The sequence below is a fragment of the Dokdonella koreensis DS-123 genome (assembly GCF_001632775.1).
In the GTDB taxonomy this organism is placed as follows: Bacteria; Pseudomonadota; Gammaproteobacteria; order Xanthomonadales; family Rhodanobacteraceae; genus Dokdonella; species Dokdonella koreensis.
In genome coordinates this window covers 2409956-2467626 of sequence record NZ_CP015249.1, presented here as the reverse complement: position 1 = coordinate 2467626, position 57671 = coordinate 2409956, and the positions used below count along the sequence as shown (strand labels likewise).

44 protein-coding genes and 6 tRNA genes (2 of these 50 running past the window's edge) are annotated in these 57671 nt (G+C 70.1%); 33 read left to right on the top strand and 17 right to left on the bottom strand.

Features of this window, described 5'->3' with window-relative positions; genetic code table 11:
• From metX to I596_RS10050, 4 genes are all read right to left on the bottom strand, one after another.
• A protein-coding gene (gene metX, locus I596_RS10065) for a homoserine O-acetyltransferase MetX (RefSeq protein WP_067647229.1) crosses the window boundary here: on the bottom strand, nt 1-887 show its 5' portion. The gene continues 214 nt to the left of window position 1, outside the view; the window shows 887 of its 1101 coding nt (coding positions 1-887); its start codon is at nt 885-887; its stop codon lies beyond the left edge, outside the window.
• A gap of 93 nt (nt 888-980) precedes the next feature.
• Nucleotides 981-1904, bottom strand: a complete 924-nt coding sequence (locus tag I596_RS10060; protein WP_067647226.1) for a histone deacetylase family protein — start codon at nt 1902-1904, stop codon at nt 981-983.
• Nucleotides 1905-1938: 34 nt separating this feature from the next.
• On the bottom strand, nt 1939-2493 hold the full coding sequence (locus I596_RS10055; RefSeq protein WP_067647223.1) for a cob(I)yrinic acid a,c-diamide adenosyltransferase: 555 nt from the start codon (nt 2491-2493) through the stop codon (nt 1939-1941).
• A 16-nt stretch (nt 2494-2509) separates the two neighbouring features.
• Nucleotides 2510-3103, bottom strand: a complete 594-nt coding sequence (locus tag I596_RS10050) for a hypothetical protein (protein ID WP_067647220.1) — start codon at nt 3101-3103, stop codon at nt 2510-2512.
• A gap of 265 nt (nt 3104-3368) precedes the next feature.
• On the opposite strand from I596_RS10050, the gene ubiH reads away from it, so the two are divergent.
• Genes ubiH through I596_RS10035 form a run of 3 tightly spaced genes read left to right on the top strand, consistent with a single transcriptional unit; the run spans nt 3369 to nt 6385 of the window.
• Nucleotides 3369-4580: a 2-octaprenyl-6-methoxyphenyl hydroxylase gene (ubiH, locus tag I596_RS10045; RefSeq protein WP_067647217.1), complete on the top strand. Its 1212-nt coding sequence runs from the start codon at nt 3369-3371 to the stop codon at nt 4578-4580.
• On the top strand, nt 4577-5758 hold the full coding sequence (locus I596_RS10040; protein ID WP_067647214.1) for a UbiH/UbiF/VisC/COQ6 family ubiquinone biosynthesis hydroxylase: 1182 nt from the start codon (nt 4577-4579) through the stop codon (nt 5756-5758). Before ubiH ends, I596_RS10040 begins: the two co-directional genes overlap by 4 nt.
• 24 nt (nt 5759-5782) lie before the next feature.
• Nucleotides 5783-6385, top strand: a complete 603-nt coding sequence (locus tag I596_RS10035; protein WP_067647211.1) for a YhgN family NAAT transporter — start codon at nt 5783-5785, stop codon at nt 6383-6385.
• A gap of 25 nt (nt 6386-6410) precedes the next feature.
• On the opposite strand, the gene I596_RS10030 is transcribed toward I596_RS10035, so the two are convergent.
• Together I596_RS10030 and epmB are read right to left on the bottom strand one after the other, a co-directional pair.
• Entirely contained in the window at nt 6411-8483 is a 2073-nt protein-coding gene (locus I596_RS10030) for an EAL domain-containing protein (RefSeq protein ID WP_067647209.1), read from the bottom strand.
• A gap of 125 nt (nt 8484-8608) precedes the next feature.
• Nucleotides 8609-9613 (bottom strand): EF-P beta-lysylation protein EpmB, encoded by a 1005-nt coding sequence (epmB, locus tag I596_RS10025; RefSeq protein WP_067647206.1) that lies wholly within the window; start codon nt 9611-9613, stop codon nt 8609-8611.
• Between the two features lie 102 nt (nt 9614-9715).
• Between epmB and efp the strand changes: the two genes are divergently transcribed.
• The 18 genes from efp to I596_RS09935 all read left to right on the top strand — a co-directional run bounded on the left by efp (nt 9716) and on the right by I596_RS09935 (nt 25457).
• Nucleotides 9716-10282, top strand: a complete 567-nt coding sequence (efp, locus tag I596_RS10020; RefSeq protein WP_067647202.1) for an elongation factor P — start codon at nt 9716-9718, stop codon at nt 10280-10282.
• 153 nt (nt 10283-10435) lie between these two features.
• The gene (locus I596_RS10015; protein ID WP_067647199.1) at nt 10436-11755 is read left to right on the top strand and encodes a TRZ/ATZ family hydrolase; all 1320 of its coding nucleotides are present in this window, start codon (nt 10436-10438) and stop codon (nt 11753-11755) included.
• An 80-nt stretch (nt 11756-11835) separates the two neighbouring features.
• Nucleotides 11836-12540: a bifunctional 2-polyprenyl-6-hydroxyphenol methylase/3-demethylubiquinol 3-O-methyltransferase UbiG gene (gene ubiG / locus I596_RS10010; protein WP_067647196.1), complete on the top strand. Its 705-nt coding sequence runs from the start codon at nt 11836-11838 to the stop codon at nt 12538-12540.
• Nucleotides 12537-13208 carry a phosphoglycolate phosphatase gene (gene gph, locus I596_RS10005; protein WP_067647193.1) on the top strand — a complete coding sequence of 224 codons (672 nt, stop codon included), beginning with the start codon at nt 12537-12539 and terminating at the stop codon, nt 13206-13208. The genes ubiG and gph overlap by 4 nt, the downstream gene beginning before the upstream one ends.
• Entirely contained in the window at nt 13205-14017 is an 813-nt protein-coding gene (locus I596_RS10000) for an isoprenoid biosynthesis enzyme family protein (RefSeq protein WP_067647190.1), read from the top strand. The genes gph and I596_RS10000 overlap by 4 nt, the downstream gene beginning before the upstream one ends.
• Nucleotides 14018-14216: 199 nt before the next feature.
• Nucleotides 14217-15659 carry an FAD/NAD(P)-binding protein gene (locus I596_RS09995; RefSeq protein ID WP_067647187.1) on the top strand — a complete coding sequence of 481 codons (1443 nt, stop codon included), beginning with the start codon at nt 14217-14219 and terminating at the stop codon, nt 15657-15659.
• 175 nt (nt 15660-15834) lie between these two features.
• A tRNA-Pro gene (locus I596_RS09990) sits at nt 15835-15911 on the top strand.
• A gap of 20 nt (nt 15912-15931) precedes the next feature.
• Nucleotides 15932-16008, top strand: a tRNA-Arg gene (locus I596_RS09985).
• Between the two features lie 90 nt (nt 16009-16098).
• Nucleotides 16099-16175, top strand: a tRNA-His gene (locus I596_RS09980).
• Nucleotides 16176-16246: 71 nt separating this feature from the next.
• Nucleotides 16247-16322 (top strand) — tRNA-Lys (locus tag I596_RS09975).
• A gap of 30 nt (nt 16323-16352) precedes the next feature.
• Nucleotides 16353-16437 (top strand) — tRNA-Leu (locus tag I596_RS09970).
• Between the two features lie 167 nt (nt 16438-16604).
• Entirely contained in the window at nt 16605-17882 is a 1278-nt protein-coding gene (gene tig / locus I596_RS09965) for a trigger factor (RefSeq protein ID WP_067647184.1), read from the top strand.
• A gap of 25 nt (nt 17883-17907) precedes the next feature.
• Complete coding sequence (gene clpP, locus I596_RS09960) at nt 17908-18540, top strand: ATP-dependent Clp endopeptidase proteolytic subunit ClpP (RefSeq protein ID WP_067647181.1); 633 nt, start codon at nt 17908-17910, stop codon at nt 18538-18540.
• 111 nt (nt 18541-18651) lie between these two features.
• On the top strand, nt 18652-19929 hold the full coding sequence (gene clpX, locus I596_RS09955; protein ID WP_067647178.1) for an ATP-dependent Clp protease ATP-binding subunit ClpX: 1278 nt from the start codon (nt 18652-18654) through the stop codon (nt 19927-19929).
• Nucleotides 19930-20046: 117 nt separating this feature from the next.
• Nucleotides 20047-22551 carry an endopeptidase La gene (lon, locus tag I596_RS09950; protein ID WP_067647175.1) on the top strand — a complete coding sequence of 835 codons (2505 nt, stop codon included), beginning with the start codon at nt 20047-20049 and terminating at the stop codon, nt 22549-22551.
• A gap of 477 nt (nt 22552-23028) precedes the next feature.
• Nucleotides 23029-23301 (top strand): HU family DNA-binding protein, encoded by a 273-nt coding sequence (locus I596_RS09945; RefSeq protein WP_067647173.1) that lies wholly within the window; start codon nt 23029-23031, stop codon nt 23299-23301.
• A 12-nt stretch (nt 23302-23313) separates the two neighbouring features.
• Nucleotides 23314-23388: transfer RNA gene (locus I596_RS09940), tRNA-Val, on the top strand.
• A 152-nt stretch (nt 23389-23540) separates the two neighbouring features.
• The gene (locus I596_RS09935; protein ID WP_067647170.1) at nt 23541-25457 is read left to right on the top strand and encodes a SurA N-terminal domain-containing protein; all 1917 of its coding nucleotides are present in this window, start codon (nt 23541-23543) and stop codon (nt 25455-25457) included.
• 184 nt (nt 25458-25641) lie between these two features.
• On the opposite strand, the gene I596_RS09930 is transcribed toward I596_RS09935, so the two are convergent.
• Complete coding sequence (locus tag I596_RS09930; RefSeq protein WP_150132099.1) at nt 25642-26976, bottom strand: transglycosylase SLT domain-containing protein; 1335 nt, start codon at nt 26974-26976, stop codon at nt 25642-25644.
• Nucleotides 26973-27740: a hydroxyacylglutathione hydrolase gene (gene gloB, locus I596_RS09925; protein WP_067651727.1), complete on the bottom strand. Its 768-nt coding sequence runs from the start codon at nt 27738-27740 to the stop codon at nt 26973-26975. The genes I596_RS09930 and gloB overlap by 4 nt, the downstream gene beginning before the upstream one ends.
• A 138-nt stretch (nt 27741-27878) precedes the next feature.
• Here gloB and I596_RS09920 point away from each other — a divergent pair, with 138 nt between their 5' ends.
• From I596_RS09920 to dnaQ, 3 genes are read left to right on the top strand one after another with little or no spacing between them, the layout of a single operon-like run.
• Nucleotides 27879-28565 carry a methyltransferase domain-containing protein gene (locus I596_RS09920; RefSeq protein ID WP_067647164.1) on the top strand — a complete coding sequence of 229 codons (687 nt, stop codon included), beginning with the start codon at nt 27879-27881 and terminating at the stop codon, nt 28563-28565.
• 14 nt (nt 28566-28579) lie between these two features.
• Nucleotides 28580-29032 (top strand): ribonuclease HI, encoded by a 453-nt coding sequence (rnhA, locus tag I596_RS09915; RefSeq protein WP_067651724.1) that lies wholly within the window; start codon nt 28580-28582, stop codon nt 29030-29032.
• Complete coding sequence (dnaQ, locus tag I596_RS09910) at nt 29029-29733, top strand: DNA polymerase III subunit epsilon (RefSeq protein ID WP_067647161.1); 705 nt, start codon at nt 29029-29031, stop codon at nt 29731-29733. Before rnhA ends, dnaQ begins: the two co-directional genes overlap by 4 nt.
• 55 nt (nt 29734-29788) lie before the next feature.
• On the opposite strand, the gene I596_RS09905 is transcribed toward dnaQ, so the two are convergent.
• Nucleotides 29789-32272 (bottom strand): TonB-dependent receptor, encoded by a 2484-nt coding sequence (locus tag I596_RS09905; RefSeq protein ID WP_223303807.1) that lies wholly within the window; start codon nt 32270-32272, stop codon nt 29789-29791.
• A gap of 135 nt (nt 32273-32407) precedes the next feature.
• Between I596_RS09905 and I596_RS09900 the strand changes: the two genes are divergently transcribed.
• On the top strand, nt 32408-33784 hold the full coding sequence (locus tag I596_RS09900) for an ATP-binding protein (RefSeq protein ID WP_150132098.1): 1377 nt from the start codon (nt 32408-32410) through the stop codon (nt 33782-33784).
• A gap of 133 nt (nt 33785-33917) precedes the next feature.
• Here the strand turns inward: I596_RS09900 and I596_RS09895 are convergent, their stop codons facing one another.
• From I596_RS09895 to gltB, 5 genes are all read right to left on the bottom strand, one after another.
• A complete protein-coding gene (locus I596_RS09895) occupies nt 33918-34571 on the bottom strand; it encodes a response regulator transcription factor (RefSeq protein WP_067647155.1) in 654 nt (217 codons plus the stop codon).
• A 348-nt stretch (nt 34572-34919) separates the two neighbouring features.
• Nucleotides 34920-35492: an S-(hydroxymethyl)glutathione synthase gene (gene gfa / locus I596_RS09890; RefSeq protein WP_067647152.1), complete on the bottom strand. Its 573-nt coding sequence runs from the start codon at nt 35490-35492 to the stop codon at nt 34920-34922.
• A 105-nt stretch (nt 35493-35597) separates the two neighbouring features.
• Nucleotides 35598-36710 (bottom strand): S-(hydroxymethyl)glutathione dehydrogenase/class III alcohol dehydrogenase, encoded by a 1113-nt coding sequence (locus I596_RS09885; RefSeq protein WP_067647149.1) that lies wholly within the window; start codon nt 36708-36710, stop codon nt 35598-35600.
• 317 nt (nt 36711-37027) lie between these two features.
• Nucleotides 37028-38452, bottom strand: coding sequence for an FAD-dependent oxidoreductase (locus tag I596_RS09880; protein WP_067647147.1), 1425 nt, complete (start codon nt 38450-38452; stop codon nt 37028-37030).
• The gene (gene gltB, locus I596_RS09875; RefSeq protein ID WP_067647144.1) at nt 38449-42915 is read right to left on the bottom strand and encodes a glutamate synthase large subunit; all 4467 of its coding nucleotides are present in this window, start codon (nt 42913-42915) and stop codon (nt 38449-38451) included. The genes I596_RS09880 and gltB overlap by 4 nt, the downstream gene beginning before the upstream one ends.
• Nucleotides 42916-43150: 235 nt before the next feature.
• On the opposite strand from gltB, the gene I596_RS09870 reads away from it, so the two are divergent.
• Entirely contained in the window at nt 43151-44461 is a 1311-nt protein-coding gene (locus I596_RS09870) for a NupC/NupG family nucleoside CNT transporter (RefSeq protein ID WP_067651718.1), read from the top strand.
• Between the two features lie 24 nt (nt 44462-44485).
• Here the strand turns inward: I596_RS09870 and I596_RS09865 are convergent, their stop codons facing one another.
• The 3 genes from I596_RS09865 to I596_RS09855 form a co-directional block, all read right to left on the bottom strand.
• Nucleotides 44486-46192: a PQQ-dependent sugar dehydrogenase gene (locus I596_RS09865; RefSeq protein WP_067647142.1), complete on the bottom strand. Its 1707-nt coding sequence runs from the start codon at nt 46190-46192 to the stop codon at nt 44486-44488.
• A gap of 154 nt (nt 46193-46346) precedes the next feature.
• Nucleotides 46347-46982: a hypothetical protein gene (locus I596_RS09860; protein WP_067647139.1), complete on the bottom strand. Its 636-nt coding sequence runs from the start codon at nt 46980-46982 to the stop codon at nt 46347-46349.
• A 27-nt stretch (nt 46983-47009) separates the two neighbouring features.
• Nucleotides 47010-49487, bottom strand: coding sequence for a penicillin-binding protein 1A (locus I596_RS09855; protein ID WP_067647136.1), 2478 nt, complete (start codon nt 49485-49487; stop codon nt 47010-47012).
• A gap of 237 nt (nt 49488-49724) precedes the next feature.
• Here I596_RS09855 and I596_RS09850 point away from each other — a divergent pair, with 237 nt between their 5' ends.
• The 7 genes from I596_RS09850 to I596_RS09820 form a co-directional block, all read left to right on the top strand.
• Complete coding sequence (locus I596_RS09850; RefSeq protein ID WP_067647133.1) at nt 49725-50783, top strand: pilus assembly protein PilM; 1059 nt, start codon at nt 49725-49727, stop codon at nt 50781-50783.
• Nucleotides 50783-51547, top strand: a complete 765-nt coding sequence (locus I596_RS09845) for a PilN domain-containing protein (RefSeq protein WP_067647130.1) — start codon at nt 50783-50785, stop codon at nt 51545-51547. Before I596_RS09850 ends, I596_RS09845 begins: the two co-directional genes overlap by 1 nt.
• The gene (locus I596_RS09840) at nt 51544-52266 is read left to right on the top strand and encodes a type IV pilus inner membrane component PilO (RefSeq protein WP_067647128.1); all 723 of its coding nucleotides are present in this window, start codon (nt 51544-51546) and stop codon (nt 52264-52266) included. The genes I596_RS09845 and I596_RS09840 overlap by 4 nt, the downstream gene beginning before the upstream one ends.
• A gap of 1 nt (nt 52267) precedes the next feature.
• Nucleotides 52268-52801: a pilus assembly protein PilP gene (locus I596_RS09835; RefSeq protein WP_067647125.1), complete on the top strand. Its 534-nt coding sequence runs from the start codon at nt 52268-52270 to the stop codon at nt 52799-52801.
• 22 nt (nt 52802-52823) lie between these two features.
• Nucleotides 52824-55097, top strand: coding sequence for a type IV pilus secretin PilQ (locus I596_RS09830; protein ID WP_223303806.1), 2274 nt, complete (start codon nt 52824-52826; stop codon nt 55095-55097).
• Between the two features lie 71 nt (nt 55098-55168).
• The gene (locus I596_RS09825) at nt 55169-57448 is read left to right on the top strand and encodes a hypothetical protein (protein WP_223303805.1); all 2280 of its coding nucleotides are present in this window, start codon (nt 55169-55171) and stop codon (nt 57446-57448) included.
• Nucleotides 57449-57643: 195 nt separating this feature from the next.
• Nucleotides 57644-57671, top strand: partial view of an EAL domain-containing protein gene (locus I596_RS09820; protein WP_067647119.1) — the start only. Its footprint extends 1127 nt past the window's final position; only the first 28 of its 1155 coding nucleotides appear in the window; its start codon is at nt 57644-57646; the stop codon falls past the right edge of the window.

Sequence of the window (57671 nt, the reverse complement as noted above, 5' to 3'; positions counted from 1 at the left end):
AGGCCCTCGCGCACGCTGCCGCCGTACTCGGCCAGGTCGAACCAGTCGCTGGCGCGCGAGAGGTAGAGGTAGCAGTTGGGGTCGAAGCTGCGCACGAAGCGGCGCGCGTGGCCGGCCAGGTACGACTCGATCTGGAACTCGACGCCGAATGGCTCGTCCTCGCGCTGGTCCGATTCCAGGCGGATGCGCGCGAACCGGCCGACCCATTCCATCGCCGAGCGGTAGGTGATCACGCCGAGCTTGCGCGCGATGCTCATGCCCGCTTCCGGGTAGCGCTCCTCGTCGTAGCTGCCTTCGTTCCAGTTCGGGTCGAGGCGGATCGCCTCGCGCTGCAGCGAGCGGATCGCGATCGCGAACGGCTGCGCCTGCGGCGCGGTCGAGATGCTGATGTGGCTGTGGACGCTGCCCGGATGCCGCACCAGGTAGGCCAGGGCGGTCATGCCGCCCATCGAGTTGCCGAGCAGGCAGGCGAGGCGGTCGATGCCGAGGCCACGCACCAGCGCGAAGGCCGCGCTGGCGGCGTCCTCCAGCGTCAGCGCCGGGAAATCCAGGCGATACGGGCTGCCGCTGGCGGGGTCGATCGACGCCGGCCCGGTCGAGCCCTTGCAGCTGCCGAGCGTGTTGACGCAGATGACGAACCAGCGATCGGTGTCGATGTACTTGCCCGGCCCGAGCATGTCCTCCCACCAGCCCGGACTCGGGTCTTCGTCGTTGGCGGCGGCATGGGCGCTCGGCGACAGGCCGGTCAGGATCAGGATCGCATTGGCGCGATCGGCGTCGAGCCGGCCCCAGGTCTCGTACGCGAGCCGCGCGCCGGTCAGCGCGCCGCCGCGTTTCATCGCGAACGGCGAGGGCAGGTCGAAGTAGCGGCGGGCGTCTGCGCTCATCGGTCCGGGGCGTGGAAGGCGGGGAGCGCGACTTTAACGAGCCGAAACCGGCGATCCAAGCCTGGATGCACCCCGGCCCGCGCGCCGGCGCGGTCAGTCGAGCAGGGCGGCGACGTGGGCGGCTGCCGACAGGCGCAGCGCCGTCAGGCTGTAGCCGCCTTCCAGGCTGGAGACGACGCGGCCCTCGGCATGGCGTTCGGCCAGCCCGACCAGGCGCTCGGTGACCCAGCGGAAATCGGTCTCGTCCAGCCGCAGGTTCGCCAGCGGGTCGAGCCGGTGCGCGTCGAAGCCGGCCGAGATCAGCAGCAGTTCCGGCGCGAAGCGGTCGATCGCCGGCAGCAGCGTGTCCTCGAACGCCGCGCGGAACGCGGCCGAGTCGGCGCCCGGCGCCAGCGGCACGTTGAAGATGTTGCCGGCGCCGGTCTCGCGGCTCGCCCCGGTGTGCGGGTACAGCGGCCACTGGTGGGTCGACGCGTACAGCACGTTGGGATCGGTCCAGAAGATGTCCTGCGTGCCGTTGCCGTGGTGGACGTCGAAGTCGACGATCGCGACACGCCGCAGGCCGTGCGCGGCGATGGCATGGGCGGCGCCGACGGCGACGTTGTTGAACAGGCAGAAACCCATCGCCGTCTGCGTCGTCGCGTGGTGGCCGGGTGGGCGTACCGCGCAGAACGCGCGCTGGTGCTGGCCGTCGATCACCATGTCGACCGCCGCGCAGACCGCGCCGGCGGCGCGCAGGGCTGCCTCGGCGGAGCCGGCCGACATCGCCGTATCCGGATCCAGGCGGCGGAACGGGTTGCCCTGGTCGCCGTCGAGCACGTCGGCGATCAGCGATTGCCGGTGCACGCGTGCCAGCTGCTCGCGGCTCGCGCGCGGCGCCTCGATGCGGTCGAGCAGGGCGAAGCGGTCGGCGGCCAGCGCCTCCAGCACGGCGGCGAGCCGCGCCGGCGACTCCGGATGCCCGGAGCCCGGGTCGTGTTCCAGGCAGGCGCGGTGGGTGTAGAGCGCGACGGTCATGGCGAGCGGCAGCCTACGGTGGAGCGGGCTGCGGTCAGCGCTTGCGCCGCTCGTGCTGCCAGAGGACCTCGCCGTGGCCGGACGCGCGGGCCAGCACGCGGGCGATCACGAACAGCAGGTCCGACAGGCGGTTGAGGTAGCGGACGGCCTCGCCGCGCACCGGCTCGCCGCGGCCGAGCGCGATCGCCTCGCGCTCGGCCCGGCGGCAGATCGTGCGGGCGAGGTGGCAGGTCGCGGCGGCCATGCCGCCGCCCGGCAGGATGAAATCCTTCAGCGCCGGCAGCGGTTCGTTGAATGCGTCGAGCTCGTCCTCGAGCCGTGCGATGTCGGCATCGTGGACCAGGGCCATCCCCGGGATGCACAGTTCGCCGCCGAGATCGAACAGGTCGTGCTGGACCTGGGTCAGCACTTCGCGCACGCGCTCGGGCAGCTCGCAGGCGAGCACCACGCCGATCGCGCTGTTGAGCTCGTCCACGGTGCCGTACGCGGTGACGCGGGCGGAGTCCTTGCCGGTGCGCGAGCCGTCGCCGAGGCCGGTGCTGCCGTCGTCGCCGGTGCGCGTGTAGATCTTCGAGAGGCGGTTGCCCACGGACGGCGCCCGCCGCTCAGTGCGGCAGGGCGCGGTCGTTGCCGGCCGCCAGCGCCCGGACCAGCAGCGAGGCCAGCAGGTGCAGCACGGCGGCGGCGGCGAGATAGAGCGCGGTGGTGCCCAGATACGGCAGGTACCAGTCGCCGAGGTTCTTGATCCAGCCGGCCAGGCTCGGCGCGGCGACGCTGGGGCTCAGCCAGTAGAAGCTGCCGTTGGAGATCAGATAGCAGGCGCTGACCGCGATCAGCACGCTGGCCGCGGCGGCGCCGACGGCGGCCGGCGACAGCTGCGCATGGGCGCGCGCCAGCCAGGTGCCGCCGAGCCAGAGCACGAAGTACGCCGGAGCCAAGAACCAGTAGGCCGGCGACACGCAGTAGTGGGTCCAGAAGTTCAGGCCCTGGCCGCTGATGACGAAGTAGTCGACGGCGACGGCGACGGCGATCAGCAGCGGGAATGCCCAGCGCACCCAGCCGCGCAGGTAGAAGCCGCCGAGGAAGAAGACCGCCCAGGACGCATCCGGAATCGCGGCGAAGTGATGGAGGCGCGTCACGGCCATCGTCAGGACGAGAAGCGCGAGGATGCCGAGTCGCTGGAACTGCGTGGTGGTCATGTGACGGTCCGTCGGGGTCGCTGGAGCGGCCGCCATTCTATCGTGCCCGGCGCGGGCTGTGTCGCGCGGCGACGGCGCGTGGGCGGAGCGGTCGGTGCGCGCCAGGGGCGTCGAGCTGCGGGCTGGCCGATGGGGTGCGCCGCTGCGGCCGTGTCGCCGACCTCGCCCTGGGCGGGTCCCACGCGGTGCCGGGTGCCGCGCCCGGGCGGCGCACCGGCGCGACGCCGCCCACCTCAAAGCCCGCGACACGCTCTAGAATCACCGCATGAGCGAACGCTTCGACATCGTCATCGCGGGCGGCGGGCTGGTCGGCTCCAGCCTGGCCATCGCGCTGGAGGGCAGCGGCTGGCGCGTGGCGCTGGTCGAGTCGGCCGCGCCGCGCGTGGACCTGCAGCCGAGCTATGACGAGCGCAACCTGGCGCTCGCGCGCGCCAGCATCAACGCGCTGGCGTCGCTCGGGGTCTGGCCGCTGGCCGAGGCGCAGGCAGCGCCGATCCGCCACGTCCACGTCAGCCGGCGCGGCGACTTCGGCGCGATCCGGCTCGATGCCGAGGCGCTGGGCCTGCCGGCATTCGGCGCGGTACTGCCGGCGCGCGAGCTCGGCAACGCGCTGCTGCGCCGGCTGGAACAGTGCGATCGCCTGGCGCGCTTCGCGCCGGCGACCCTGGTGGCCGTCGTTCCCGGGGAGGACCACCTGGCGATCGAGCTGGATGCCGGCGGCGACCGCCACCGGCTGACGACGCGGCTGCTGGTCGGCGCCGACGGCACCGCCTCGTTCGTGCGGCGCGACGCCGGCATCGGTACCCGCGAGACCGACTACCGGCAAAGCGCGATCGTGACCACGGTCACCACCGAGCGGCCGCTCGACGGACGCGCCTACGAACGCTTCACCGAATCGGGGCCGGTCGCCCTGCTGCCGATGCCGGGCCGGCGCGCCGGACTGGTCGTGAGCGTGCCGCAGGCCGAGGCCGAGCGGGTCGCCGCCCTCGACGACGCGGCGTTCCTGGCGCTGGTGCATGCCCGCCTGGGCTATCGCGCCGGCCGCCTCGACCGGCCGGGCCGGCGCGTGCCGTACCCGTTGCGCCGCCTGCTGGCCGACGCGCTGACCGCGCCGCGCCGCGTGCTGGTCGGCAATGCCGCGCAGACCGTGCATCCGCTCGGCGCGCAGGGCTTCAACCTCGGCCTGCGCGACGCACTGACGCTGGCCGAGGTGCTCGGCGGCGCCGCGGACGGCGGCGACCCGGGCAGTGCCACCCGGTTGGCCCGTCATGTCGAGCGCCGCCGCGACGATCGCGAGGCGACGACGGCATTCAGCGATGACCTGGTCCGGGTGATGGGCAACGATTTCCTGCCGCTGCGGTTGCTGCGCAGCGCCGCCTTCGGCGTGGTGGACCGATTGCCGCCGTTGAAACGGCAGTTGGCCCTGCGCGGCATGGGCTATCGCGGCGACGTGCCGGCCCGGACGCTGTCGCCATGAGCCGGCGCGGCGAGCACGACGTGATCGTGGTCGGTGCCGGCCCGGTCGGCGCGGCCCTGGCGCTGGCGCTGGCCGCGGACGGTTTCGACGTGGCTGTGGTCGAGGCGCAGCCGCCACGGCCGGCCGCACGCGAGGCGGAGCTGGACCTGCGCGTCGTCGCGCTGGCGCCGGATGCGATCGCCCTGCTGCAGGACCTCGGCGCCTGGCCGCTGCCGTTTCCGGAGCGCGTCGGCAGCTACCGCCGCATGGAGGTCTGGGACGCGACCGGGCCGGGCCGCGCGCGCTTCGACGCCGCCGAACGCGGCGAGGCGGCGCTGGGACGGATCGTCGAGAACCGGCACCTGCAGCACGCCCTCTGGACCGCCCTGGCCGGCCGGGCGCGGGTGCTGTGTCCGGCCGAGGCGGCCGACCTCGACGACGGCGATGCGACGGCGGCGCTGACGCTGGCCGATGGGACGCGCTTGCGCGCGCGCGTGCTGGTGGCCGCCGAAGGCGCCGAGTCGCCGCTGCGGGCCCGCCTCGGCATCGGTTTCGCCGGGCGCGACTACGGCCAGCGCGCGGTGGTCGCCCATGTGGCGACCGAGCGCCCGCACGAGGACACCGCCTGGCAGCGCTTCCTGCCGGGCGGCCCGCTGGCGTTCCTGCCGCTCGGCGACGGCCGCAGCTCGATCGTCTGGTCGCTGCCCGACGCGGAAGCGGCGCGCGTGCTGGCGCTGGACGACGCGGCGTTCTGCTGCGCGCTGGGCGCGGCGTTCGATTTCCGGCTCGGTCCGATCACCGCGGCCGGTCCGCGGGCGGCCTTCCCGTTGCGCCTGCGCCGGGCCGACCGCTATGTCGCCGGCCGCTGCGTGCTGGTCGGCGACGCCGCCCATGTGGTGCATCCGCTGGCGGGGCAGGGCGTCAACCTCGGCCTGCGCGACGTTGCCTGCCTGCGCCGTGTCCTGGCCGAGGCGCGCGCGCGCGGCAGCGACATCGGCGCCGCCCACGTGCTGCGCCGCTACGAGCGCGAGCGGCGCAGCGAGAATGCGCTGGCTGCCTGGACGTTCGACGCGATCGAGCGGGTGTTCGCGTCGACCGCGATGCCGCTGGTGCTGGCGCGTGGCCTCGGCCTGGAGGCGGCCGGCCGCATCGGGCCGCTGCGCCGGGCGCTGGCGGCCGCCGCGGCCGGGCACCTGTAACGGGACGACGACGTGGAGCAATCGATGAGCACGTTATCCGCGGCGATTTTGCTGTTCCTGATCATGGACCCGATCGGCAACGTACCGCTGTTCCTGAGCCTGCTGAAGAACGTCGCGCCGGCGCGGCGCCAGCGCGTGATGGCACGCGAGCTGGTGATCGCACTGGTGGTGCTGTTCGTGTTCCTGTTCGGCGGCCAGTACCTGCTCAAGGCACTGCAGCTCAAGCAGGAGTCGGTCGGCATCGCCGGCGGCATCGTGTTGTTCCTGATCGGCATCCGGATGATCTTCCCGCCGCCGAAGGGCGGCGTGTTCGGCGGCGACGACCAGGCCGAGCCGTTCATCGTGCCGATGGCGATCCCCGGCATCGCCGGACCGTCGACGATGGCGGCCGTGATGCTGCTGGCCAATTCCAATCCGGGGCGCACCGCCGACTGGAGCCTGGCGCTGTTCGCCGCCTGGCTGGCCACCGCCGCGATCCTGCTGTCGGCCACCTACCTGTTCCGCTGGCTCGGCAAGAGCGTCCTGGTGGCGCTGGAGCGGCTGATGGGCATGCTGCTGGTGGCGCTCTCGGTGCAGATGTTCCTCGACGGCGTCGTCGCCTACCTGCACGCCGCGGGCGGGCCGTAGGCGCCCGCCGGCGGCCCTCGCCGCGTCAGTTGCCGAATTCGTAGTTCATCTGCGGCTGCGGCTCCTGCAGGAAGTTGCCCTGCACGAAGTTGGCGCCGCACGAGAACAGGATCGACATCGTCGCCGCGTCCTCGACGAACTCGGCCACGGTCAGCTTCCCGGCGTGGTGGGCCTGCTCGCAGATCTCGCGCACCTTGTCCTGGCTTTCCTTGCTGCGCGCCAGGTCCACCATGAAGCTGCGGTCGATCTTCAGGTAGTGGGCGGGGATGTGCTTGAGCAGCTGGAACGAGTTGAGGCCGCGCCCGAACTGCTCCAGCGCGAAGCGGCAGTGCAGCTGCTCCAGGCCCTTGAGGAAGACGCGCGCGGGCTTGAGGTTGGTGACCACCAGGCTCTCGGGCATCTCGAAGATCAGGCTGTCGCCGGGCTGGCGCGCGTTCTTGAGCTGCTGGGCGATCCACGGCAGCAGGGTCTGGTCGTCCAGCGACTGCGTCGAGAGCTTGATGAAGAACGAGGTCGGCTGCCCGAGCCGCTCGCGCTCGCCGCCCAGCCGCAGCACGTTGGCGATCACCCAGCGGTCGATCGCCGGCATCAGCCCGTTCTGCTCGGCCACCGGCAGGAAATGCTCGGGCGTGATGTCGCCCTTGGGGCCCTTCATGCGCAGCAGCACCTCGTAGAAGGCGTTGCCGCTGCCGTGCAGGCTGACCACCGGCTGGTAGTGGAACGTGAAGCCGTCGTTGGCCAGCGCGTCCTTGATCAGGCGCAGCCAGCGCTGGTTCTTCTCGACCTCGGCCTTGTCCTGGGCGCCGGGGTCGAGCAGGGCGACGCGGTTGCCGCCTTCGCCCTGGGCCATGCGCAGCATCGCCTGGGCCTGGTTGAGGATCTGGTCGGCATGGGCGTTCTTCTCGGTGACCAGCGCGCCGCCGACGCTCATCGTGAGGCTGACCGACTGCTTGCCGACTTCGAAGATGCGCTCCTCGAAGGCGTGACGCAGGGTCTCGGCGAGCTGGCGCACCGCATCGGCCGAGCGGCCGGTCAGCAGCACGCCGAAGTTCTGGTCCGAGAGCCGGCCGGCGACGTCGGACTCGGACAGGTGGCGCCGCAACAGGCTGGCCATGTCGCCGAGCAGCAGGTCGGTCAGGCCCAGGCCGATCGTGTCGAGTGTCTTCTTGAAGTTGTCCGGTTCCATCAGCAGCAGCGCCTGGTCGCTCTGGCCCGACGCGGCGGCAGCGGCGGCGCGCTCGATCTCGGTCAGCGTGTGCTGGCGGTTGTACAGGTCGGTGACCAGGTCCTTGGAGCGCAGCTCGTCGATCTGCTGGGCCAGGTTCGGGTCCAGCGCCTGCTGGCGGAACACGATCTGCTGGCAGGGCTCGCCTTCGTAGGTGGCCTCGGAGAACTCCATCACCGCGTCGAAGATCGAGCCGTCGCTGCGCTGCGCCTTGAGGTTCAGCCGCTGCGGCGGCTTCTCGCCCTTGGAGAGGCGCCGCAGCAGCGCCTTGAAGTCGGCGGCGTCGTCGCCGGCGATCAGGTCGAGGATCGACATGCCCTCGATGTCCTCGAATTCCTCGAAACCGAAGATGTCCAGGTAGGCTTTGTTGGCGCGGACGTGCATGCCCTCGTGGACGTAGGCGATCGGGTCGCGCGAGGAGTCGAGCAGCGAGTCGCAGCGGCGCTCGGACTCGCGCAGGGCCGCTTCCAGCCGGCGCACGTTTCGGCGCGTGGTCAGCGCCTCGAACTCGCGGGCGATGATCGTCTGCATGTGGTCGGCGCGGTTCGAGACCGCCAGCGCGCGGGCACCGTCACGGAACGCGTCGGCGATCTGGTCGGCGGAGGGGCCGATGCCGTAGGCGACCAGGGCGATGTCGCGCCCCGAGCGGGCCGCGGCCGCGGCGGTCGCCGCCAGCGTGAGCGAGGTCGTGGACAGGTTGAACAGGATCAGGTCGGGCTGGTCGCCGATTGCTTCCTCCAGCTGTGCCTCGTTTTCCGCCCGCGAGGGCCGCAGTGCCATGCCGCCGTTGCGCAGTTGGCTGATCAGCTGTTCGGCCGCGTCCGTGGATTCCTCCACCAGGATCAGGCGCAGCACGGTGTCGTGTCGATTCATCGGAGCTAGGGGACTCTCGGTAGTGCGAGCGGCGGCTGGCGCGCCGATGGCGCCGAACGGCGCGCTACCGACTGTTTACCGGAATCGTGTGGCCTTTTCCATCGAGCGTTCGTCACTGACGTCCGTTACACCGGCCGCTTCGACGGCGCGCCGGCGATCTCGCGCACCAGGCGCGGCACCAGGTAGCCGGGCAGGCGGTTGCGCAGCGTCTCGACCAGTGCCAAGGCGGTCGCGTCGGGTACCTCGAAGTGCGCGGCCCCGGCGACGCGATCGAGCTGGTGGAGGTAGTACGGCAGGACGCCGGCGGCGAACAGGCGCTCGGAGAGTTCGGCCAGGGTGTCCGCATCGTCGTTGATCCCGCGCAGCAGCACCGCCTGATTGAGCACGGTGGCGCCGGTTTCGCGCAGGGCCGCGCAGGCCGATGCGACCGACGCGTCGATCTCGTTGGCGTGGTTGGCGTGCAGTACCACCACGCGCTGGAACGGCAGGGACGCCAGCCAGGCGGTGAATTCCGTATCGACGCGCTCGGGCAGGACCACCGGTAGCCGCGTATGGATGCGCAGCCGCCGCAGGTGCGCGATCGGGGCGAGCGCATCGCCGAGCTCGGCCAGCTTGTGGGTCGCCAGCGACAGCGGGTCGCCGCCCGACAGGATCACCTCGTCGATCGACGGATCGCCGGCCAGGTGCGCGACGGCGTCCTGCCAGCGGTTGGCGGCCGCGGTCTCCTCGGCGTACGGGAAATGGCGGCGGAAGCAGTAGCGGCAATGCACCGCGCAGGCGCCGGTCGCGAGCAGCAGCGCCCGGCCTTCGTACTTGTGCAGCACGCCGTGGGCGGCGCGGGCCGCCAGGTCGCCGACCGCGTCGCGCGTGAAGCCCGGTACCTCGCCGAGCTCGGCGGCCAGCGGCAGGACCTGCAGCAGCAGCGGGTCGCGGGCATCGCCGCGGCGCATGCGGTCGATGAAACCGGCCGGCACGCGCAGCGGGAAGCCGGTGTCCGCCGCCGGGAGGAGGTCCCCGGCGCGGTGGGCGAGGTCGAGCCGCCGCAGCAGTTCGTGCGGGTCCGATACCGCTTCGCGCCACAGCTGCTGCCAGCGGCGCGGCTGCGCGGCTGCGCGGTTAGCGGTTATCATGGGCGGCACGATCGGGCTTTCCCAAGAGCGAAACCCGCGATTCTACCCGTCAGCCGCTTGCGTCGAGCGGCTTTCTTTATTCCGAAGCGGCAGGAGCAGTCGATGGCCTCGTATGGCATGAATGATGTGAAGAACGGTATGAAGATCATTGTGGACGGGTATCCGTGCACGATCATCGATACCGAATACATCAAGCCGGGCAAGGGGCAGGCGTTCACGCGCGTCAAGTATCGGAATCTGAAGACCGGCCGTACGGTCGAGCTGACGATGAAGTCGACCGACTCGGTCGAGGCCGCCGACGTGGTCGATACCGACATGGAGTTCCTGTACTCGGACGGCGAGTTCTGGCACTTCATGCATCCCGATACGCACGAGCAGATCGCCGCCGATGCCGGCGCGATGGCCGATGCCGCCAAGTGGCTCAAGGGCAACGAGGCGGTGATCGTGACCTTGTGGAACGGGGCGCCGCTGACCGTCACGCCGCCGAACTTCGTCGAGCTGGAGATCGTCGAGACCGATCCGGGCGTGCGCGGCGACACCTCGGGCGGCGGCGGCAAGCCGGCCAAGCTCGAGACCGGCGCGGTGGTGCGCGTGCCGCTGTTCGTCAACCAGAACGAGATCATCAAGGTCGACACGCGGTCGGGCGAGTACGTCGGCCGCGTCAAGTAGGCCCGTTGCCGGCGCCGGCCGCCAGGCCGCCGCCAGGGACCGGAAGCCGGCCCGGCCGCTTCCGGTCCGGCCCGCTCCCGCCGGGCGAGCCGTCAGCCGCCAGCCGTCGGCGGCTCGCAGCGGTGTTCCCCCCACCTCCGATGGCCTTCCGTCATGTCAGAGCCCTGTGATGTCCTGATCGAGGCCCGCTGGGTCGTGCCGGTGGAACCGGCCGGCGTCGTCCTGGACGCGCACGCCGTGGCGATCCGCGGTGGCCGCATCGTCGATATCCTGCCGATCGCGGCCGCCCGTGCCGCCTGGGCGCCGGCCGAGCGCGTGGAGCTGCCCGACCATGCGCTGATTCCGGGCTTGGTCAACGCACACACGCACAACCCGATGACGCTGATGCGCGGGCTGGCCGACGACCTGCCGCTGATGCGCTGGCTGCAGGAGCACATCTGGCCGGCCGAGGCCCGCGTGATCGGCCCGGAGTTCGTGCGCGACGGCGTGGAACTGGCGATCGCCGAGATGCTGCGCGGCGGGACCACCTGCTGCAACGAGAACTACTTCTTCCCCGACGTGCAGGCGGCGACCTACGCGCGCTACGGCTTCCGCGCCCTGGTCGGCCTGCCGGTCATCGAGTTCCCGAGTGCCTGGGCGCGGACCCGCGACGAGTACTTCGACAAGGCGCTGGCCGCGCACGACGCGATCCGCGCGCTGCCCCTGGTCGGGACCGCGTTCGCGCCGCACGCGCCGTACACGGTCTCCGACGCCAGCTTCGAGCGGATCCGCGTGCTGTCCGACCAGCTCGACATCCCGGTCCACCTGCACCTGCACGAGACCGCGCAGGAAGTGGCCGACGGCAAGCGCGAGCACGGCGTGCGGCCGTTCGCGCGCGTCAAGGCGCTGGGCCTGGTCAACGAGCGCCTGATCGCGGTCCACATGACCCAGCTCACCGAGCAGGAGATCGCCGACTGCGCCGCGGCGGGCGTCAGCGTCGTGCACTGCGCCGAGTCCAACCTCAAGCTCGCCAGCGGCTTCTCGCCGGCCGAGGCGATGCGGCGGGCCGGCATCAACGTCGTGATCGGCACCGACGGCTGCGCCAGCAACAACGACCTGGACATGTTCGGCGAGATGCGCAGCGCGGCCCTGCTGGCCAAGGCGGTCGCCGACGACGCGACCGCCTTCGACGCCGCCGCCGCCTTGCGCGCGGCGACCCTCGGCGGTGCCGGCGCGCTCGGCTGGGCCGAGCAGATCGGGTCGATCGAGCGCGGCAAGCAGGCCGACCTGGTCGCGGTCCGCTTCGACGAGGTCGAGATGCAGCCGGTCTACAACGTGGTCTCGCAACTGGTCTACGCGGCTGGCCGCCACCAGGTCAGCGACGTCTGGATCGCCGGGCGCCGCAAGCTGCGGCGCCGCGAGCTGGTCGACATGGACACCGGCGAGATCATCGCCAAGGCGCAGCGCTGGCGCGACCGCATCGCGGCCGTGTGAGGCCGCGCAGCGGGCCGGTGTTCGCGCAGCCGGCGCCGGTCGTGCGCGCGCATGTCCTGCCACATCGATAGAATCGCCCCATGAACGCAGTCAATGTCGATCCGGCCGAGGTCGCCAAGTTCGAGCGCCTGGCCGGCCGCTGGTGGGACCCGGACGGCGAGTCGCGTCCCTTGCACGACCTCAACCCGGTGCGGACCGCCTACGTGGCCGCGCGCGTGCCGCTGGCCGGCGCCCGGGCGCTGGATGTCGGGTGCGGCGGCGGCCTCCTCAGCGAGGCGCTGGCCCGCGCCGGTGCCGCCGTGACGGCGATCGACCTGGCGCCGGCGGTGCTCGAGGTGGCGCGCCTGCACCTGCTCGAAAGCGGATTGCAGGTGGACTATCGCGCGTCCAGCGTCGAGGACCTGGCTGCCCGGTCGCCGGGTGCCTTCGACGTCGTGACCTGCATGGAGATGCTCGAGCACGTGCCCGACCCGCGCAGCGTCGTCGAGGCCTGCGCGCGGCTGCTCCGGCCCGGTGGACGGCTGTTCGTCTCGACGCTGAACCGGACGCCGGCGGCGTTCGCCACCGCGATCCTCGGTGCCGAGCACCTGCTGCGGCTGCTGCCGCGCGGCACGCACCACTATGCGCAGTTCATCCGGCCGAGCGAGATGGCCGGGCACCTGCGCAGCGCCGGACTCGAGCTGGAGCACCTGGCCGGCATCGCCTACAACCCGTTCTCGCGGCAGGCGCGCCTGGTGGATGGCGTGGCGGTCAACTACATCGGCTGCGCGGTGAAGCCGGCATGACGCTGCCGATGCCGCCGCAGGCGGTCCTGTTCGACCTGGACGGCACGCTGGTCGATTCGGCGCCGGACCTGGTCGGCGCGCTGCAGGCGCTGTGCGCCGAGATCGGAGCGCCGCCCCCGGACGCCGAGGCCGTGCGGACCGTGGTCTCGGCGGGCGGCCGGGCGATGCTGCGGCGCGGCCTGCCGCAGCCGGACGAGGCGACGGTCGAGCGGCACCTGCCGCGCTTCCTGGCGATCTATGCCGAGCGCATCGCCGAGGCGACGCGTCCGTATGCCGGCATCGCCGACTTCCTCGACCGGCTCGAGGCCGAGGGCATCGCCTGGGGCATCGTCACCAACAAGCCCGGCTGGCTGGCGCGGCCCCTGGTCGAGCGGCTCGGCTGGGCCGGACGCTGCGCGGCCCTGGTCAGCGGCGATTGCCTGGCAGCGAAGAAGCCCGACCCGCTGCCGGTGCTGCACGCCTGCGGCCTCGCCGCCGCCGAGCCGGCCCGTACCTGGTTCGTCGGCGACGATCGCCGCGACATCGAGGCCGGCCGTGCGGCCGGCACGCCCACCGTTGCCGCGGCCTGGGGGTATCTGGACGGCGGCGACCCGGCGACCTGGCAGGCGGATCTGGTGATCGCCGCGCCGTCGGGCCTTTCGGCGCTGCTCGGCCGTACCGGCGGATGACGGCGCCGGAAGAAGCGCTCGGCAGCTTCGAGGCCAAGTGGACCGGGGTCCACCCGGAGCTGGCGCTGGCGCTGCGATTCCTGCCCGAGCCGGGCAAGGCGCGCGAGCGCAGCTTCGCGCTGATCGGCTTCGAGCTGGAGGACGCGGCGTTCCGCATCGTCGAAGACCATGTCGCCGGCGCCAAGCTGCACTGGTGGGCCGAGGAACTGGTGCGCGCCCAGGCCGGCAAGCCGCGGCATCCGCTGACCGCGGCCCTGGTCCCGCAGGCCGGCGAACCGGCGGCCGCCTGGGATGCGGTCATCGCCGGCGCGGTCGCCGTCCGCGAGGCGCAGCCGGCGGCCTCGGTCGCGGCCTTGCTGGAGGGCTACCAGGTGCTCTACGCGCCGCTGGCCGACGTCGAGGCCGCCCTGTTCCCCGGCGTGGCGGCGCCGGCCGCCGGCGAGGCGGCCAGCCTCTCGCGCGCGCTGCGCCAGGCGGCCGACCTGGCCGGAACGCTGCAGCGCGGCCACCTGCCGCTGCCGCTGGATTTGCTGGCGCGCCATCAGCTGCAGCGGGGCCAGCTGTCCGAACCCTCGCCGGCCCGCGCCGCGGCGCTGCGCGACCTGCTGCGGCAGCTCGTCGGCCGCATGAAGGCGGTGCCGCTCGACGGCCTGTCGCTGGCCCGCGTGGCGGTACTCGCGGCCGACACCGCGCGTGCGCGCCGCGCCGCGCGGGCCACCGATCCCGCTGCGGCACTGCGTGCCGATTCGGCACGTGTCACGCCGGGCACGGCCTGGAAGCTCTGGCGCAGCGCGCGCCGGCGCGGCTGAAGCGGGCGTAGAAAGCCGCCGGCATCTGCATATGGCCGATCTTCATGCGCGCCGGCGCCTGCGTTTAGCAAAACGCTAACGCCGCTCGTGGTGCCATTGGGCCGTCTCGACGTCCATCGGCCTCCGCGCCGCGAACGTCCATCGGCCGCCCTTGGGAGGGCGGGGCGGGTGCATCGGTTTTCTTTCCGGGGGTCAACACATGCAACGCATCGTCGTCATCGGAGGCGGAGCGGCCGGTTCGGCGGTCGTCGGTGAACTGCTGCGGCCGGGGCGCTCGGCGGATGCCGATATCGTCTGGCTGGTCGGGCAGCGCGCGCCGGGCCGCGGCATCGCCTACTCGACGAGTGCCGACCATCACCTGCTGAACGTGCGGGCGGCCGGCATGGGACTGTTCGCCGACGACATCGGGGCGTTCCTCAAGTACGCCGCGTCGCGCGGCCTGCCGGTGAAGGGTCCGGACTTCGTTCCGCGCTCGTGGTTCGGCGACTTCGTCGAATCCTCGCTGGCGCGGCTGGTGGCCGAGTCGGGCCGCCCCGGGCGCCTCAACCTGCAGTCGCGCGAAGCGATCGCCGTGCACGGCGACGACCGGTTCGGTTTCCGGGTCACCGTGGAGGACGGCGAGGAGCTGCGCGCCGATGCGGTGGTGCTCGCGGTCGGCGCACTGCCGCCGGCCCCGCTTTCGACGGTGACGCCGGCTGCGCTGGAAAGCGGCGCCTACGTCACCGATCCCTGGCAGTGGCCGACCCTGGCGCAGGCGCCGGAGCGGGTCGTGGTCGTCGGTTCCGGCTTGACCGCCGTCGATGTCCTGCTCAGCGCGGCGACGCTCTGGCCGCATGCGCAGCTGACGGCGGTCTCGCGGCACGGCCAACTGCCGAGGACCCACGCCAGCCAGCCCGGTGAACCGTACCTGCACCAGGACGAGCTACTCGAGACGATGCGGGCACGGCCGGCGATACGCGCCTGGATGCGCGCGGTACGCGCGACGCTGGAGGACGACGATGTCGACTGGCGCGCCGTCGTCGATGGCCTGCGCGGTGCGACCCCGGGACTGTGGCACCAGCTGGACCTGGCGGAGCGCTCGCGCTTCATCCGGCACCTGCGCTGGCTGTGGGAGCTGGTGCGCCACCGGATGCCGCCGCAGACCGCGACGGCGATCGCCCGGCTGCGCAGCCAGGGGCGGCTGAAGATCGTGGCCGGACGCGTGCTGGCGATCGGCGGCGACGGACCGCTGGACGTGCGGATCCGGCCACGCGGCAGCGAGATCCAGCGGTCGCTGGCGGCCGATCTGGTGATCCAGGCGACCGGCCTGGCGACGCTGGCCGACGATACGCAGCACCGGCTGATCCGGCAGATGATCGGTGCCGGCGTGGTGCGCGCGGACCGCCTGGGCCTGGGCCTGTGCGCGGACGCCGAGGGGCGGCTGCGCGGAGCGGACGGCACCGCCGCGCCGACGCTGCGCGGCATCGGGACACTGCTGCGTGGCGCGCTGTGGGAATGCAGCGGCCTGCCGGAGATCCGCGCGCTGGCGCGCGTGATCGCCGACGACCTGGTGCGCGAGCTGGGCTCGCGCGGCGGCCGGCGCGATCCCGGTCTGGCCTTGGCGACGAAGGGCTTCGGCGGCAGGGATGCGTTCATCCACTGAAGAACGCGTGCGCCGCCGGTCGCATGCCGCGGCGATGCGTGTCGCGTGGCGTGTCAGGTGAGCGGCGCCGGGCGTTCGCTTCGCATGCTGCGCCAGTCATTGACGCGGCGAGGCCGCATCCGTACCATTTCGCGGCTTCGCGGCGCCTGTCCAATGGCTGCAAGGCTGGAACCGGCGGGGTATAGCGCAGTCTGGTAGCGCGCCTGCTTTGGGAGCAGGATGTCGGGGGTTCGAATCCCTCTACCCCGACCATTCCCGGAAGGTCGCATGCTGCGCCCGTAGCTCAAGCGGATAGAGCATCGGCCTTCTAAGCCGAGGGTTGCAGGTTCGATTCCTGTCGGGCGCGCCAGCTCCTCGGCGATCGGCGGCGATGCGAGGAAGAGGGTGTGGTTCGAACGGAGCGGCAGCGGATGGATCCGTGCTTGACAACGTTTCGCTGGTGGGCGTAGCTCAGCTGGTTAGAGTACCGGATTGTGATTCCGGTTGTCGGGGGTTCGAATCCCCTCGCTCACCCCAAATTTTCGGAGAGACCTTCGTATTCCGGGTTTTTCCCCGCGTCACAGTCTGCTAAACTTTCCGGTCTGTTTGGGTCGTTAGCTCAGTTGGTAGAGCAGTTGACTCTTAATCAATAGGTCGTAGGTTCGAATCCTACACGACCCACCAAACAGCCCCCGGGTTTCACCCAGGCAACATGCGAATGTGGCGGAACTGGTAGACGCGCTGGATTTAGGTTCCAGTGGGGTAACCCGTGAGAGTTCGAGTCTCTCCTTTCGCACCAGCCGGTGTCGGGCAGGCTCCTGCGATCACGCAGCCTCCTCGCGTTGCCCTCCTTCCGATGTATCGTTCGCTTGCCGTGTCGCGAGCCGAGGGGGCTCGTCCGCACGGGCGGTCGCTGCGGCCGCGCATTTCTGCAGTCAGAACAAGCGTTTGCGTTAAGGAGCACACATGCAAGTTTCGGTTGAGAACGTAGGCAAGCTGGGCCGCAAGCTGGTCGTCCGGCTGCCCGCCGACCGCCTGGAAGACACCGTCCGGGATCGCATCCAGGAGATGACGCGTTCGGCGCGCCTCAAGGGCTTCCGACCGGGCAAGGTGCCGCAGAAGGTGATCGAGCAGCGTTTCGGCGCCCAGCTCCGCAACGAGGTCCTTTCCGACCTGATCGGATCGAGCTTCCAGGAAGCGGTCGCCAAGGAGAACCTGCGTCCGGCCGTGCAGCCGGCGATCTCGACCACCGGCCGGCCGGACAACGGCCAGATCGAGTACACCGCGGAGTTCGAGGTGGTGCCGGACATCGGCCCGATCGACGTCAGTGCGCTGGAGATCGCGCGCACGACGGCCGAGGTGACCGACACGGACATCGACGAGATGATCGAGACGCTGCGCCAGCAGCGCCGCACCTGGGCGCCGGTCGAGCGCGCGGCCGAGACCGGCGACATGGCGCTGTTCGAGTTCTCCGCCGAAGGCGAAGGGTTCCGTCATCCGGAAAGCGGTTCGGATCGCATCGGCACGATCATCGGCTCGAACGCCCTGCCGGCGGCGCTGGAATCGGCGCTGGTCGGACAGACGGTCGGTGGCGACTTCGAGGTCGAGGTGACGTTCCCGGCCGAGTTCCGCGAGAGCGCCCTGGCCGGCAAGACGGCCAAGGTGAAGGCGCACGTCGTGCGCCTGCAGGCGCCGCAGGTGCCGGAGATCGACGAGGCGTTCATCGCGGCCTTCGGCGTGCGCGAGGGCGGCCTGGAGCGCTTCCGCGAGGACGTGCGCGCCAACCTGCAGCGTGAGCTCGGCGGCGTGCTGATGAACCGCCTGAAGGCCGCGACGATCGACAAGCTGATCGCCGCCCATGCCGACCTGGAACTGCCGCAGTCGATGGTCGAGGGCGAGGCGCGCATCCTGGCCCGCCAGGCGCGGGTGCCGGACGACCAGTCGGCCGAGGCGTTCCTGCCGGCGGCCAAGCGCCGGGTGTCGGCCGGCCTGCTGCTGGCCGAGGTGGCCCGCCAGAACCAGATCAGCGTCGAGCCGCAGCGGGTCCGCGAGGCGCTGGCGACGATCGCCTCGACCTACGAGGAGCCGCAGCAGGTCGTTGAACTCTACAACCGCGACCCCCAGTTGATGAACGGCCTGCACAGCCGCGTCCTCGAAGATCAGGTCGTCGAGTGGATCGCCGACCGTGCCAAGGTCAGCGAGCAGGCACTGAGCTTCAACGAAGTCATGCGTCCCGGTGCCTGAGCCGGGACGCCACCGGAGGTTGCATATGTCGTCGCAGCACGCGCCCGTACAGGGCTTGAACCTGGTGCCGATGGTGGTCGAGCAGACCTCCCGCGGCGAACGGGCCTACGATATCTATTCGCGCCTGCTGAAGGAGCGGTTGATCTTCCTGGTCGGTCCGGTGGACGACTACGTCGCCAACGTCGTCGTCGCGCAGCTCCTGTTCCTGGAGTCGGAGAATCCGGACAAGGACATCAACCTCTACATCAACAGCCCCGGCGGCTCGGTCACCGCGGGCCTGGCCATCTACGACACGATGCGCTTCCTGAAGCCCGACGTCAGCACGATGGTGATCGGCCAGGCCGCGAGCATGGGCGCGTTCCTGCTGGCGGCCGGTGCGAAGGGCAAGCGCTTCGCGCTGCCGAACTCGCGCGTGATGATCCACCAGCCGCACGGCGGCGCCCAGGGACAGGCCACCGACATCGAGATCCAGGCGCGCGAGATCCTGTACCTGCGCAAGCGCCTCAACGAGGAGCTGGCGGCCAATACCGGGCAGTCGCTGGAGCGGATCGAGCGCGACGTCGAGCGCGACCTGTTCTTCAACGCCGAGGACGCCAAGTCCTACGGCCTGATCGACGCCGTGCTGCAGAAACGGCCGGTCGAGGCAGCGCCGGGCTGAAGCTCCCGGCCGTCGATTTTCGTCGACCGCGCTCCCGTTCAGCCTGGCTGAGCGGGGCGCTTTTGCTGTGTTATTCTCGGGTCGGCAGCACCCACCTTGCAGAGGCGGAACATGACAGACGACCGGCAAAGCCGATCGGGTGACAGCGGCAAGATTCTCTACTGTTCGTTCTGCGGCAAGAGTCAGCACGAAGTCCGCAAGCTGATCGCGGGTCCGTCGGTGTTCATCTGCGACGAATGCGTCGAGCTGTGCAACGACATCATCCGCGAGGAGCTCGAAGAGAAGGCGGCCAGCACCCGCAGCCACCTGCCCAAGCCGAAGGAAATCCTCGACGTACTGGACCAGTACGTGATCGGGCAGTCGCGCGCGAAGAAGGTGCTCGCCGTCGCCGTCTACAACCACTACAAGCGGATGGAGTCGCGCACCCGCAACGACGAGGTCGAGCTGGCCAAGTCGAACATCCTGCTGGTCGGGCCGACCGGTTCGGGCAAGACGCTGCTGGCCGAGACGCTGGCGCGGCTGCTGAACGTGCCGTTCACGATCGCCGACGCGACCACGCTGACCGAAGCGGGCTACGTCGGCGAGGATGTCGAGAACATCATCCAGAAGCTGCTGCAGAAGTGCGACTACGACGTCGAGAAGGCGCAGGCGGGCATCGTCTACATCGACGAGATCGACAAGATCTCGCGCAAGAGCGAGAACCCGTCGATTACGCGCGACGTTTCCGGCGAAGGCGTGCAGCAGGCGCTGCTGAAGCTGATCGAGGGCACGGTGGCGTCGGTACCGCCGCAGGGCGGGCGCAAGCATCCGCAGCAGGAGTTCCTGCAGGTGGACACCAAGAACGTGCTGTTCATCTGCGGTGGTGCGTTCGCGGGGCTGGATCGCATCATCCAGCAGCGCTCGGAGACCACCAGCATCGGCTTCAATGCCGAGGTGCGCAGCAAGAACCGCCAGCTCGACACCGGCAAGCTGCTCAGCGAGGTCCAGCCGGAAGACCTGATCCGGTTCGGCCTGATCCCCGAGTTCGTCGGCCGCCTGCCGATCGTGGCCACGCTGGAGGAGCTCGACGAGAAGGCGCTGGTGCAGATCCTGACCGAGCCGAAGAACGCGATCACCAAGCAGTTCAAGCGGATGTTCGAGATGGAGGGCGCCGAGCTGGAGTTCCGGCCCGAGGCGCTGACCGCGGTGGCGCGCAAGGCACTCAAGCGCAAGACCGGTGCGCGCGGCCTGCGGACGATCATCGAGCAGGTGCTGCTGGACACGATGTTCGACCTGCCGTCGCTCGAGCACGTCAGCAAGGTGGTCGTCGACGAGGCCGTCATCAACGGCCAGGCCGAGCCGTACCTGATCTATCGCGGGAACATGCAGACGCGCGCCGCCGCTGAATGACCCGCTCCGGGCACGGTGTTGCAAAACGCCACCGTGCCCTCACTTGACCCAACGGCAGCGTGAGTTCACGCTGCCGTTGTCGTTTCGACGACGACGAATTCCCGCTCAGGATCGAAGATGGACAAGTCCGGCAGTTCTCCCGCCTCTCCCGCCGTGCTCGAGCTTCCGGCACTGCCGCTGCGCGACGTGGTGGTCTTCCCGCACATGGTCATCCCGCTGTTCGTCGGCCGGGAGAAATCGGTGCGCGCGCTCGACGCGGCCATGGAGAGCGGCAAGCAGATCCTGCTGGTCGCCCAGCGCAGCCCCGACACCGACGATCCCCAGGCCGAGGACCTCCACGCCGTGGGCACGATCGCCACGGTGCTGCAGCTGCTGAAGCTGCCGGACGGGACGATCAAGGTCCTGGTCGAGGGCACCGACCGCGCCCAGATCGAAGGCTACAGCGAGAACAACGGGCTGACCTACGGGCATGCCCGCGTGATCGAGCCGACCTATAGCCGCAGCGAACGCGAGACCGAGGTGATCTCGCGCTCGCTGGTGGCGCAGTTCGAACAGCTGGTCAAGCTGTCGCGCAAGATTCCGCCGGAGCTGCTGGCGACGCTGTCGGGCATCGACAACCCCTCGCGCCTGGCCGACACGATCGCGGCGCACCTGTCCGTGCGGCTGGAGGACAAGCAGCGCGTGCTGGAAATGCCCGACGTGGTCGAGCGGCTCGAGACGCTGGTCGCGCTGGTGGACGGCGAGATCGACCTGCAGCAGATCGAGAAGCGCATCCGCGGCCGCGTCAAGTCGCAGATGGAGAAGAGCCAGCGCGAGTACTACCTCAACGAGCAGATGAAGGCGATCCAGAAGGAACTGGGCGATATGGACGAGGCGCCGAACGAGCTCGACGAGCTCGGCAAGCGCATCAGTCAGGCCGGCATGCCCAAGGCGATCGAGGCCAAGGCGCGCGCGGAGTTCAACAAGCTCAAGCAGATGTCGCCGATGTCGGCCGAGGCCACCGTCGTGCGCAACTACATCGACTGGATGGTCAACTCGCCCTGGAAGAAGCGCAGCAAGGTGCGCAAGGACCTGCACCTGGCCCAGGACGTGCTCGACGCCGACCATTTCGGGCTCGAGAAGGTCAAGGAGCGGATCCTGGAGTACCTGGCCGTCCAGCAGCGCGTCAACAAGATGAAGGGACCGATCCTGTGCCTGGTCGGCCCGCCGGGCGTGGGCAAGACCTCGCTCGGCCAGTCGATCGCCAAGGCGACCAACCGCAAGTTCGTGCGCATGTCGCTGGGCGGCGTGCGTGACGAAGCGGAGATCCGCGGCCATCGCCGGACCTACATCGGCTCGATGCCCGGCCGCATCATCCAGAACCTCTCCAAGGTGGGCACGCGCAATCCGCTGTTCGTCCTCGACGAGATCGACAAGATGTCGATGGACTTCCGCGGCGATCCTTCGGCGGCGCTGCTGGAAGTGCTCGATCCGGAGCAGAACCACGCCTTCAACGACCACTACCTGGAGGTCGATTTCGACCTGTCCGAGGTCATGTGGATCGCGACCGCCAATTCGCTCAACATTCCCGGCCCGCTGCTGGATCGCATGGAAGTGATCCGGATTCCCGGCTACACCGAGGAAGAGAAGATCAACATCGCGCGGCGCTACCTGGTGCCCAAGCAGCTCAAGGCCAACGGCCTCCAGGCCGAGGAGCTACAGATCGCCGAGTCGGCGATCCGCGACATCATCCGCTACTACACGCGCGAGTCGGGCGTGCGCAACCTCGATCGCGAGATCTCCAAGATCGCGCGCAAGGTCGTCAAGGAGCTCAGCCTCGCGGCCAAGCCCAAGCCGGCCGCGAAGGGCAAGGGCAAGGCCGACAAGGACAAGGCCGAGAAGGCGAAGGCGAAGCGGGCCGGCGGCAAGGCCAGCGTCACCGCGCGCAACCTCGACGACTACCTGGGCGTGCGCAAGTTCAGCTACGGACGGGCCGAGCAGCAGAACGAGGTCGGGCTCGTCACCGGCCTGGCCTGGACCGAGGTCGGCGGCGACCTGCTCAGCATCGAGGCCACCATCGTCTCGGGCAAGGGCAAGCTGATCCACACCGGCCAGCTCGGCGACGTCATGCAGGAGTCGATCCAGGCGGCTCTCTCGGTGGTGCGCGCGCGCGCCGAGCGCTTCGGCATCGATCCGGAGTTCCACCAGAAGCTCGACATCCACATCCACGTGCCCGAGGGCGCCACGCCGAAGGACGGGCCGAGCGCCGGCATCGCGATGTGCACGGCGCTGGTCTCCGCGCTGACGCGCGTACCGGTGCGCTCGGACGTGGCGATGACCGGCGAGATCACCTTGCGCGGACGCGTGCTGCCGATCGGCGGGCTCAAGGAGAAGCTGCTGGCGGCCCATCGCGGCGGCATCGCGACGGTGATCATCCCGGAAGAGAACCGCAAGGACCTGGTCGACATCCCGAAGAACGTCACCGACTCGGTCGAGATCCGGCCGGTGCGCTGGATCGACGAGGTGCTCGACATCGCGCTGGAGCGGCCGCTGTCCCCGGTCGTGCGCGCCGGCGAAGGCGAAGCCAAGCAGGAGCCCGCGCACGGCGGTCCGCCGGGCGAGGCGCCGACCCGCCCGCACTGAGCTGAGCGTCGAGGTTCCGCATGCGTCGTGCTCGGCATGGCGCATGCGAACCGCCGCTTCCCTGTAGGGGACATTGCGCATCGCCCGGCCTGTCGCGGATTCGGTCCGCGGCTTCGCGGGCGCGCCGGTTCCGCAGCGATCGCGAACGCGTCGAAGCGACGGCCGTCCGTGTCGTCGGCCGCGTGTCCGGGCCGCTTGCCCCGCGTGGCGGATCGTGGTTCCGGCACCCATTCGCGGCGTCCGTTGTCAAGCGACGACCCCATTCTTCACATGCGAAAAAGTCCGGAAAGCCTTTTATTGCTTGGCTTCGGGGGCACTGGTATAAAGGGGCCGCCGCGAACGGCCCGGTCCCTGACGGTCCGCGTTCGCGGGTCAGCGTTCCATGCGTGCTGAAGATGCCCGCCTCCGGCGATGCGCGTGATTCGCTTCCCAATCCTATGCGTTCGGGCCGCTGTTCCACGAGGGAGTGACATCTCAATGAACAAAGGTGAATTCGTTTCCGCAGTAGCTGACGCTGCCGGTCTGTCCAAGGCGGATGGCGAGCGCGCGGTCGAAGCGGTTTTCAAGGTCGTCAAGAAGGCGCTGAAGGCAGGCGACAGCGTATCTCTCGTCGGCTTCGGTACGTTCCAGGTGCGCAAGCGCGCAGCGCGCAGCGGCCGCAATCCGCGTACCGGCGACACGATCAAGATCAAGGCGTCGAAGGTACCCTCGTTCAAGGCCGGCAAGGCGCTCAAGGACGCGTTGAACTGAGAGACGCTTGCCGGGTGCTTAGCTCAGCGGTAGAGCGTCGCCCTTACAAGGCGAGGGTCGGGGGTTCGATCCCCTCAGCACCCACCATCCAGCGAAGCGGCGGCAAGGGCGGTTAGAATAAGGTCTCGCCGGACTCGAAGCGGGTTGCTCGACACCCGACTTCGCCGCCACCGTCCAGCAGGGCGCCCGCGAGGCGCCCTTGCTTTTTCCAAAGACGAAGTAACGAAACGGACTATCCCATGCTGTCGAAACTGCGCACCGCGTTGAAGAGCTGGATCGGCATCGCCGTCCTCGGCCTGATACTGATCGGCTTCTCGTTCTTCGGGATCGAGTCGTATTTCGTGAGCCAGAGCGATACCAGCGTCGCGCGGATCGGCGATCAGGAGATCAGCCAGGACCAGTTCCGCGACCGCTTCAACGACTATCGCCAGAACATGATGCGGCAGCAGGGCGAGGGCTTCGACAGCCGCGTGCTCGACTCGCCGATCGTGCGCCGCCAGGTGCTCGACACGATGATCGACGAGCACACGATTATCGCCGCCAACGAGAAGCTCGGCGTGCGCGTGCCCGACCAGCGCGTGGCCGAGGAGATCGCGGCCATTCCGGCGTTCCAGGTCGACGGGGTCTTCAACCAGGACCAGTACCGCGCCGTGCTCAGCATGCAAGGCCTCAGCTCGCGGGCGCTCGAGCAGGACATCCGCACCGGCATGGCCACGCGCGAAGTGCCGATGCAGCTGTACACGACCAGCTTCGTGACCGGCGCCGAGGTCGACGCCTATCTGCGCCTGCGCGAGCAGAAGCGCGACTTCGGTTTCGTGCGGATCGACAAGCCGGCCGACGCCGGCAGCGAGCCGGTCACCGACGAAGAGGTCAAGACCTACTACGAGGCCAACCAGGCCGATTTCATGAATCCCGAGCAGGTGGCGGTGGAGTACATCGAACTCGACGCCGCCAAGCTCAAGGTCGACCTCGACCCGAGCGAATCCACGCTGCGCGAGCGCTACGAGAAGGAGAAGTCGCGCTTCACGACCGAGGAACAGCGCCTGGCGTCGCACATCCTGGTCAAGGTCGGCGGCAGCGGCAGCCCGGACGACCAGAAGCAGGCACTGACGAAGGCCGAAGGCCTCGTCAAGCAGGTCCGCGAGGGCAAGTCCTTCGCCGACCTGGCCAAGGCGGAGTCGGAGGACCTGGGCTCGCGCAACCAGGGCGGTGACCTGGGCTGGCTCGAGAAGGGCATGACCGATCCGGCGTTCGAGACCGCGCTGTTCGCGCTCGAGCCCAAGACGGTGTCCGAGCCGGTGCTCGGCGCCGACGGCTACCACATCATCGAGCTGCGCGAGACGCGGCCGGGCGCGATCCGCAGCTTCGAGGACGTGAGTACCGAGCTGGCGGCCGAATACGTCGAGACCGAGCGCGAGCGCGTCTACAACGAGAAGTCCGGCCGGCTGGTGGACCTGGTCTACCAGGACCCGTCCTCGCTGCAGGCCGCGGCCGAGGATGCCGGGGTGGAGGTGGCCAGGACCGGCCTGTTCTCGCGTGCCGGCGGCGCCGAAGGCCTCGCGGCCAATCCGGCGGTCGTCAAGGCGGCGTTTTCCGACGCGGTGATGATCGAGGGCAACAACTCCGAAGCCATCGACCTGGGCCCCAACCACATCGCCTTCGTCCGCGTGGCCGAGCGCAAGCCCGCCGAAGCCAAGCCGCTGGCCGAGGTCACCGGCCAGATCAAGGAGCGCATCGTCGCCGAGCGGCTGGCCGGCGCGGCCAAGAGCCGCGCCGACGCGCTGTTCGCGCGGCTCGAGAAGGGCGAATCCCTGGCCGACCTGGCCAAGGAGCTGGGCACCGAGGTCAGCGAGCAGAAGGGCATCGGCCGCAATGCGGTCAACCTCGACGCGGCGCTGGTGCAGGCAGTGTTCGCAATGCCGCGCGTGACCGAGGGCAAGCCGGCGTTCCGGTCTGTCGCGCTCGGCGGCGACGCCTATGCGCTGGTCCAGCTCGAGCAGGTCGTCGACGGCGATCCGTCGACGCTCGACGCTCCTACGCGCGATGCCGCGCGCACCACCTTGCAGCAGGGCACCGGCTACCTGGCCGCGCGCGACTTCGTCGCGGCGCTGCGCCGGGAGGTCAAGCCGGTCGTCAACGAAAAGAACCTCAACTGACGCCCGCCGGTCATCCGACACGAAAGGCCGCCTTCGGGCGGCCTTTCGCGTTTGGCTACCTCGGACTGCGGCGTGATCGAGACGGCACGCTGCCGTCGCGAATGCGCGAATGCGGCGCTCGGTTGTCCGGCCACACCGAGGGGACATGGGGTTGGCCGCCGGCCGCGGCTCCGGCGCGTGGCGGCTACGGCGGGCCGATCAGGATGCGGTCGCCGGGGCGCAGCACGGCGCCGGCGCCGATCGCGTTCCAGCGCAGCAACTGGGCGAGCTTGACGCCGTAGCGGCGGGCGATCGCGCCGAGCGTGTCGCCGCTGCGCACCAGATGGGTCTGTCCGGCGGCGGCCGCCGTTTCGGGACGGTCGGCGGTCTCGCGGCCCGGCAACAGCACGCGCGCGCCGTCGGCGATGCGCGCATCGTCGTCGACGCCATTGGCCAGTGCGACGACCGCCACCGGCGCACCGGCGGCGTCGGCGAGGCTGGCCACGTCGGTCGCGTGGCGGGTACGCAGCTCGCGCCAGTCCGCCCACAGCCCGGCCGGCAACTGGTCGGCCGCCTGCCGGAAGCGCTCGGCGTTCTGCGCCGGCAGCAGCAGGCGCAGCGGCGCTTCCGCGCCGATGTGTGATCGCCGATGGCCGGCATTGAACCGGCCGAATGCGGTGGGTTCGATCGCAGCCAGCTTCGAGGCGACGCGCAGGTCGATCGTGCGCGACAGCGCCACCGGCGCCAGGCGGTCGTCGGGACCCGGCGTCGGCAGCTGGACACCGAAGCGTGTCGGATCGTCGATGACGCAGGCCAGCGCCATCAGCTTGTCCAGGTGTTCGTGGGTCGTGCGGCTCAACGCGAGATTGGCCAGCTCGGTGCGCGACAGGCGGCGCTCGCCCGGCGCATCGAGCAGCTTGGCGACGCGGAACTCGCCGGCGTTGAAGGCCATGTTGGCCAGCCGCCAGTCGCCGAACTTCTCTTCGTACAGCGCGATCAGGTCCAGGCTGGCGCGCGTCGAGTCGATGGCGTCGAGGCGGCCGTCGTAGTCGGCGGCGACGCGCACGCCGCGACCGCGCGCGGTCGCGGCCGTCAGCTGCCACATGCCGGCCGGCCCGTCGCCACGGCCGGCGACGGGCCGGTAGTGGCTTTCCACGTACGGCAGGAACACGAACTCGGTCGGCAGCTTCCGCTTCTCGACCTCGTCGAGCACCAGCAGCACGAACGGCATCGCCTGTTTCCAGGAATCGGCGAAGCGGCCCGGCGAGGCGGTGTAGCGATGCGCCCAGTGCAGCGTCTCCGGGCCATGGTTGCAGCCGTGCATCGCGAGGCCGTCACGGATCCGCTGCCACGGCGAGGCCTGCTCCTCGGCGGGTGGCGGATGCGCGGCCGGGCGCGGGGTCGTCGTGGCGGTGGGCGCCGGTGCGTCCGTCGCCGGCGGCGGGACCGGCGGCTGCGGCGCGGGCGCGTGCCGCGGAACGGTCGCGCAGGCACCGAGGCTGAGCGCAAGCACGGCCGTGAGGCAATGCGCGGCCCTCACGTATCCATCGCCCTGAAGCCGTCCTTGCGTGCGCGCAGCGTGGCGAAGCGGGCCGTGCGCGAACCGCGGGCGTCGCCGTCGAGCGCGGACGCGACCGCAGGGGCATCCACGCGCAGGAACGGGTTGCAGCGCTTCTCGCTGGCGAGATCAATCGGCAGCGTCGGGTGCCCGCCGCCGCGCAGCCGGCGCGCCTGGTCCAGCCGCGCTGCCAGGTCCGCGTTGCCGGGCTCGATCGTGCGCGCGAACGCACCATTGGCCAGCGTGTATTCGTGTCCGCAGCACACCTGGGTGGTGTCGGGGAGCGCGGCCAGGCGATCCAGCGAGGCGAGCATCTGTTCGGCACTGCCTTCGAACAGCCGGCCGCAGCCGAGGCTGAACAGCGTGTCGCCGCAGAACAGGAAGCCCTCGCCGACGTAGGCGACGTGGCTGCGCGTATGCCCGGGAACGGCCAGGACCTCGAAGCGGGCGGCCGGCGCCGATAGCGTGACGACCGCGCCGTCACCGACGCGATGGTCCGCCGCGATGCGCTCGTCGTCCGGCGCGTAGACCGGGACCGTGCCGTCGCCGAGCAGGTCGGCGACGCCGCCGGTGTGGTCGGCGTGGTGATGGGTGAGCAGGATCGCCCGCAATCGCAGGTGCTCGCGGCGCAGTGCGGCGCGCACCGGCGCGGCGTCGCCGGGATCGACGGCGAGCGCGTTGCCGTCCCGGTCGGCCAGCAACCAGATGTAGTTGTCGACGAAGGCCGGAACGGCCAGCAGGCGCAGTGCATTCATGAGCCGCCGGACTATAAAGGATCGATTTGCCCGGCAAAGTTAAGGCGAAGTTAGCGACGGTGATGACCCAGCCGCGGACGCATTCGCTACACTCACGCCTTTCCGATTCCCAGGTCGCCCGTCTCGACGATGACGCACCGCAACGCCAGCATCTTCGCGCGGCCCGAGCTGGCCGCGCTGGCACGCGACGAGCTGGCCCTGCTGCCGGTCTATGCGCGGCGCCAGCCGAGCTGTCGCGCGCTGATCGTCTATCCGCACGTCAGCGCACGCGCGCTGCCGCTGGATCTGCCGGCGTGGCAGGTGACGCGCCTGCATGTCGAGGACGGCCGCCTGCAGGGCGACAGCAGCTGCGAGCCGGACCACCTGCCGTGGCCCGAGGACAGCTTCGACCTGGTGCAGGTGCAGCATGCGGCCGATGTCCTGGAGCCGATCGAGGCCTTCGTCGACGAGATCGGACGCGTGCTGCGCCCCGGCGGCGTCGTGCTCTGGTCGGGTCTCAACGCGCTGGGATCGTGGCGGTCGTGGTGCCGTCTGCGCAGCGGCGCCTCGCTGCCGCTGCTGCCGGCCGGTGCCTTGCGCCGCCTGCTGGACCGCAGCGGCCTGGCGATCGAGGATTCCTACCACGTGGGCCGGTTCTGGCCGCGCAGTGCCGCCGCCGGTGATCGCGCCGCTTCGGCGGTCGACGTGTTCCGGGCCGCCTGGGTGCTGGCCGCGCGCAAGCGGCGCGCGAACCTGACGCTGCTGGCCCGGCGCAACGTCCGGCCGGCGGTTCCGGCCCGCCTGGCGGCCGTACCGAGCCGCCGCGCCTGCGCATGAGTACGGAAGGCGCGTTGAGCGAGGTGGAGGTCTTCACCGACGGCGCCTGTCTGGGCAATCCCGGGCCCGGCGGCTGGGGCGCGCTGCTGCGCCGTGGCGCGACCGAGCGCGAGCTTTCGGGAGGCGAGGCGGCCACCACCAACAACCGCATGGAGCTGATGGCGGCGATTCGCGGACTGGAGGCGCTGACGCGGCCCTGCCGGGTCACGCTGTATACCGATTCGCAGTACGTGCAGCGCGGCATCGAGGAATGGCTGCCGCGCTGGCAGGCACGTGGCTGGAAGACCAGCGACGGCAAGCCGGTCAAGAACCGCGACCTGTGGGAACGGCTGGCCGCGGCCTGCCAGCCGCACCGGCTGCGCTGGCAGTGGGTGCGCGGGCACGCCGGCCATGTCGAGAACGAGCGTGTCGACCAGCTGGCGCGAGCGGCCGCGCTGGCGATCCGCGACGGCCGGGAAAGCGCATGAGACAGATCGTCCTGGATACCGAGACCACCGGTCTGGAGGTCAACAAGGGCCACCGGCTGATCGAGATCGGCTGCATCGAGCTGGCCGAGCGCCGGCCGACCGGTCGCAGCTTCCACCGCTACCTGAATCCGGATCGCGCGATCGACGAGGGCGCCAAGGCGGTGACCGGCATCGAGGACGAGTTCCTGCTCGACAAGCCGCGCTTCCATGAAATCGCCGGGGAGTTCATCGCGTTCGTCGACGGCGCCGAGGTGATCGCCCACAACGCCAGCTTCGACGTCGGCTTCATCAACGCCGAGCTGGCACTGGCCGGCATCGGCGGAACGATCCAGCAGCGCGTGCAGGTGATCGACACGCTGCAGCTGGCGCGCGAGATGTGGCCCGGCCAGCGCAACGGCCTGGATGCGCTCTGCAAGCGGTTGGGCGTCGACAACAGCCACCGCGAGCTGCACGGCGCCTTGCTCGACGCGCAGCTGCTGGCCGACGTCTACCTGGCGATGACGGCGGGGCAGGGCGATCTCGGCTTCGCGAGCGAGGCATCGCCTGCCGGTGTCGCGCGGCGCGAGCGCACCCTGGTCGTGATTCCGCTGCGCGTGCAGCGTGCCGATCCGGACGAGGCCGCCAGCCACGCGGCGCGGCTGGCGGCGATCGAGAAGGCCGGTAAGGCGCCGAGCCTGTGGACGCAGCTCGGCTGGGATTGAACGCCATTGCCGCGCCGCCGGCCTCCACGGGAAGGCCGGCGGCGAACGGGACGCGTCAGAAGCGCAGTCGCAGGCCGATCCGGTAGCGGCGCGGCGCGCCCGGGGCGACGAACAGCGCCTCGGCCGAATCCTCCGGATCCACGTGCGGGCGCAGCAGCTCGCCGTTCGGCAGCACGTCCTCGCCGATCATGCCGAAGGTCTCGTAGCGGCGGTCGAACACGTTGTCGATGCCGGCGGTGAACTCCAGCCGGTCACTGGTGCGCCAGCGGCCGTGCAGGTTGACGATCGTGAAACCGCCGGTCTTCCAGTCGCGCGAACGCGAGCCTTCGACTTCCTCGGTCATGCCGCCGTCCTCGTTGCCGCTGGCGATCAGGTCCGACTGGGTGATCAGGTCGGCACCGAACGTCAACCGCGGCGTCGGCTTCCAGTCGGCGCCGAGCTTGAAGGTGTGCTTGGGCAGGCCGGCCAGGCGCATGCCCGGCTCGATGCGGACCGTACGCTCGCCCGACAGCAGCTCGCCGTGCGCCTCGTAGGTCGCCTCGAGCCAGCTGTAGCCCAGATGCCATTCGACCAGGCCCAGGTCCTGGTGCACGGTCAGGTCCACACCCTGGTGGCGCGTGCGGTCGAAGTTCGCGAAGTAGCCCTGCTGCGTATTGGGCGCGCGCAGGAACAGGATGTCGTCGCGATTGGTGGTGCGATAGGCCGAGGCCGACACGTAGGTGTGCTCGCCGGGCGACCAGCGCAGGCCCACCTCGCCCGAGCGCGAGACCACCTGCGCCAGGTACGGATCGCCCTGCAGCCCGGTCGGCAGCCGGCACGGCTCCTCCGGGTCGGCGCAGCCCAGCTCCATCACGGTCGGCGCGCGGTTGCTCTGCGAGACGCTGGCGTAGGCGGTCCAGTCGCCGAAGCCGTGCGTGATGCCGAGGAACGGGTTGGCCTTGGTATAGGTGAAGCGCTCGCGCGGACGCTCGCCGTCCTCGGCGGTGCTGAGCGTGTTGGCGACGCGGCTGCGGTTCCAGCGCAGCGAGCCGGTCACGAAGGTGCGCTCGCCGACCTGCCAGTGATCGCTGGCGAACACGCTGTAGGCGGTCGCGTTGCCGCGCACGCCCGAGAAGAACTCGCGTTCCTCGGCCGGATCGCCGTAGATCACGCGCGTGTCCTCGTCGAGCCAGCCGAGCTGCTCGTACTGCTTGTAGTCGACCTTGCTGTGGTCCCAGGTCGCGCCGACGACGACGCGGTGCCGGCCGAACTGGCGATCGAGATTGAGCGCGGCGCCGTAGGCGTCCTGATCCAGGTGGGTGCCGTTGAAGACGCCGTTGTGCAGCGCCGCGCCTTCCTCGCGCGTGTACTCGCAGTCGTCGTCGAGCGGATTGCCGTCAGCGTCGAAGCCGTCCTCGCATTCCTCGACGTACTCCTCGTACTCGCCGTTGATGTCGCCGTTGACGGTGTCGCGCTTGCCGTTGCGGACATAGGCGAGCGCAGAGACCAGGGTGTCGTCGTTGAACCAGTGGCCGACGTGCGAGGCGATCTGGGTCTGCCGGTTCTCGGTCTGGTCCGGCGCCGTGTAGATCGAGCGGCGGTCGTCCTGGTAGAGCCCGCCCTCGCGCTCGCCGTCCTCGTAGCGCCAGCTCGGCAGCAGGCCGTTGCCGATCAGCTTGCTGCGGCCGCCGAGGATCGAGACGTCCCATTCGGTGGTCGCGGTGCTGCGGCCGAACTTCGCGAACACGGTGCCCAGATGGCCCTTGGACTGGTCGCGCCAGCCGTCCTCGTCGAAGCCGGTCACCGCGGCGAATGCATGCCAGCCGTCGGCGTTGTTCCAGCCCCAGGCGAGATCGGCACGCTTGCGCGAATCGCTGCCGAACGAAAGATCGGCGGTGAAGCCCGGCGCCGTCAGGCCTGATTGCGTCGTGAACGCCAGCGCGCCGCCGAGCGTGTTCGGACCGAACAGCGCATCGGAGCCGGGCACCACGGTCAGCGAACGGATCGCCGCCTCCGGCATCATGTCCCAGCTGATGATGTCGCCGAACGGCTCGTTGACGCGGATGCCGTCCAGGTACACCGAGATGCCCTGCGCCGCGCCGAGCGTGGCCGAGGCCCGGTAGCCGTGGAAGGTCAGGTCGCCCTGGAACGGACTGCCCTGTACCTCGTTGATGTTCACGCCGGTCAGGCGCTGGGTCATGAAGCGGATCAGGTTGTCGGCGCCGGACGCGCGGATCGTCTCGGCGTCGGCGGCTTGCGAGGCATACGGCAGCGTGTCGCGGTCGATGGTCGTGCCGGGCAGCGGGCTCGGCGTGATCGCCTCGACCGTCGGCAGGCGCGGCAGCGGCTCCTCGCCGGCTGGTGCCTGCGCGTGGAGCGGGGCGAAGGGCAGCAGGGCCGTGGCGAGCGCCAGCGCCAGCGCCGAACGCGGGCCGGGCCCGTGGCGTGCCGGTGCCGGCCGGCCGCCGGGTGGCGCTGCGTGCGTGCGGATGCCGGCCTGCTGCATCGGGCCGGAGCGCGCGGCGTGGCATGGGTTGGACTTGACGGAACGTGCAAGCATGGTCTCTTCTCCCCTCGGTAGGTCGGTAGTCAGCGCGTACGCTGCGATCCGTTGTCGTTGTGGTTCGGGTCTTGCGGTTCGTCTGATCGGGTGCTTCGGGAAAACTTCCTGCGTTGCTGGCGTGCGGAGACGTCGATGGACATGTCGCGCTTTCTAATGGGACGGATCGCCGCGGTGTCTGCGGCGATCTTTTTCGCGGCGCTGCTGTTCGCGCTGTGGCGGGCCCAGTTCGACGTCGAGCTGGAAGAGCGCGGTGCCGCCGATGTCGCCCGTGCGTTCGAGCACCTGAGCGCATTGCAGGACGAGCCGCCGGAAGGCCTGGATGCGCATGTGGCGGCGCTGCGCGAGATCGTCGGCTCGGACCGGATGCGGCATCTGCAGCTGCGCCTGGCCGATGCGACCGGGCGCGAGCTGATCGGGCCGCCGCCGCCCGCGGCGCCGTCCTGGCTCGAGCGGGCGTTCGTGGCGCTGCTGCCGCCCGAATCGGCCCAGGCCAATGCGGCGACCTGGGTGATCCGGCGCGACGAAGGCGTGCGGTTCGTCGCCACCTTCATGCTGAACCCGGCCAGCGAGCAGGAGGAGGCGCTGGACGACACGCTGGGCCTGCTCGGCACCTTGCTCGGCTACGGAGTGCTGACCCTGATGGCGGTGTTCTGGGCGCTGCGCCGTGCGCTGGCCCCGTTGCAGCCGATCCACACCGCGATCGGGCACTACCGCGATGCCGACTACGCCTGGCGCGTGCCGCCATTGCCGATGCGCGAGCTCGACGCCGTCGGCCAGGCGCTCAACCACATGGCCGGCGCGCTCGCGCAGGCGCAGGAAGCCCGGCGCACGCTCAGCCTCAAGCTGCTCGGCGTGCAGGAAGAGGAGCGCACCTACATCGCGCGCGAGCTGCACGACGAGCTCGGCCAGGTGCTGACCGCGATGCGTGCCGACATCGCCTGGCTGCAGCGCCGCGCCGACGGTACGCCGGACGTGCAGGACGTGGTCGGCGGTCTCGCCGCGTCCTGCGGCCGCCTGCACGAGGGTGTCAGCGACCTGCTCGATCGCCTGCGCCCGCAGGGCGGACGCGACGGTGACGGTCCGGTGCCGCTGCACGGTCTGCTCGAGAGCCTGCTGCAGGGCTGGCGCGATCGTCCCGGCCAGGATGCGGTGCTGTCGCTGGCCTACGATGCGCGGGTCGAGCCGCTCGGCGACGAGCTGGCATTGACGATCTATCGCATGACGCAGGAGGCACTGACCAACGCGATGCGCTACTCGGGCGCGCGGCGCATCGAGGTGACGCTGGGACTCGACCGGGAAGGGCGCCTGCGCTGGCAGGTGGAGGACGACGGCGTCGGCATCGACGCGCTCGATCGCGCGATCCACCGCGGCAACGGCCTGGCAGGCATCAGCGAGCGTGTCTGGGCGCACCACGGCGAGATCGAGATCCAGCCGCGCACGGCCGATCCGCAGCGGCCGGGCGCGCGGCTGTCGGCGCGGTTTCCGAGGAGCGGCCGGCGCACGGACTGAAGGCGGCCGGTTCGCGTCGGCCGGCAGCGGCGTCGATCGAAAAGGAGCGGTTCCATCGCCTGCGAGAGCGGCGGGCGTCGTCGCCGGCACGCGACGGTATCCCGCGCATGCCGGCGTGTACGGCGTCGGCGCGTCAGATCGGCGCACCGGCGCTGTCGGGCAGCAGGCCATGGGACACCGCGTAGCGATGCATGTCGAGGGAACTGCCCAGCCCGGTCTTCTTGCGGATCGAGGTCTGGTAGTTGGCCGCGGTCTTGAAGCTCATGCGGGCCTGGTTTGCGACCTCCTCGACGCTCAGCCCGCGCGCCAGCAGCAGGAAGATGTCCAGCTCGCGCGCGCTCAGCGTCAGATGCGGCAACGGTACGCGCCGGGCCTTCTGCCGGATTTCCTCTTCCAGTGCATCGGGCAGGCTGCGCTGGCCGGCGGCGATGTCGCGCACGGCGGTGACCAGCGATTCGGGCGGGCTGCTCTTGGTCAGGTAGCCGCGCGCGCCCAGGCGCATGGCCTGGGCGGCCAGCGCGGGGCTCTCGTGCATCGTGAAGACCAGGACCTGCAGGTGCGGCGCGCGCGCGCGCAGGCGCTGCAGGGTCTCCATGCCGGCCCGGCCGGGCATCGACAGGTCCAGGATCAGGATGTCGGCCGCGTGCGTGGTCAGCCATTCGCAGGCGCTGTCGCCGTCGCCGAACTCGGCGACCACTTCGAAGCCGTCCTCCAGTTCCAGCAGGCGGCGGTAGCCGGTGCGCACGACCGCATGGTCGTCGGCGATGGCGATTCTCAAGGCGGACATGCACGCTCCCATGGAATGGAAAAAGGGAGGTGATTGTCCGAACGGCCGCTGCGGGCCACAACCGGCCGTGATGTCGCGGCGTGCAGGCTGCTGCGTTGCGTCGGGAAAAATTCCCGGATACTGCGAGCGGTGGATCCAGTCGTTGTCGGGAAATCCCGCGGGCTGGAGTCCGGCCGTTCGCGGGGGCGCATTACATCGGGGTCTCGCTAGGGCGCATCGAAGCGGCTTCTCGCTGGGGCGGTCAGGCGGTGGAGCAGCGTGCCGGGCGTGGAAAAGATCCTGCCCGGTGAACGAACCGATGCGCCGGGCGCGCGATCGCGGCCCGGCGCATCGAGAGCGGTCCGGCGCTCAGTCCTTGAGGACGCCGGACGCCTTGGCGATGTGCGTGGCGATCGCGTCCATCAGCGGCGGCGACAGGCAGTCGTACGGTTCGAGCCCGAGCTCGCGCAGGCGTGCGCGCACGGCGCCCATGTTCTCCGGCCGCGCGCCCGATTCGATGATCGAGGAGACGAAGGCCGCGAAGCCCGGTGCCGCCCAGCCGCTTTCGGGCGACAGCTCGGTGTGCACGAAGTCCAGGCCGTAGAACGGGTGGTTCTTGTTCTCGATGCGTCCGTACATGTGCACGCCGCAGCCGGTGCAGGCGTGGCGCTGGATCGTCGCGGAAGGGTCGACGATCTTGAGCTTGTCGCCGTTCTCGACGACGCTGACGGCATCGCGCGAAACCACCGCGACGACCGAGAACAGCGCGCCGTCGGGCTTCCAGCACTTGGTGCAGCCGCAGGCATGGTTGTGCGCGGTCTGCGCGCCGATCTTCACCTTGACCGGGTTCTGCGTGCACTTGCAGACCAGCGTGCCGCCGGCGAAGTTCTCCGCAGCCGGCTTGATGCCGTTGTCGACCGACGGGTGGATTGAAACTGTCATGGTGGCTCCCTCTTTCGTGGTTCTTGCGGTGCGTGGTGGTTTTCGTTCGCGGGGCGTCGGTCGACGGGGCCGGCGCCGCGCGGCGCCGGCCTTCGTCGCGCGCGTTCAGTATTTGATGACCGAGCGGATCACCTTGCCTTCGTGCATCAGGTGGAATGCCTCGTTGATCTCCTCGAGCGGCAGCACCTCGGTGACGAACTCGTCGATCTTGATCTCGCCGGCGAGGTAGCGATCGACATAGCCGGGCAGCTGCGAGCGTCCCTTGACGCCGCCGAACGCCGAGCCGCGCCAGACGCGTCCGGTGACCAGTTGGAACGGCCGGGTCGAGATCTCCTGGCCCGCGCCGGCGACGCCGATGATCACCGACTCGCCCCAGCCCTTGTGGCAGCACTCCAGCGCGGAGCGCATCACGTTGACGTTGCCGATGCACTCGAACGAGAAGTCCACGCCGCCGTCGGTCAGGTCGACGATGACCTGCTGGATCGGCGTGTCCGGGTAGTCCCTGGGATTGACGAAATCGGTCGCGCCCAGCGCCTTGGCCATCTCCCACTTCGACGGATTCATGTCGACCGCGATGATCCGCGAGGCCTTGGCCATCACCGCGCCCTGCACGCAGGACAGGCCGATGCCGCCGAGGCCGAAGACCGCCACCGTGTCGCCCGGCTTGACCTTGGCGGTGTTGAGCACCGCGCCGATGCCGGTGGTGATGCCGCAGCCGAGCAGGCAGACCTTGTCCAGTGGTGCGGCCGGGTTGATCTTGGCGACGGCGATCTCCGGCAGCACGGTGTACTCGGAGAACGTGCTCGTTCCCATGTAGTGCAGCAGCGGCTTGCCCTGGTACGAGAAGCGCGAGGTGCCGTCCGGCATCAGGCCCTTGCCCTGGGTGGCGCGGATCGCCTGGCACAGGTTGGTCTTGCCGGACAGGCAGAACTTGCAGGCGCCGCATTCGGGCGTGTAGAGCGGAATCACGTGGTCGCCCGGCTTGACGCTCGTCACGCCGGCACCGACCTCGCGGACGATGCCGCCCCCCTCGTGCCCGAGGATCACCGGGAACAGACCTTCGGGATCGGCCCCGGACATCGTGAAGGCGTCGGTGTGGCACACGCCCGTTGCGACGATCTGGACCAGGACCTCTCCGGCGCGCGGGCCGGCGAGGTCGACTTCCTCGATCTGGAGATCTTTACCGGCCTCCCAGGCCACGGCGGCTCTTGTCTTCATTACGTTCTCAGCTCCGGAATTCTTGCGGATGAACACGATCGGCGAAGCCGGCATGCCGGCTACGGCCATTGCTACAGCACTGTGCGTGCCAACTGTCCCGGCATGCAAACAACGCCATTCACATCAGCTACTTGGCGTCCGTTCGTGACGCCCGGGCGAGCACCTGTGCCGGGCTTTGTCTCCGATCCGCGACACTCGCGGCCGGCCAGTGCGCCACGCCTGGGATGGTTGACGGATGCGGCTCGATGCCGGCCGGTGCGGCGCGGGAACGCGGCCGCCGGGCCGCGACCGGCCCGGCAAGACCGGTGGGCCGGCGGCTACAGCAGGGCGTCGCGCACGCTGATGCCGAGCAGGGCGACGATCGAACGGGCCGCTTCGCGGCCGTCGAGTACCGCGCGGACCACCAGGTCGGCGCCGCGCACGTTGTCGCCGCCGGCGAAGACCTTCGGATGGGCGGTCTGGTACGGCAGGCCGGCCGCGCCGACCCGCAGGCGGCCATCGGCCTCGGTGGCGATGCCGAACGCGGCGAGCCAGTCCGGCGGACTCGGCAGGAAGCCGAACGACTGGATCACGATGTCGGCCGGCAGATCCTCCTCGCTGCCGGCGACCGGTTCCGGCCGCGCGCGGCCGTGGCGGTCGGCGATCAGGCGGGTCTCGGCGACGCGCACGCCGCGCACGCCGCCGGCATCGCCGAGGATTTCCAGCGGCTGGCGATTGAACCGGAATTGCACGCCCTCGTCGCGGGCGTTCTTCACTTCCTTGTGCGAGCCGGGCATGTTGGCTTCGTCGCGCCGGTAGACGCAGTCCACGCGCGCGGCGCCGAGCCGCACCGCGGTGCGTACGCAGTCCATCGCCGTGTCGCCGCCGCCGAGCACGACCACGCGCCGGCCGGTGAGGTCCGGCAGCCCATCGTCCGTGCGTGCGCTGCCGAGCAGGCGGCGCGCGTTGGCGATCAGGAAGTCCAGTGCGGCGTGCACGCCGGGCAGCTGCCGGCCGGGCAGTCCGGCGTCGACGTAGCGGTAGGCGCCGGTGCCGAGGAAGACCGCATCGTAGTCCGCGACCAGAGTCGCGAAGGCGAGGTCGCGGCCGATCTCGATGCCCAGGTTGAACTGCACGCCCAGGCCTTCGAGCACCTCGCGCCGCTGGCGCACGACCGATTTCTCGAGCTTGAACGGCGGAATGCCGAACGTCAGCAGCCCGCCGACCTCCTCGTAGCGGTCGAACACGTCCACCGCCACGCCGGCGCGGATCAGCCGGTCGGCGGCGGCCAGCCCGGCCGGCCCGGCACCGACGACGGCGACCCGCCGGCCGGTCGGTGCATTGGTGACGGCGGGACGCCAGCCGCGTTGCAGGGCCTCGTCGGTGACGACCCGCTCGATCGCGCCGATCGTCACCGCGCCGAAACCTTCCTCGAGCGTGCAGTCGCCCTCACACAGGCGATCCTGCGGGCAGACGCGGCCGCAGATCTCCGGCAGGGGATTGGTCTCGTGCATCAGGGCGGCGGCATCCTCGATGCGGCCTTCCTTGACCAGCTTGAGCCACTGCGGGATGCGGTTGCCGAGCGGGCAGGACCACGAGCAGTACGGGTTGCCGCAGTCGATGCAGCGCGACGCCTGATCGGCGGCGTCGCCGTTGGCGTAGCTGCCGTTGATCTCACCGAAGCCGACGATGCGCACCGGCACCGGCACCTCGCGCGGCAGCTCGCGGTGGAACTTGAGGAACGGGAAGGTCTTCTCGCTCATGCCGCGCGCCTCAGTTCCTCGGCCAGCGCGTCGAGGCTGGCGGCCTTGGGCTTCACCAGCCAGACCTTGTGCAGCATGTTGCGGAAGTCCTCCAGCAGCCGGCCGGCCCAGACGCTGTCGGTGGCCTGGGCATGGGCGCGGATCAGGTTGCGGACGTGCTGCATGTGGTTTTCCATGCCCTCCAGCGAGATCCGCACGATGTCGATGAGCTCGTGGTTGTAGCGGTCGACGAAGTCGCGCTCCAGGTCCAGGACGTAGGCGATGCCGCCGGTCATGCCGGCGCCGAAGTTCAGCCCGGTGCGGCCGAGCACGACGACGGTGCCGCCGGTCATGTACTCGCAGCCGTGGTCGCCGACGCCTTCCACCACCGCGATCGCGCCGGAGTTGCGGACCGCGAAGCGCTCGCCGGCACGGCCGGCCGCGTACAGCTCGCCGCCGGTCGCGCCGTACAGGCAGGTGTTGCCGATGATGCTGGCCTCCTGCGTGGCGTAGCGGACGTCGGCCGGCGGGCGCACGACGATGCGGCCGCCGGCCATGCCCTTGCCGACGCCGTCGTTGGCTTCGCCGTGCAGCACCAGGTGCACGCCGCCGGCGTTCCAGGCGCCGAAGCTCTGGCCGGCGGCGCCGTCGAGCTCGACCACGACCGGCGCGTCGGCCATGCCGGCGTCGCCCCAGGTGCGTGCGACCTCGCCGGAGAGGCGTGCGCCGACCGCGCGGTCGGTGTTGCCGACGGCGTAGCGCAGGCGCGTGCCGCTGCGTGCGGCGACCGCCGCCGCTGCGTCGCGGGCGATCGCCTCGACCAGGTCGCCGGGGCCGGGCACCAGCGGCCCGGCGGCGCAGGCACCCTGCATCGATTCGGCGAGCGCCGACCGCGCCAGCAGCGGCGAGAGGTCCAGCCGGCGCTGCTTGGCCGTGACGCCGTCGATCTGGCGCAGCAGCTCGGTGCGGCCGACGATCTCGCCGAGCGAATGCGCGCCGATGGCGGCCAGGATCGCGCGCACGTCGTCGGCGACGAAGCGGAAGAAGTTCTCGACCATCTCGGGCGCGCCGAGGAAGTGCTTGCGCCGCAGCACCTCGTTCTGCGTCGCGACGCCGGTCGCGCAGGAGTTCAGGTGGCAGATGCGCAGGAACTTGCAGCCGAGCGCGACCATCGGGCCGGTGCCGAAGCCGAACGAGTCGGCACCGAGGATCGCGGCCTTGACCACGTCCAGGCCGGTCTTGAGGCCGCCGTCGGTCTGCACGATCACGCGCTCGCGCAGGCCGTTGACGACCAGCGTCTGGTGCGTCTCGGCCAGGCCCAGCTCCCACGGCACGCCGGCGTAGCGGATCGACGTCAGCGGACTGGCGCCGGTGCCGCCGTCGTGTCCGGAGACGGTGACCAGGTCGGCACCGGCCTTGACGACGCCGGCGGCGATCGTGCCGACGCCGGCGTGCGAGACCAGCTTGACCGACACCAGCGCGCGCGGGTTGACCTCGCGCAGGTCGTGGATCAGCTCGGCCAGGTCCTCGATCGAATAGATGTCGTGGTGCGGCGGCGGCGAGATCAGGCCGATGCCCGGCTTGGCGTAGCGCAGGCGCGCGATCAGCGGATTGACCTTGTGTCCCGGCAGCTGGCCGCCTTCGCCCGGCTTGGCGCCCTGCGCGATCTTGATCTGCAGCACCTCGGCGTTGACCAGGTAGGCCGGCGTCACGCCGAACCGGCCGGAGGCGACCTGCTTGATCTTGGACATGCGCTCGGTGCCGTAGCGCGCCGGGTCCTCGCCGCCCTCGCCGGAATTGGAGCGGGCGCCGAGCCGGTTCATCGCGATCGCCAGCGCCTCGTGCGCTTCGGGCGAGAGCGCGCCGAGCGACATGCCGGCCGAGTCGAAGCGCTTGAGGATCCGGTCCGACGGCTCGACGTCCTCGCCGTCGGGCAGGGCGGTCAGGTCCTCGCGGAACGCCAGCAGGTCGCGCAGCGCCGACGGTGGCCGGCCGTTCACGGCGTCGGCATAGCGACGGTACAGTTCGGCGTCGCCGCTGCGCACCGCGGCCTGCAGGTTGCCGACGACCGCGGGGTTGTACATGTGGTACTCGCCGTCCGGCACCGCCTTGAGCAGGCCGCCGGGCGGCAGGGCGTAGTTGGGATCGCGGGCGGCGGCCAGCTGCACGCGGTACTCGGCCTCGATGTCGGCGAAGCCGGCGCCACCAATGCGGGACGGCGCGCCGGGGAAGCACAGGTCCACCACCTCGCGATCGAGGCCGACGATCTCGAACAGCTGCGCGCCGCGGTAGCCGGCGATCGTCGAGATGCCCATCTTCGAGAGGATCTTGAGCAGGCCCTTGCGGATGCCGCGCCGGTAGCTGCGGCCGATCTCCGACGGCGCCTCGCCCTCCAGGCCCCGGAGCTCGCCGCGGCGGTTCATGTCGAACAGCGTCTGGTAGGCCAGGTACGGATAGACCGCGGTCGCGCCGAAGCCGATCAGGCACGCGAAGTGATGCGCGTCGCGGGCGGTGCCGGTTTCCACCAGCAGGTTGCAGTCGCAGCGCAGCTGGCGGTCGATCAGGTGCGCATGCACCGCGCCGGTGGCCAGCAGCGCGTGGACCGGCAGCAGGCCGGGCGCCGGATAGCGGTCGGACAGCAGCACCAGCACGGCGCCGCCCCGCACGGCCGCTTCGGCATCGGCGCACAGCTGCTTCAGCGCCGCCTCCAGGCCGATGCGCTCGTCGTAGTAGAGGTCCAGCTTGACGTGGTGGTCGGCCACCTGCGGCAGTGCCAGGATCTGGCGCAGCTTGCGCTGCGAGAGCACCGGCGAGTTCAGTAGCACCTGGCGGGCGTTCTCCGGCGACGGATCGAAGATGTTGCGCTCCAGTCCGATCTGGGTGACCAGCGACATCACCAGCCGTTCGCGCAAGGGGTCGATCGGTGGATTGGTGACCTGGGCGAAGGCCTGGCGGAAGTACTCGTAGAGCGGGCGCGACTTCTGCGAGAGCACCGCGGCCGGGGTGTCGTCGCCCATCGAGCCGGTGGCCTCGGCCTCGTCCTCGGCCAGCGTCTTGAGCACGACGTCGCGCTCCTCGCGCGTCAGCGCGAACTGCTTCTGGAAGCGTGCCAGCATCTCCGGCGGGAACGGCTCGGCCGCCAGCGCCGGATCGATCAGGTAGGACTCCAGGTAGGTCACGCTCTCGCGCAGCCACTGCTTGAACGGCGCCCGGGTGCGGTTGACCGCGTCGATCGCCGCGTTGTCGAGCAGCCGGTGCTCGGTGAGGTCCACAGCCAGCATCTGGCCCGGGCCGATGCGCCCCTTGGCCACCACGCGCCGTTCGGGCAGGTCCCACAGGCCGGTTTCCGAGGCGACGATCAGGTGCCCGTCGTCGGCCAGCGTCCAGCGCGCCGGCCGCAGGCCGTTGCGGTCGAGCGTGCAGGCGGCGTAGCGGCCGTCGCACATCACCAGGCCCGCCGGGCCGTCCCAGGGTTCGGAATGCAGCGCGTAGTACTCGTAGAACGCTTCGAGGTCCTCGTCGATGCTGTCGCTGGCGTTCCACGCCGGCGGCACCAGGATGCGCATCGCGGCCAGCAGGTCGATGCCGCCGGCCAGCAGCACCTCGAGCATGTTGTCCAGGCTCTGCGAGTCCGAACCGTCGCTCGACACCAGCGGACCCAGGTCCGAGAAGTCGACCAGCGCCGAGCGCAGCCGCGCCTGGCGCGCGCCGGCCCAGCTGCGGTTGGCGCGGATCGTGTTGATCTCGCCGTTGTGCGCCAGCAGCCGGAACGGCTGGGCCAGCTTCCAGTTCGGCATCGTGTTGGTCGAGAAACGCTGGTGGAACACGACGCAGCTGGCGGCCAGGTCGGGCCGCTGCAGGTCAGGGAAGACCTCCTCGAGCCGGCCCGGCGCGGCCATCGCCTTGTAGCCGATCGTCGCCGCCGACAGGCTGACGACGTAGAACGTCGCGTCGTCGGCCAGTGCCGCCTCGGCCCGGCGCCGCGCACGGAACAGCGCGCGCTCGAAGCGCGCCTCGTCGAACGATGCGGGCGCGTCGGCGAAGACCTGGCGGATCCGCGGACGGTGCGCCAGGCCCAGCGGACCGCAGGGTGCGTCGGCGACCGGCACCTCGCGCCAGCCGGCGACGACGAGCCCCTCGGCCGCAAGGCAGGCATCGAGACAGGCGCAGGCGGCGGTGGCGCGTTCGGGATCGCGGTCGAGAAAGACCAGGCCGGCGGCGAACCGGGCTGCCGGCGCGATACCGGCCTCGGCGGCGAGCGCGCGCAGCCACGCCGTGGGCCGGTGGATCAGGATGCCGCTGCCGTCGCCGGTGATGCCGTCGCCGTTGACCCCGCCGCGATGGGCCATCTTCGCCAGCGCCGCATAGCCTTGCTCGACCAGCCAGCGGCTGGCGCGGCCCTCCACGTTCGCGACCAGGCCGAAGCCGCAGCTGTCGTGGTCGTAGGCGGGGTCGTACAGACCGCTGGAGCGTACACGTGTCATCTGGCGTTCGCGTCCCGTGAGCGTGGCGTGGGCATCGGTGCGATGCGGTTGCTGGCGTTCTGACTAGAGCACAGTTGGTGCATTGCGTCAAAGTCCGGCAAAAAGCCGAATAGCCATCCAAACGCGGCGGCGCCGCCGGGCTGCGGCAGGTTGACGCGGAGGCGGCCGCCTCCGCTCGCCTTGCGCCGGACGCGACGGCTGCTCTACGCTGGCCCGATCATTCGGGGAGATGACGATGCTCGCAGCCTTGGGCCATATCGGTTTCGGCCTGTTCGGCCTGTCCGTTCTCATCGCCATCGCCTGGCTGTTCTCGGCCAACCGGCGCGCGGTGAGCTGGCGGCTGGTGGCCACCGGCGTGATCCTGCAGATCGTGTTCGCCGCCCTGGTGCTGAAGGTGCCGCTCGGGCGCGAGGTGTTCCGGACGATCGCGACCGGCTTCGTCAGCCTGCTCGACTTCGTCCGGGTCGGCTCGGAGTTCATCTTCGGCGGCTTCATGGACGTGTCGAAGTTCGGCTTCGTCTTCGCGGTCCAGGTGCTGCCGACCATCATCTTCTTCGCGGCGCTGACCGGGGTGCTGTATCACCTCGGCGTGATGCAGCTGATCGTCAAGGGCATGGCCTGGCTGATCACCAAGGTCATGAACGTCTCCGGCGCCGAGACCACCAGCGTCTGCGCCAGCGTCTTCATCGGCCAGACCGAGGCGCCGCTGACGATCAAGCCGTACATCGAGCGGATGACCTCATCGGAGCTGATGACGGTCATGATCGGCGGCATGGCGCACATCGCTGGCTCGGTGATGGCGGCCTATGTCGGCCTGCTCGGCGGCGAGGACAAGGACCAGCAGCTGTTCTTCGCGACCCACCTGCTGACCGCCAGCATCATGGCGGCACCGGCGACGCTGATGATCGCCAAGATCCTGATGCCCGAGACGCAGGAGCCGCTGACCCGCGGCACCGTCAAGCTGGACGTCGAGAAGACCACCGCCAACGTGATCGATGCGGCGGCCACCGGTGCCGCCGACGGCCTGCGGCTCGCGCTCAACGTCGGCGCGATGCTGCTCGCGTTCATCGCGCTGATCGCGCTGCTGAACGCGCCGTTCCAGTGGCTGGGCGCCCACGGCTGGGGCGACGGCGGCTCGATCAATGCCTGGCTGACGGCGCAGGCCGGCCGCGAGGTGGAGCTGTCGCTGCAGACGCTGTTCGGCTGGATCCTCGCGCCGCTCGCCTGGCTGATCGGGGTGCCGTGGCAGGATGCCACCCTGGTCGGCAGCTTCATCGGCCAGAAGGTCGTCATCAACGAGTTCGTCGCCTACGTGGACATGGCCCGGCACCTGCCGGAGATGACCGAGCAGGGACGCCTGGTGGCGACCTATGCGCTGTGCGGCTTCGCGAACTTCTCGTCGATCGCGATCCAGATCGGCGGCATCGGCGGCCTGGCGCCGAACCGGCGCACGGACCTGGCGCGTTTCGGCCTGAAGGCCGTGCTCGGCGGTTCGCTGGCGACCTTCATGACCGCGACGATCGCCGGCGTGCTCAGCCACCTCTGAGCGGCCGCCGGCGTCATCCGCGGCTCAGCGCGGCGCTGGCTCGAAGCCGTCGGCGAAGATCAGCGGGTCCCGCACGCGGACGGTCATCTGCGCGATGTCGATGCCGCCATGGCCATCGTCGACGCGCACCCGCACGACAGCGTCTCCGATGCTGGTGAACGCAGCGCTGGCGGTGGCCGCGCTGCCGTCGTCGAACGCGCCGTCGTCGTCCAGGTCCCAGGCGAAGGTCAGCGTGTCCTTGGCGTCCGCGTCGACGCTGTTGGCCGCCGTGAACGCGATCGTGCGCGGAGCGCCGTCGTAGGTCTGGCCGGCGTCGAGCGCGATCGCCGCTGCCGGCGCGAGATTGGGCTGCTCCGGGTCGGCATGGTAGGCGACGCGCGTCAGCCGGCCCTCGCCGACGTTGACGAAGAACAGGTCGCCGCCCGGACCGGTCAGCAGGTCGACCGCCAGGCTGCTGCCGCCGTCGGCGAAGAGGGCGGCGGTGCCGTCGGCCGGGGCGTCCGGCAGGCCGTCGCCGTCGGTGTCCTTGATGACGCGGATGCGGTTGGCGTTGTAGTCGGCGAAGAACAGCGCGCCGGCGTAGTCGGCCGGATAGCGCGTGCCGGTGTAGAACGCCAGCCCGCTGATCGCGTTGCTGCCGGTGTGTGCGTAGGTGTACCACGGTGGCGAGACCGGCGTGCGCCCGCCGCTGTCGCCGTCGGCATAGAGCGCGGTGCACAGCGAACGTCCGGCATAGAGGCCGTTGTGCAGGCGGCCCTCGAAGCAGGGCCAGCCGAAGTTGTACAGCTGCGCGTCCGCGCCGACCGCGGGGATGACGTTGATCTCTTCCCAGGTGTTGGCGCCGACGTCGCCGATCCAGATCTCGCTGGTACCGGGGCGGATCGTGAAACGGAACGGATTGCGCAGGCCGTAGGCGACGATGCGCGCGGCCTGGGCATCGACGCCGCGCGGCGCGGCAGCGGGGTTGCCCGGCGCCGCGGCACCGGTGGCCGGGTCGATGCGGATGATCGTGCCGTTGAGCCAGAGCCGGTCCGTGTACTGCTCGGCGACCTCCATGCCCTGCGCGCGCAGGGCGCCCCCCTGATTGGCCGGCGAGCGCCGGTCGGGCCAGGCCGGATTGCCGTGCTGGCCCCAGTCACCCCAGTTGTAGCTGGCGCCGTCGCCGCCGCCGGCATAGAGATAGCCGTCGGCGCCGAAGCGCACGCTGCCGATCGAGTGGCTGGGGAACTGCTGGTACCAGTCCTCGACCAGCAGCGTGGTCGCGACCACCTTGCCGTTCTCCACGGTCAGGCGGGCGAGGCGGCCGGACACGACGCAGCCGCCGCCTTGCGTGGTCGCGCCCGGCGGGGTCGGGCAGTTCGTGGCCGGCCAGCGTGGCGGCGCGTCGTCGAACAGGCCGCCGTTGTGCGTGTAGAGCACGTACAGGTACGGGCGCTCCGGGAAGTGCGGGTCCAGGTCCATGCCGAGCAGGCCGCGGTCGTGGTAGTCGTGCACGTCCGGACCCAGGTCGGTGACGCGCTCGGCCGTGGTGTCGAGCAGGTTGTCGAAGACCAGGATCCGGCCGCTCTTCTCCGCCACGTAGATGCGCCCGTCGTGCGCGAAGCGTGCCTGGGTCGGCGCGCTCAGGCCGGTCAACGGATGGCTCTGCCGGAAACCGGCCGGGTAGGTCTGGGCGAAGGCGAGCGCCGGCGACAGCGCCAGTGCGAGGGCGGCGAACGATCGGGACGTCATCGGCGGGCTTCCGGTCAGGGCGAGCCGATTCTCGCGCCAAGACGCCGGCGGCGAAAGCGCGCCGGCCTGGACGAGGGCGCCGGGATGTCCAGGCGGCGGACCGTGCCCCGCGTGCGCAACGCGGGCCGACGCCACCGGAGAAGGCCTCCGGCGGCTACTGCGCGCGCGGCGGGTCGAGCAGCGCCTGGACCACCGCCAGCGGCGCCCGCCGCATCGGACGGTCGTCCACGCGGTCGAGGGGCGCGTGATGCAGGCGCGACAGCGGCAGGATCGTCAGGTCGATCGGTGCATCGCCGGCGTCGAAGCGGACGGCAGGGCAGTCTTCGCTGTGATTCGGATCCAGGCGCAGGCGCCGTTGCCGCTCGCGGTAGTCGATGCCGCGCTCGGCCAGCCGTACCAGCACGGCGGCCGGATCGTCGGCGTGCAGGTGGAGGCACACGGCCGAGTGCGCGTCGGCCGTGCCTTCGAGCACGGGCCCGACCAGCCGCGGCTCGAAATCCGCGAAGAAGCGCATGGCCTCGGTCGCGGCCTCGCGCAGGCGGCGCAGGTGCAGGGGCTGGGAGTCCGCCTGGAACAGGCGCTGATGCTCGCGCAGCGCGTCCTCGACCTCGCGGTTGGTCGGCAGCGACGATTCCTCGCCGACACCGAGCCGGGCGCCGGCCTTGAGCTTGGCCTGCCGGAAGTCGCGCATGCCGCCTTCGGCGATCAGGCGGGCGGCTTCCACGGCGATCGTGCGCCACAGCGCGCTGCGGGGGTCTGCCGGGCCGCGGACGCGATCTCGATGGGCCATCACGAAAACCCCAGGTTGCCGGTCACGCTAGAAGACGTCGTAGGCCTCGCGCTGCCGGTCGGCGTTCTCCTCGACCGGCCGTATCTGGGTGGCCAGGCGCGAGACGTCCTCGCTGCGCAGCACTTCGAGGATCGCATCCGGATCGGCTGCCGACGCCAGCGCGCCCGAGGCGCGGTCCACGCGGACGGTGACGACCCCGGCCGGCATGTCGAACGGCTGCTCGGGAACCTCCTGCAGGGCGGCCCGCATGAAGTCCATCCAGACCGGCAGCGCCACCCTCGCACCGAATTCGCCGCGTCCGAGCGAGCTGAAGTCGTCGAACCCGGTCCAGGCGGCGGCGACCACCTTGGCGTTGAAGCCGGCGAACCAGGCGTCGCGGTGCTCGTTGGTGGTGCCGGTCTTGCCGGCCAGGTCCTGGCGCTTGAGCGACATCGCGGCCGAGCCGGTGCCGCGGCGGATCACGTCGCGCATCATCGAGGTGATCAGGTAGCTGTTGCGGACGTCGATCGTGCGCGGCGCATAGCGCGGCTCGACCGTCGCGACCGGGGCCGGCGCCGCGTGCGCGCTGCCGATGGCGGCCAGGGCTGCCGCCGGTGCCGGCGCCGGCACGGCTGCCGTCGCCGCCGTACCGGCGCCCGTGTCCGGGCAGTCGGCGCAGGCCAGCGCCGGATTGGCGCGATAGACGACCACGCCGTCGCGGTCGACGATCTCGCGGACGAAGTAGGGATCGATCAGGAAGCCGCCGTTGGCGAAGACCGCATAGCCGCGCGCCATGTCGAGCGGCGCGACGGCGGCGGTGCCGAGCGCCATCGACAGGTTCTCCGGCAGCTGCGAGAGGTTGAAGCCGAAGCGGGTGAAGTACTCGCGCGCGTAGCGGACGCCGATCGCGTCGAGCAGCCGCACCGAGACCAGGTTGATCGAGCGCGTGAGCGCCTCGCGCAGGCGCACCGGTCCGCGGAAGCTGTCGTCGTCGTTCTTCGGCGCCCACAGGCCGTTCGGGCGCGAGGGGTCGGGGAAGACCAGCGGCGCGTCGTTGACGACCGAGGCCGGCGTGAATCCGTGCTCGAACGCCGCCGAATAGATGAACGGCTTGAAGCTCGAGCCGGGCTGGCGTGCGCTTTGCGTGGCACGGTTGAACTTGCTGCGCTGGAAGCTCAGCCCGCCGGTCAGCGCCAGGATCGCGCCGTCGCCCGGATCGAGCGCGACCAGCGCGCCTTGCGCCTTGGGCAACTGCGAGAGCGCCCAGCCTTTCTCGTCGTCGGGCGCCAGCCGCACGATGTCGCCGGCCGTGACGACCGTATCGACGCGCTTGGGGGCGGCGCCGCGGCTGTTCTCGTTGATGTAGGGGCGGGCCCAGGCCACCGCTTCGAGATCGAGGGTCGCGGTCTCGTCCTTGCCGAGGTAGACGGTGGCGTGCGTGGCGTCGGCGGCCGTGACGAGGCCGGGGGTGAGGCCGGCGATGGCGCGGTAGCCGATCAGGTGCTGGTCCCATTCGGTCTTGCCCGCGCCCGGTTCCAGCTCGACGTGCGCCTCGGCACCCCGCCAGCCGTGGCGGCGGTCGTAGGCGAACAGCGAGTCGTGCAGCCCGCGGTTGGCGGCCTCCTGCGCCTGCGACTTCAGCGTGGTGTGGACGCTGTAGCCGCCGGTCAGGGCGTCGTTGCCGAGCTGCTCGATCGCCTGCAGGCGCACCATTTCGGCCAGGTACGGCGCTTCCAGCTCGATCGGCGGCTCGTGCGGGTAGGACAGGTCCGGTTCCTTGTCCGCGGCCGCGAACGCGGCCTGGTCGATGAAGCGGTTCTCCAGCATCCGCTGCAGCACGTAGGTGCGCCGGATCAGCGCGCGCGGCCGGTTGGCGATCGGATTGCCGGTGGACGGGAACTTGGGGATCGAGGCCAGCATCGCGCATTCGGCCAGGCTCAGCTGGTCGAGCGTCTTGCCGTAGTAGAACTCGGCCGCCGCGGCGACGCCGTAGGCGCGATTGCCGAAGAAACTCTTGTTGAGATAGAGGCCGAGGATCTCGTCCTTCTCGAGCGTGTTCTCGATCCGGATCGCCAGGAACATCTCCGATATCTTGCGCGTGAAGCTGACTTCCGAGCTCAGGAAGAAGTTGCGCGCCACCTGCTGGGTGATCGTGCTGCCGCCCGGCACGTGCTTGCTGCCGGTGGTCACCATCAGCCAGACGGCACGGGAGATGCCGCCGAAGTCGATGCCGCGGTGCCGGTAGAAGTCGGCATCCTCGGCCGCCACGAAGGCCTGCTTGAGGCGGTCGGGCACCTCCTCGATCCGCGCCGGGATCCGGCGCGTCTCGCCGAAGGTCGCGATCAGGCGGCCGTCGGCCGAGTAGACGCGCAGCGGCACCTGCAGGCGGACGTCACGCAGGGTGTCCACCGACGGGAGGCGCGGGGCGATCAGCCAATAGGTCACGCCGATCGCCAGGGCCCCGAACAAGGCTCCAGTCAACGCGAGGTAGATGCCGTAACGGAGCAGACGATAAAGGATTTTCATTCCAGAAACATGCAGATGTGAAGCCAGTCAAGGTTGCCGGCTCGGCAAACGGAGTATAGATCGTCACCCCCGGCGCCGACAGGCGGGAGGCCCCGGGAGCGCCGGTACCTTGAAAATGCCTGCGAATTGCCACGGAATCGACGGTTTCGTTAAGTCGTGGTTGCCAATTCGTAAGAGCTCCGATTTAATGTAGAGGCGCATCTTTTGCTCGTAAGGGCGCGTACGAAGGGGAAAAGCGTGGGCTTGTTCACTGCGAAAACACCGGCCCTGATCGGTGTGGACATCAGTTCGACCGCGGTCAAGTTGCTACAGCTGGGGCAGGTTGGGGGACGTTATCGCGTAGAGCACTACGCGGTCGAGCCGCTGCCGCCCAACGCCGTCGTCGAAAAGAACATCGTCGAGGTCGAGGCGGTCGGGGAAGCCCTGCGCCGCGCGCTGAACCGTTCAGGCGCCAAGACGCGCAGCGCGGCGGCCGCCGTCGCGGGGTCCGCGGTGATCACCAAGATCATCCCGATGCCGGCCGACCTCAGCGAAGACGACATGGAAGCGCAGATCCAGGTCGAGGCCAACCAGTACATTCCGTACCCGATCGAGGAGGTCAGCCTCGATTTCGAGGTGGTCGGCCCGGTCAAGGACAACCCGGACATGGTCAATGTCCTGCTGGCCGCCTCGCGGACCGAGAACGTCGACCTGCGCGTGGCCGCGCTCGACCTCGGCGGCCTGAGCGCCCGGGTGATGGACGTGGAGGCGTTCGCGATGGAGAACGCCTATCGCCTGATCACCGACCAGCTCTCCGTATCCAAGGATGCCGTGGTCGCCGTCGTCGACGTCGGCGCGACGATGACGACCCTGATCGTGCTGCGCAACCAGCGCACGATCTATTCGCGCGAGCAGGTCTTCGGCGGCAAGCAGCTGACCGACGAGGTCATGCGCCGCTACGGCCTTTCCTATGAGGAAGCGGGCCTCGCCAAGCGCCAGGGCGGCCTGCCCGAGTCCTACGAGGTCGAGGTGCTGGAACCGTTCAAGGAGGCGATGGTCCAGCAGATCAGCCGCCTGCTGCAGTTCTTCTTCGCCGGCAGCGAGTACAGCCGCGTCGACCAGGTGGTGCTGGCCGGGGGATGCGCGTCGATCGCCGGCGTCTCGGACCTGATCGAGGAACAGCTCGGCGTGCCGTGCGTGGTCGCCAACCCGTTGTCGAACATGGCGCTGTCCAACCGGGTCCAGGCGCAGGCGCTGGCCCAGGACGCGCCGGCCCTGATGATCGCTTGCGGCCTCGCCCTGAGGAGCTTCGACTGATGGCAAGAATCAATCTCCTCCCCTGGCGCAGCGAACGGCGCAAGCAGCGCGAGCGCGAGTTCTACGCGCTGCTCGGTTTCACTGCCCTCGCCGGCGCGCTGGCGGTGCTGCTGTGGTTCCTGATGATGGGAGCCCGGATCGACAACCAGAATGCGCGCAACAGCCGCCTGCAGACCGAGATCAAGAAGCTCGACGAGCAGATTAAGGAGATCGAGGAGCTGGACCGCACGCGGTCGCGGCTGCTGACGCGCAAGAACGCGATCGAGCAGCTGCAGGCCAACCGCTCGCAGATGGTCCACCTGTTCGACGAGATCGTTAAGACGATTCCCGACGGCACCCGCCTGACCGGCCTCAAACAGTCCGGCGACATGCTCACGCTCGAAGGCAACGCCGAATCGAACGCCCGCGTCGCCAGCTACATGCGCAACATCGACAAGTCGCCGTGGATGGGGCGCAGCGACCTCAAGAAGATCGAGAACAAGGCCGGGACGAAGGAGATCGTCGACGTCCGCCTGCCGAACGTGTTCTCGCTGAACGTCAAGCTGCTCAAGGCTGGCGACCAGAAGCCCGAGGGCCAGGACGGCGCCGCGCCGGCCGAAGGCGCGGCACCCGCCGCCGATGCCGCGGCCGCTGCACAGCCCAAGGCCGACCTGGGAACCCAGCTCGAGAACGCCGCCGGCCAGCTGGTCGAGGCCAAGAAGGCAGCCGCGGAGCCGGTACCGGCCGCAGCGCCCAAGGCAGCCGGCAAGGAGGGCGGGCAATGAGCATCATCGACGACATCCGCAACCTCGACACCAACAACGTCGGCGGCTGGCCCAAGCCGGTCAAGACGCTGTTCGCCGTGCTGCTGATCGCGCTGATCGTGCTCGGTGGCTGGTGGTTCCTGATCCGCCCGCAACAGGAGGACCTCGAACGGCTGGCCAGCAAGGAGGTCACGCTGAAGGCGGACTTCGCCAAGAAGCAGTCCCGCGTGGTCAACCTGCCGGCCCTGCGCAAGCAGCTCGAGGACATGAACGAGATCCTGCGGCAGATGCTGCGCCAGCTGCCGAGCAAGACCGACATGCCCGACCTCCTGGTCGACATCTCACAGACGGCGCTGGCGGCCGGCATCGAGACCGAGCTGTTCGAGCCGGGCGGCGAGAAGATCCTGCCCGAGGACTTCTACGCCGAGAAGCCGATCCGGCTGAAGATGATCGGTTCGTACCACCAGTTCGGCACGTTCATCAGCGGCGTCGCCTCGCTGCCGCGCGTGGTCATCCTGACGCTCCACGACGTCTCGCTGAAGCCGGCGGAGCGATCGGCCGGCCAGCCGGCACGGCCGGGCAACCAACTGGTGCTCGAAGGCACCGTCAAGACCTATCGCTACGTCGACGACGACGAAGCGGCCGCGATCAGCCAGGCCGAGGCCGCCAAGGCCGCCGCTGCCGGCGGTCGCAAGCCGCCGCCGCCGAAGGCCGCGCCCAAGCCCGCGGGGGGGAAGTGAGATGAGCCGCCTCGACAGCACGACGCGCCTGTTCGCGCTTGCCGCGCTGGCGGCCGCCCTCGGCGGCTGCGCCGGAGGGCAGGGCGACCTGGACCAGTGGATCGCGCAGGAAAAGGCCAAGAAGGGCGCGCCGCTCGATCCGTTGCCCGTCATCAAGACGTTCGAGACATTCGAGTACAAGGCCCAGGACCAGCGCGACCCGTTCGGTGCCAGCCGGCAGGAGCAGGAAGAGCTGGCGGCGGCCGACACCGGGCCGCGGCCGGACCAGAACCGGCCCAAGGAAGAGCTCGAGCGCTACCCGCTGGATGGCCTGAAGATGATGGGGACGCTGGGTTCCGGCGCGACGATGGAAGGCCTCGTGAAGGACCCGGACGGCATCATTCACCGCGTCCGGCCCGGCAGCTATCTGGGGCAGAACTACGGACGCATCACGGCGATGAGCGAGGGCCAGATCGATCTTGTCGAGCTGGTGCCGAACGGCGTTGGCGGATGGATGGAACGCCAGGCATCGATGGCGCTGACCGATACGAAGTGACCGACCCGTTGGGGGTAATGCAATGATCAAGGCAAACATCATGAACCCGGAGCGCGGATCGGGGTTGCGCAAGGTTCGCGCCCGGCTGCTCTGGTTGGTCGCACTGCTCGGCGTGGCGTCGACCGCGGCGCAGGCGCAGAACACGCTCGAGGCGATCGACTACACGGCCCTGCCGGGCGGGAAGGTCGAGATCACGTTGAAGTTCGCCGAGCCGGTCACCGACCCGCGCGCCTTCACGACCGACACGCCGCCGACGATCGCGCTCGACCTGCCCGACACCCGCAGCGCGCTGGCCAAGCGGCGCGTCGAGATCGGCACCGGCGCGACCGCCGGCGTCTCGGCCGTCGAGGCCGGTGGCCGCACCCGCGTGGTCGTGGATCTGTACCGGGCCGCCACCTATACGACGCGCATCAACGGCAATGCGCTCGTCGTCGCGGTCAACAATGGCATCGCCGGGGCGACCGGCGCGGGAGTCGCCGCAGCGCTCGCCGACCCGACCAAGGCGGTGTCGGCTCAGGGTGCGGAGCTGACCAACATCGATTTCCGCCGTGGCAAGACCGGCGAAGGACGGCTGATCGTCAGCTTCTCGCAGCCGGGCATCGCCGCCGACCTCAAGCGCGAGGGCGACCGCATCGTGCTCAACATCGCGAACGTGAAGCTGCCGCCGAACCAGGCGCAGCGCCTGGACGTCATCGATTTCGCCACGCCGGTCCAGTCGATCGAGACGCGCTCGCGCGGCAACGGCATCCGCATGGAGATCCAGGCGACGGCGCCGTACGAGCAGATGGCCTACCAGACCGGCAGCGAGTACATCGTCGAGATCGCGCCCAAGCGCGAGGAAGCCCCGGGCAAGGGACGCAACAGCGAGCCGAACTACACCGGCGAGCGGGTGACCTTCAACTTCCAGGACATTCCGGCGCGCTCGGTGCTGAACCTGCTCGCCGAGGTCTCGCAGGTCAACATCGTCGTCGCCGATACCGTCCAGGGCAACGTGACCTTGCGCCTGATCAACGTGCCGTGGGATCAGGCACTCGATCTCGTGCTGCAGGCCAAAGGCCTGGACAAGCGCCTGCAGGGCAACGTCATCTGGGTCGGCCCGCAGGAAGAGATCGCCAAGCGCGAGCAGGCACTGGCCGAGGCCCGCCTCAAGCGCGAGGAGCAGGAGGAACTGATCTCCGACTACATCCCGGTCAACTACGGCAAGGCCAAGGACATCGCCGAGCTGCTGACCAAGGACGCGCAGGGCAGCCAGGGGGGTGGCGGTGGTGCCTCGGGCGGCGGCGGGCGGCAGCAGGGCTTCCTTTCGGTGCGCGGTTCGGTGACCTTCGACGAGCGCACCAACACGCTGCTGGTCAGCGACATCCCGCCGAAGGTGCAGGAGGTCCGCCAGCTGGTCGCCGTGCTCGACCGGCCGGTGCAGCAGGTGCTGATCGAGTCGCGCATCGTGATCGCCACCGACAGCTTCGCGCGCGAGCTCGGTGCCCGCTTCGGCATCAGCGGCGGCTACGAGGACAACCACGGCAACGTGATCTCGACCGCCGGCTCGTCGCGCGCCACCGACGCGATGAGCAACATCGCGCTCAACAACCGCTTCAATGGCGGTCGCGGCCTGCCGGTGGTCAGACCGGGTACGATCCCGGGCACGGCCTCGCCCGGTGCGGGCGGCATCGCGGTGCCGACGCTGACCGACCGCCTCAACGTCAATCTCCCGGCGACGACGCCGGCCGGCAGCTTCGGTCTGGCGATCCTCGGTGCCGACTACCTGCTGGATCTGGAGCTTTCGGCCGCGCAGACCGAAGGCCGCGGCGAAGTGGTCTCGAGCCCGCGCGTCGTGACCGCCAACCAGAAGGAAGCGCTGATCAAGCAGGGCCAGGAAGTGGGCTACGTGACCTATCAGAACTCCGCCGCCGGCGGCGTCGGCACCGCCACGGTGCAGTTCAAGGAGGCCGTGCTGGAGCTGCGCGTCACGCCGACGATCACTGCGGACGACCGTGTCTACCTGAATCTCAACGTCAAGAAGGACGCGATCGCCGGCTACATCGAAGTGCCCGGCGGCGGTTCGGTCCCGCAGCTGGACAAGCGCGAGATGAACACCGGCGTCCTCGTCGACAACGGCCAGACGGTGGTGCTCGGCGGCGTCTACGAGGTCGAGAAGCGCGACGACCTGACCAAGGTGCCGCTGCTCGGCGACCTACCGATCCTCGGCAACCTGTTCCGCAAGACCGGGCGGACCGACACCAAGGCCGAGCTGCTGATCTTCGTGACGCCGCGCATCCTCAACGACAGCTTGAAATGAACCAATCCTATGGTGGCAGGAGCTGCCGCTCGCACATGCTTCTGAACGAAACGAGATTTCGGAGAACGATGATGACCTTTCACAGCAAGACCCTGGGATTGCTGCTCTCGGGCCTCGCACTGACGCTGGCCGGTTGCGGTGGCGGCGGCGGCGACGGCGGCGGCGCGACCAGCCCGCCGCAGAACGGCACGATCACGCTGAGCGCGACGTCGACGTCGTTGCCGCTCAATCCCCAGATGATCCTCACCAGCCCGGGCAACCCGTACACCGCCTCGGTCATGATCAGCTTCCGCAACTCGGCCGGGACCCTGACCTCGCCGAGCGGTGATGCCACCGTCACGACCAGCAATCCGGGTGTCGCCGCGGTCTCGTTCCCGGACGATCCGGAAACCGACGACATCAACGAGATGACCACCCGCTGGGTCACCTTCCCGTTGACGCTCAACAACGGCAGCAACACGTTCTTCGTGACCGCCGGCGACACCGCCGGCACGACCGTCGTGACGGTCTCGGCGGTCGATCCGCTCACGAGCCGCACCGTCACCAGCACGCTGACCTTCACGGTCGTCAGCGGCGGCGGCACGATGCCGGCCAACATCGAGATGGTGGCCACGCCCGACCGCGTCTACATGGAGAACTCGGGCGGCAACACCAACTCGATGATCCGCGCCGCCGTCACCGACGGTGGCGGCCAGTTCGTCGCCAACCCGAGCAACGCCGACAACCTGCGCTTCGAGATCGTCGGCAGTGATACCGGCGCCGGGCGCCTGGTCGCCGGCGCGCAGTCGGGCCGCTCGGTGACGACGGCGACCGTCAACGGCATCGCCAACGTCTCGTTCCAGGCCGGCAGCTTCCAGGGGCCGGTGCAGATCCGCGCGACGGCCGACCGCTCCGACAACAACGTCAGCAACGGCATCGCCGATCCGCTCAGCGTCACGACCACGGTGGTCGTCTCCGACGGCAAGCTCTACACGCTGAAGGTCACCTCGCCGCTGTTCGCCTCGGAACTGCCCGGCATCGAGATCAACAGCCTGCCGGTCGACGGTGGCGTGACGCCGGAGCCGGGTGACAACGGCGTGGTCATCCCGCCGAATCCGGATTCGACCCTGAGCCTGCGCGTGGCGGTGCTCGCCACCGACCGCCAGGGCAACCCGGTGCTGCCGGGCACGACGCTGCGCTTCGGCGCCGTCGACGCGCCGGTCGGCCAGTTCGGCACACCGAACGCGAACCGCTTCCTGATCGCCGGCAACGACGGCAATCCGACCGAAGGCGGCAATACCTTCGTCGCGCCGACCGGCCAGTTCCAGACCGCCGGCGGCGGCGCGGGACCGGGCGATGCGCTGGTCGTCTTCGGCAAGGCCGTGCAGGGCAATGCCGATCTGGAAACCGCGGTGACGGTCAGCAGCGTCAACAGCCAGACCAGCCTGACCGTCAACCCGGTGTTCAACCTCAACAACACCACCGGCAGTAGCGTCAACAACGGTCCGGTCCTGCCGTACCTGGTCGGCCGCGCGATGGAAGGCAACGTCACCGGCTCGGCCACCACCAACGACGTGGGTGTCGCGGTCGGCAAGCTGACCTACACCGTCCGCTCGGTCGGCAACGCGGTCGCGCTCTGGGCACAGGGCAACGGCACCGATACCGTCACCGGCGGCGCACGCCTGGTGACCGATGCGGTGACGCTGACCTATCCGGGTGTCGCGCCGGCGTCGATCAGCGCCTTCCCGAACCCGATCCGCGGCAACGTCCCGCAGACGGTCACGGTCTGCCTGACCGATGCGCTCGGCATCCCGCTGCGCGGCTTCCCGGTCGGCTTCGCGTTCCAGGGCTTGCAGGGTACCGGCTCGATCGACGGCGTGGCCTCCAACGGCCTGCTCGCCCGTACCACCGATGCCGACGGCTGCGTCGACGGCAACGTCGTCACCAGCGGCCTGCCGGTGTCGACGCTGAGCGGCAACAGCGGGCAGATCGTGTTCACCGGCGCCGGTGCCAGCACGACGATCGACATCATCGTCCAGCTCGCCGCGCTGCAGGCCTCGCCGAATGCGCTGGCGGTCAACTGCGTGCCGTACACCGCGCCGGTCGCGATCCGTGCGATCGACCAGGGCGGCGCTCCGATCGCCAACGTCAACGTCGCGGGCACCTGCTCGACCGGCATCACGGTGGCGCCGGGCAGCCTGGCGACCGGCACCGACGGCGTCGCCTCGTTCAACGTCACGGTCAATGCGGCGCTGACCGGGGACGGCCAGTGCACGTTCACGGCAACCGGCACGACGCGCAGCGTCATCGTCCCGGTGCGCTCGGCCACCGGTGGCTGGAGCCCGCCGCCGGGCGGTTGCTCGGCACCGTAGGCCGGATACGAAGCAATAGACGAAAAGGGGCTGCGCGAGCAGCCCCTTTTTTTATGGGGCCCGTCGGCGATCGGCGCGGCGGCCCGCGGCCGCGCCCCGTCGCCGGGCCGGGCGCTTCGCGGGACGCTTGTCGGAAACGCCGCGCGATGTCAGCCTTGCCGCGCGCCGCGTCGCGGCGATCCTGGACCGGCCTCGATGCGAAGCCACCGAAAATACGTCGCTG

What these genes read in the sequence shown, in the direction of transcription:
- I596_RS10030 (WP_067647209.1), bottom strand. Translation starts at nt 8,483, where the DNA reads ATGAATCGACACGACACCGTGCTGCGCCTGATCCTGGTGGAGGAATCC.
- I596_RS09840 (WP_067647128.1), top strand. Translation starts at nt 51,544, where the DNA reads ATGAGCATCATCGACGACATCCGCAACCTCGACACCAACAACGTCGGC.
- I596_RS09920 (WP_067647164.1), top strand. Translation starts at nt 27,879, where the DNA reads ATGACGCACCGCAACGCCAGCATCTTCGCGCGGCCCGAGCTGGCCGCG.
- I596_RS10015 (WP_067647199.1), top strand. Translation starts at nt 10,436, where the DNA reads ATGTCAGAGCCCTGTGATGTCCTGATCGAGGCCCGCTGGGTCGTGCCG.
- lon (WP_067647175.1), top strand. Translation starts at nt 20,047, where the DNA reads ATGGACAAGTCCGGCAGTTCTCCCGCCTCTCCCGCCGTGCTCGAGCTT.
- I596_RS09880 (WP_067647147.1), bottom strand. Translation starts at nt 38,452, where the DNA reads ATGAGCGAGAAGACCTTCCCGTTCCTCAAGTTCCACCGCGAGCTGCCG.
- I596_RS09895 (WP_067647155.1), bottom strand. Translation starts at nt 34,571, where the DNA reads ATGTCCGCCTTGAGAATCGCCATCGCCGACGACCATGCGGTCGTGCGC.
- I596_RS09905 (WP_223303807.1), bottom strand. Translation starts at nt 32,272, where the DNA reads ATGCTTGCACGTTCCGTCAAGTCCAACCCATGCCACGCCGCGCGCTCC.
- I596_RS09885 (WP_067647149.1), bottom strand. Translation starts at nt 36,710, where the DNA reads ATGAAGACAAGAGCCGCCGTGGCCTGGGAGGCCGGTAAAGATCTCCAG.
- gltB (WP_067647144.1), bottom strand. Translation starts at nt 42,915, where the DNA reads ATGACACGTGTACGCTCCAGCGGTCTGTACGACCCCGCCTACGACCAC.
- gfa (WP_067647152.1), bottom strand. Translation starts at nt 35,492, where the DNA reads ATGACAGTTTCAATCCACCCGTCGGTCGACAACGGCATCAAGCCGGCT.
- I596_RS10035 (WP_067647211.1), top strand. Translation starts at nt 5,783, where the DNA reads ATGAGCACGTTATCCGCGGCGATTTTGCTGTTCCTGATCATGGACCCG.
- I596_RS09855 (WP_067647136.1), bottom strand. Translation starts at nt 49,487, where the DNA reads ATGAAAATCCTTTATCGTCTGCTCCGTTACGGCATCTACCTCGCGTTG.
- I596_RS10000 (WP_067647190.1), top strand. Translation starts at nt 13,205, where the DNA reads ATGACGGCGCCGGAAGAAGCGCTCGGCAGCTTCGAGGCCAAGTGGACC.
- I596_RS09865 (WP_067647142.1), bottom strand. Translation starts at nt 46,192, where the DNA reads ATGACGTCCCGATCGTTCGCCGCCCTCGCACTGGCGCTGTCGCCGGCG.
- I596_RS10060 (WP_067647226.1), bottom strand. Translation starts at nt 1,904, where the DNA reads ATGACCGTCGCGCTCTACACCCACCGCGCCTGCCTGGAACACGACCCG.
- I596_RS09860 (WP_067647139.1), bottom strand. Translation starts at nt 46,982, where the DNA reads ATGGCCCATCGAGATCGCGTCCGCGGCCCGGCAGACCCCCGCAGCGCG.
- efp (WP_067647202.1), top strand. Translation starts at nt 9,716, where the DNA reads ATGGCCTCGTATGGCATGAATGATGTGAAGAACGGTATGAAGATCATT.
- gph (WP_067647193.1), top strand. Translation starts at nt 12,537, where the DNA reads ATGACGCTGCCGATGCCGCCGCAGGCGGTCCTGTTCGACCTGGACGGC.
- I596_RS10040 (WP_067647214.1), top strand. Translation starts at nt 4,577, where the DNA reads ATGAGCCGGCGCGGCGAGCACGACGTGATCGTGGTCGGTGCCGGCCCG.
- clpP (WP_067647181.1), top strand. Translation starts at nt 17,908, where the DNA reads ATGTCGTCGCAGCACGCGCCCGTACAGGGCTTGAACCTGGTGCCGATG.
- I596_RS09835 (WP_067647125.1), top strand. Translation starts at nt 52,268, where the DNA reads ATGAGCCGCCTCGACAGCACGACGCGCCTGTTCGCGCTTGCCGCGCTG.
- I596_RS09900 (WP_150132098.1), top strand. Translation starts at nt 32,408, where the DNA reads ATGGACATGTCGCGCTTTCTAATGGGACGGATCGCCGCGGTGTCTGCG.
- I596_RS09870 (WP_067651718.1), top strand. Translation starts at nt 43,151, where the DNA reads ATGCTCGCAGCCTTGGGCCATATCGGTTTCGGCCTGTTCGGCCTGTCC.
- I596_RS09995 (WP_067647187.1), top strand. Translation starts at nt 14,217, where the DNA reads ATGCAACGCATCGTCGTCATCGGAGGCGGAGCGGCCGGTTCGGCGGTC.
- clpX (WP_067647178.1), top strand. Translation starts at nt 18,652, where the DNA reads ATGACAGACGACCGGCAAAGCCGATCGGGTGACAGCGGCAAGATTCTC.
- I596_RS09945 (WP_067647173.1), top strand. Translation starts at nt 23,029, where the DNA reads ATGAACAAAGGTGAATTCGTTTCCGCAGTAGCTGACGCTGCCGGTCTG.
- I596_RS09825 (WP_223303805.1), top strand. Translation starts at nt 55,169, where the DNA reads ATGACCTTTCACAGCAAGACCCTGGGATTGCTGCTCTCGGGCCTCGCA.
- tig (WP_067647184.1), top strand. Translation starts at nt 16,605, where the DNA reads ATGCAAGTTTCGGTTGAGAACGTAGGCAAGCTGGGCCGCAAGCTGGTC.
- dnaQ (WP_067647161.1), top strand. Translation starts at nt 29,029, where the DNA reads ATGAGACAGATCGTCCTGGATACCGAGACCACCGGTCTGGAGGTCAAC.
- ubiH (WP_067647217.1), top strand. Translation starts at nt 3,369, where the DNA reads ATGAGCGAACGCTTCGACATCGTCATCGCGGGCGGCGGGCTGGTCGGC.
- I596_RS09935 (WP_067647170.1), top strand. Translation starts at nt 23,541, where the DNA reads ATGCTGTCGAAACTGCGCACCGCGTTGAAGAGCTGGATCGGCATCGCC.
- I596_RS10050 (WP_067647220.1), bottom strand. Translation starts at nt 3,103, where the DNA reads ATGACCACCACGCAGTTCCAGCGACTCGGCATCCTCGCGCTTCTCGTC.
- I596_RS09830 (WP_223303806.1), top strand. Translation starts at nt 52,824, where the DNA reads ATGATCAAGGCAAACATCATGAACCCGGAGCGCGGATCGGGGTTGCGC.
- epmB (WP_067647206.1), bottom strand. Translation starts at nt 9,613, where the DNA reads ATGATAACCGCTAACCGCGCAGCCGCGCAGCCGCGCCGCTGGCAGCAG.
- I596_RS09845 (WP_067647130.1), top strand. Translation starts at nt 50,783, where the DNA reads ATGGCAAGAATCAATCTCCTCCCCTGGCGCAGCGAACGGCGCAAGCAG.
- ubiG (WP_067647196.1), top strand. Translation starts at nt 11,836, where the DNA reads ATGAACGCAGTCAATGTCGATCCGGCCGAGGTCGCCAAGTTCGAGCGC.